This is a genomic window from Burkholderia sp. BCC0405 (assembly GCF_902833075.1).
In the GTDB taxonomy this organism is placed as follows: Bacteria; Pseudomonadota; Gammaproteobacteria; order Burkholderiales; family Burkholderiaceae; genus Burkholderia.
Window position 1 is genome coordinate 340,845 of sequence record NZ_CADFEO010000005.1, and the last position, 55,353, is coordinate 396,197.

The 55,353-nt window shown below is 66.6% G+C and carries 57 protein-coding genes and 2 pseudogenes (1 of these 59 cut by a window edge); 40 read left to right on the top strand and 19 right to left on the bottom strand.

What is annotated here, in order from left to right:
* Both HWX36_RS10930 and HWX36_RS10935 read right to left on the bottom strand, forming a co-directional pair.
* Positions 1–408: the 5' end (the start) of a family 1 encapsulin nanocompartment shell protein gene (locus HWX36_RS10930; RefSeq protein ID WP_175952101.1), read on the bottom strand. 408 nt of this gene lie to the left of the window's left edge; the window shows 408 of its 816 coding nt (coding positions 1–408); its start codon is at positions 406–408; its stop codon lies beyond the left edge, outside the window.
* 591 nt (positions 409–999) lie between these two features.
* Positions 1,000–2,061, bottom strand: coding sequence for a Dyp-type peroxidase (locus HWX36_RS10935; RefSeq protein ID WP_175952102.1), 1,062 nt, complete (start codon positions 2,059–2,061; stop codon positions 1,000–1,002).
* Between the two features lie 346 nt (positions 2,062–2,407).
* Here HWX36_RS10935 and HWX36_RS10940 point away from each other — a divergent pair, with 346 nt between their 5' ends.
* From HWX36_RS10940 to HWX36_RS10965, 6 genes are all read left to right on the top strand, one after another.
* Positions 2,408–2,776 carry a LysR family transcriptional regulator gene (locus HWX36_RS10940; RefSeq protein WP_175952103.1) on the top strand — a complete coding sequence of 123 codons (369 nt, stop codon included), beginning with the start codon at positions 2,408–2,410 and terminating at the stop codon, positions 2,774–2,776.
* Entirely contained in the window at positions 2,773–3,222 is a 450-nt protein-coding gene (locus HWX36_RS10945; protein WP_175952104.1) for a phosphate-starvation-inducible PsiE family protein, read from the top strand. The genes HWX36_RS10940 and HWX36_RS10945 overlap by 4 nt, the downstream gene beginning before the upstream one ends.
* A 57-nt stretch (positions 3,223–3,279) precedes the next feature.
* Complete coding sequence (locus HWX36_RS10950; RefSeq protein ID WP_175952105.1) at positions 3,280–3,477, top strand: hypothetical protein; 198 nt, start codon at positions 3,280–3,282, stop codon at positions 3,475–3,477.
* A gap of 66 nt (positions 3,478–3,543) precedes the next feature.
* Positions 3,544–3,999: a DUF1269 domain-containing protein gene (locus HWX36_RS10955; protein WP_175952106.1), complete on the top strand. Its 456-nt coding sequence runs from the start codon at positions 3,544–3,546 to the stop codon at positions 3,997–3,999.
* Positions 4,000–4,033: 34 nt separating this feature from the next.
* Positions 4,034–4,288: a hypothetical protein gene (locus HWX36_RS10960; protein ID WP_175952107.1), complete on the top strand. Its 255-nt coding sequence runs from the start codon at positions 4,034–4,036 to the stop codon at positions 4,286–4,288.
* Positions 4,289–4,678: 390 nt separating this feature from the next.
* Positions 4,679–6,103, top strand: a complete 1,425-nt coding sequence (locus HWX36_RS10965) for a PLP-dependent aminotransferase family protein (RefSeq protein WP_175952108.1) — start codon at positions 4,679–4,681, stop codon at positions 6,101–6,103.
* 34 nt (positions 6,104–6,137) lie between these two features.
* Here HWX36_RS10965 and HWX36_RS10970 read toward each other — a convergent pair whose 3' ends face one another.
* Positions 6,138–7,298, bottom strand: a complete 1,161-nt coding sequence (locus HWX36_RS10970) for an NAD-dependent formate dehydrogenase (protein ID WP_175952109.1) — start codon at positions 7,296–7,298, stop codon at positions 6,138–6,140.
* Positions 7,299–7,533: 235 nt separating this feature from the next.
* Here HWX36_RS10970 and HWX36_RS10975 point away from each other — a divergent pair, with 235 nt between their 5' ends.
* Together HWX36_RS10975 and HWX36_RS10980 are read left to right on the top strand one after the other, a co-directional pair.
* On the top strand, positions 7,534–9,066 hold the full coding sequence (locus HWX36_RS10975) for an FAD-dependent oxidoreductase (RefSeq protein ID WP_175952110.1): 1,533 nt from the start codon (positions 7,534–7,536) through the stop codon (positions 9,064–9,066).
* Between the two features lie 37 nt (positions 9,067–9,103).
* Entirely contained in the window at positions 9,104–9,481 is a 378-nt protein-coding gene (locus tag HWX36_RS10980; RefSeq protein WP_175952111.1) for a DUF5594 family protein, read from the top strand.
* Positions 9,482–9,519: 38 nt separating this feature from the next.
* On the opposite strand, the gene HWX36_RS10985 is transcribed toward HWX36_RS10980, so the two are convergent.
* The gene (locus tag HWX36_RS10985) at positions 9,520–9,738 is read right to left on the bottom strand and encodes a DUF6566 family protein (RefSeq protein ID WP_175952112.1); all 219 of its coding nucleotides are present in this window, start codon (positions 9,736–9,738) and stop codon (positions 9,520–9,522) included.
* 101 nt (positions 9,739–9,839) lie between these two features.
* Here HWX36_RS10985 and HWX36_RS37090 point away from each other — a divergent pair, with 101 nt between their 5' ends.
* The 7 genes and pseudogenes from HWX36_RS37090 to HWX36_RS11020 form a co-directional block, all read left to right on the top strand.
* On the top strand, positions 9,840–10,250 hold the full coding sequence (locus tag HWX36_RS37090) for a MarC family protein (RefSeq protein ID WP_244136374.1): 411 nt from the start codon (positions 9,840–9,842) through the stop codon (positions 10,248–10,250).
* A gap of 318 nt (positions 10,251–10,568) precedes the next feature.
* Entirely contained in the window at positions 10,569–11,936 is a 1,368-nt protein-coding gene (locus HWX36_RS10995) for a sigma-54 dependent transcriptional regulator (RefSeq protein WP_175952113.1), read from the top strand.
* Between the two features lie 38 nt (positions 11,937–11,974).
* Positions 11,975–14,281, top strand: a complete 2,307-nt coding sequence (locus HWX36_RS11000; RefSeq protein WP_175952114.1) for an ATP-binding protein — start codon at positions 11,975–11,977, stop codon at positions 14,279–14,281.
* Positions 14,282–14,702: 421 nt separating this feature from the next.
* Positions 14,703–16,163 carry an RNA polymerase factor sigma-54 gene (locus HWX36_RS11005; protein WP_175952115.1) on the top strand — a complete coding sequence of 487 codons (1,461 nt, stop codon included), beginning with the start codon at positions 14,703–14,705 and terminating at the stop codon, positions 16,161–16,163.
* A gap of 77 nt (positions 16,164–16,240) precedes the next feature.
* Positions 16,241–16,429 carry a DUF3008 family protein gene (locus tag HWX36_RS11010; protein ID WP_175952190.1) on the top strand — a complete coding sequence of 63 codons (189 nt, stop codon included), beginning with the start codon at positions 16,241–16,243 and terminating at the stop codon, positions 16,427–16,429.
* 46 nt (positions 16,430–16,475) lie between these two features.
* Positions 16,476–16,637 carry a DUF1328 family protein gene (locus HWX36_RS11015; protein WP_175952116.1) on the top strand — a complete coding sequence of 54 codons (162 nt, stop codon included), beginning with the start codon at positions 16,476–16,478 and terminating at the stop codon, positions 16,635–16,637.
* Positions 16,634–16,876: pseudogene (locus HWX36_RS11020) on the top strand (DUF3022 domain-containing protein); the annotation flags it as partial. The gene HWX36_RS11015 and the pseudogene HWX36_RS11020, both read left to right, overlap by 4 nt.
* A gap of 161 nt (positions 16,877–17,037) precedes the next feature.
* On the opposite strand, the gene HWX36_RS11025 reads toward HWX36_RS11020, so the two are convergent.
* A complete protein-coding gene (locus HWX36_RS11025; protein ID WP_175952191.1) occupies positions 17,038–17,322 on the bottom strand; it encodes a hypothetical protein in 285 nt (94 codons plus the stop codon).
* 325 nt (positions 17,323–17,647) lie between these two features.
* On the opposite strand from HWX36_RS11025, the gene HWX36_RS11030 reads away from it, so the two are divergent.
* The gene (locus tag HWX36_RS11030) at positions 17,648–17,890 is read left to right on the top strand and encodes a DUF6566 family protein (protein ID WP_175952117.1); all 243 of its coding nucleotides are present in this window, start codon (positions 17,648–17,650) and stop codon (positions 17,888–17,890) included.
* Between the two features lie 106 nt (positions 17,891–17,996).
* Here HWX36_RS11030 and HWX36_RS11035 read toward each other — a convergent pair whose 3' ends face one another.
* The gene (locus tag HWX36_RS11035; protein WP_175952118.1) at positions 17,997–18,671 is read right to left on the bottom strand and encodes an HAD family hydrolase; all 675 of its coding nucleotides are present in this window, start codon (positions 18,669–18,671) and stop codon (positions 17,997–17,999) included.
* Positions 18,672–18,885: 214 nt separating this feature from the next.
* On the opposite strand from HWX36_RS11035, the gene HWX36_RS11040 reads away from it, so the two are divergent.
* Complete coding sequence (locus HWX36_RS11040) at positions 18,886–20,070, top strand: sugar transporter (protein ID WP_175952119.1); 1,185 nt, start codon at positions 18,886–18,888, stop codon at positions 20,068–20,070.
* Positions 20,071–20,144: 74 nt separating this feature from the next.
* Here the strand turns inward: HWX36_RS11040 and HWX36_RS11045 are convergent, their stop codons facing one another.
* Positions 20,145–20,435, bottom strand: a complete 291-nt coding sequence (locus tag HWX36_RS11045; RefSeq protein WP_175952120.1) for an SDR family oxidoreductase — start codon at positions 20,433–20,435, stop codon at positions 20,145–20,147.
* Between the two features lie 66 nt (positions 20,436–20,501).
* Here HWX36_RS11045 and HWX36_RS11050 point away from each other — a divergent pair, with 66 nt between their 5' ends.
* From HWX36_RS11050 to HWX36_RS11105, 12 genes are all read left to right on the top strand, one after another.
* Positions 20,502–20,939 carry a hypothetical protein gene (locus tag HWX36_RS11050; protein WP_175952121.1) on the top strand — a complete coding sequence of 146 codons (438 nt, stop codon included), beginning with the start codon at positions 20,502–20,504 and terminating at the stop codon, positions 20,937–20,939.
* Between the two features lie 288 nt (positions 20,940–21,227).
* On the top strand, positions 21,228–21,941 hold the full coding sequence (locus HWX36_RS11055; RefSeq protein WP_175952122.1) for a helix-turn-helix transcriptional regulator: 714 nt from the start codon (positions 21,228–21,230) through the stop codon (positions 21,939–21,941).
* Positions 21,942–22,051: 110 nt separating this feature from the next.
* The gene (gene iaaH / locus HWX36_RS11060; RefSeq protein WP_175952123.1) at positions 22,052–23,530 is read left to right on the top strand and encodes an indoleacetamide hydrolase; all 1,479 of its coding nucleotides are present in this window, start codon (positions 22,052–22,054) and stop codon (positions 23,528–23,530) included.
* 608 nt (positions 23,531–24,138) lie between these two features.
* Positions 24,139–25,275: a muconate/chloromuconate family cycloisomerase gene (locus tag HWX36_RS11065; protein WP_174919980.1), complete on the top strand. Its 1,137-nt coding sequence runs from the start codon at positions 24,139–24,141 to the stop codon at positions 25,273–25,275.
* A 56-nt stretch (positions 25,276–25,331) separates the two neighbouring features.
* A complete protein-coding gene (gene catA, locus HWX36_RS11070; protein WP_175952124.1) occupies positions 25,332–26,276 on the top strand; it encodes a catechol 1,2-dioxygenase in 945 nt (314 codons plus the stop codon).
* A gap of 114 nt (positions 26,277–26,390) precedes the next feature.
* Entirely contained in the window at positions 26,391–27,749 is a 1,359-nt protein-coding gene (locus tag HWX36_RS11075) for a Rieske 2Fe-2S domain-containing protein (RefSeq protein WP_175952125.1), read from the top strand.
* Positions 27,746–28,234 carry a benzoate 1,2-dioxygenase small subunit gene (gene benB / locus HWX36_RS11080; protein WP_175952126.1) on the top strand — a complete coding sequence of 163 codons (489 nt, stop codon included), beginning with the start codon at positions 27,746–27,748 and terminating at the stop codon, positions 28,232–28,234. Before HWX36_RS11075 ends, benB begins: the two co-directional genes overlap by 4 nt.
* Positions 28,235–28,274: 40 nt before the next feature.
* Entirely contained in the window at positions 28,275–29,297 is a 1,023-nt protein-coding gene (gene benC, locus HWX36_RS11085; protein ID WP_175952127.1) for a benzoate 1,2-dioxygenase electron transfer component BenC, read from the top strand.
* Positions 29,298–29,299: 2 nt separating this feature from the next.
* Positions 29,300–30,070 (top strand): benzoate diol dehydrogenase BenD, encoded by a 771-nt coding sequence (benD, locus tag HWX36_RS11090; RefSeq protein ID WP_175952128.1) that lies wholly within the window; start codon positions 29,300–29,302, stop codon positions 30,068–30,070.
* 91 nt (positions 30,071–30,161) lie between these two features.
* Complete coding sequence (locus HWX36_RS11095; protein WP_175952129.1) at positions 30,162–30,560, top strand: RidA family protein; 399 nt, start codon at positions 30,162–30,164, stop codon at positions 30,558–30,560.
* Positions 30,561–30,790: 230 nt separating this feature from the next.
* On the top strand, positions 30,791–31,603 hold the full coding sequence (locus HWX36_RS11100; RefSeq protein WP_175952130.1) for a creatininase family protein: 813 nt from the start codon (positions 30,791–30,793) through the stop codon (positions 31,601–31,603).
* A gap of 61 nt (positions 31,604–31,664) precedes the next feature.
* On the top strand, positions 31,665–32,843 hold the full coding sequence (locus tag HWX36_RS11105; protein ID WP_175952131.1) for a YncE family protein: 1,179 nt from the start codon (positions 31,665–31,667) through the stop codon (positions 32,841–32,843).
* Positions 32,844–32,905: 62 nt separating this feature from the next.
* Here HWX36_RS11105 and HWX36_RS11110 read toward each other — a convergent pair whose 3' ends face one another.
* Positions 32,906–33,616 carry a response regulator gene (locus HWX36_RS11110; protein ID WP_175952192.1) on the bottom strand — a complete coding sequence of 237 codons (711 nt, stop codon included), beginning with the start codon at positions 33,614–33,616 and terminating at the stop codon, positions 32,906–32,908.
* Positions 33,617–34,241: 625 nt separating this feature from the next.
* On the opposite strand from HWX36_RS11110, the gene HWX36_RS11115 reads away from it, so the two are divergent.
* Positions 34,242–34,580: a hypothetical protein gene (locus tag HWX36_RS11115; RefSeq protein WP_175952132.1), complete on the top strand. Its 339-nt coding sequence runs from the start codon at positions 34,242–34,244 to the stop codon at positions 34,578–34,580.
* A gap of 95 nt (positions 34,581–34,675) precedes the next feature.
* Positions 34,676–34,897 carry a hypothetical protein gene (locus HWX36_RS11120; RefSeq protein ID WP_175952133.1) on the top strand — a complete coding sequence of 74 codons (222 nt, stop codon included), beginning with the start codon at positions 34,676–34,678 and terminating at the stop codon, positions 34,895–34,897.
* A 67-nt stretch (positions 34,898–34,964) separates the two neighbouring features.
* Here HWX36_RS11120 and HWX36_RS11125 read toward each other — a convergent pair whose 3' ends face one another.
* The 3 genes from HWX36_RS11125 to HWX36_RS37095 form a co-directional block, all read right to left on the bottom strand.
* Positions 34,965–35,504 carry a GNAT family N-acetyltransferase gene (locus tag HWX36_RS11125; RefSeq protein ID WP_175952134.1) on the bottom strand — a complete coding sequence of 180 codons (540 nt, stop codon included), beginning with the start codon at positions 35,502–35,504 and terminating at the stop codon, positions 34,965–34,967.
* A gap of 354 nt (positions 35,505–35,858) precedes the next feature.
* Positions 35,859–36,080, bottom strand: a complete 222-nt coding sequence (locus HWX36_RS11130) for a hypothetical protein (RefSeq protein WP_175952135.1) — start codon at positions 36,078–36,080, stop codon at positions 35,859–35,861.
* A gap of 63 nt (positions 36,081–36,143) precedes the next feature.
* The gene (locus tag HWX36_RS37095; RefSeq protein ID WP_244136376.1) at positions 36,144–36,641 is read right to left on the bottom strand and encodes an HPr family phosphocarrier protein; all 498 of its coding nucleotides are present in this window, start codon (positions 36,639–36,641) and stop codon (positions 36,144–36,146) included.
* A 122-nt stretch (positions 36,642–36,763) separates the two neighbouring features.
* Here HWX36_RS37095 and HWX36_RS11140 point away from each other — a divergent pair, with 122 nt between their 5' ends.
* Together HWX36_RS11140 and HWX36_RS11145 are read left to right on the top strand one after the other, a co-directional pair.
* A complete protein-coding gene (locus HWX36_RS11140; RefSeq protein WP_175952136.1) occupies positions 36,764–37,108 on the top strand; it encodes a zinc ribbon domain-containing protein YjdM in 345 nt (114 codons plus the stop codon).
* Between the two features lie 43 nt (positions 37,109–37,151).
* Positions 37,152–37,988 carry a spermidine synthase gene (locus HWX36_RS11145; RefSeq protein WP_175952137.1) on the top strand — a complete coding sequence of 279 codons (837 nt, stop codon included), beginning with the start codon at positions 37,152–37,154 and terminating at the stop codon, positions 37,986–37,988.
* 32 nt (positions 37,989–38,020) lie between these two features.
* On the opposite strand, the gene HWX36_RS11150 is transcribed toward HWX36_RS11145, so the two are convergent.
* Positions 38,021–38,206 (bottom strand): ribbon-helix-helix protein, CopG family, encoded by a 186-nt coding sequence (locus tag HWX36_RS11150; RefSeq protein WP_021158209.1) that lies wholly within the window; start codon positions 38,204–38,206, stop codon positions 38,021–38,023.
* An 87-nt stretch (positions 38,207–38,293) separates the two neighbouring features.
* Positions 38,294–39,052 (bottom strand): YoaK family protein, encoded by a 759-nt coding sequence (locus HWX36_RS11155; RefSeq protein WP_175952138.1) that lies wholly within the window; start codon positions 39,050–39,052, stop codon positions 38,294–38,296.
* Positions 39,053–39,316: 264 nt separating this feature from the next.
* Between HWX36_RS11155 and HWX36_RS11160 the strand changes: the two genes are divergently transcribed.
* Positions 39,317–39,667 (top strand): hypothetical protein, encoded by a 351-nt coding sequence (locus HWX36_RS11160; RefSeq protein WP_041492597.1) that lies wholly within the window; start codon positions 39,317–39,319, stop codon positions 39,665–39,667.
* On the top strand, positions 39,664–39,876 hold the full coding sequence (locus HWX36_RS11165; protein WP_006489184.1) for a twin transmembrane helix small protein: 213 nt from the start codon (positions 39,664–39,666) through the stop codon (positions 39,874–39,876). The genes HWX36_RS11160 and HWX36_RS11165 overlap by 4 nt, the downstream gene beginning before the upstream one ends.
* A gap of 193 nt (positions 39,877–40,069) precedes the next feature.
* On the opposite strand, the gene HWX36_RS11170 is transcribed toward HWX36_RS11165, so the two are convergent.
* A complete protein-coding gene (locus HWX36_RS11170; protein WP_175952139.1) occupies positions 40,070–40,990 on the bottom strand; it encodes an AraC family transcriptional regulator in 921 nt (306 codons plus the stop codon).
* Between the two features lie 139 nt (positions 40,991–41,129).
* Here HWX36_RS11170 and HWX36_RS11175 point away from each other — a divergent pair, with 139 nt between their 5' ends.
* The 3 genes and pseudogenes from HWX36_RS11175 (at position 41,130) to HWX36_RS11185 (ending at position 43,708) form a co-directional block, all read left to right on the top strand.
* On the top strand, positions 41,130–42,095 hold the full coding sequence (locus HWX36_RS11175) for an SDR family NAD(P)-dependent oxidoreductase (protein WP_175952140.1): 966 nt from the start codon (positions 41,130–41,132) through the stop codon (positions 42,093–42,095).
* 218 nt (positions 42,096–42,313) lie between these two features.
* A pseudogene (locus HWX36_RS11180) lies at positions 42,314–42,657 on the top strand (DUF3088 domain-containing protein).
* Positions 42,658–42,703: 46 nt separating this feature from the next.
* Positions 42,704–43,708: an ABC transporter substrate-binding protein gene (locus HWX36_RS11185; RefSeq protein ID WP_175952141.1), complete on the top strand. Its 1,005-nt coding sequence runs from the start codon at positions 42,704–42,706 to the stop codon at positions 43,706–43,708.
* Between the two features lie 133 nt (positions 43,709–43,841).
* Here the strand turns inward: HWX36_RS11185 and HWX36_RS11190 are convergent, their stop codons facing one another.
* Entirely contained in the window at positions 43,842–44,315 is a 474-nt protein-coding gene (locus HWX36_RS11190) for a hypothetical protein (RefSeq protein ID WP_244136377.1), read from the bottom strand.
* A gap of 256 nt (positions 44,316–44,571) precedes the next feature.
* Here HWX36_RS11190 and HWX36_RS11195 point away from each other — a divergent pair, with 256 nt between their 5' ends.
* Together HWX36_RS11195 and HWX36_RS11200 are read left to right on the top strand one after the other, a co-directional pair.
* Entirely contained in the window at positions 44,572–46,473 is a 1,902-nt protein-coding gene (locus HWX36_RS11195) for a tetratricopeptide repeat-containing glycosyltransferase family protein (RefSeq protein WP_175952142.1), read from the top strand.
* Between the two features lie 406 nt (positions 46,474–46,879).
* Positions 46,880–48,001 carry a DUF2827 domain-containing protein gene (locus HWX36_RS11200; RefSeq protein WP_175952143.1) on the top strand — a complete coding sequence of 374 codons (1,122 nt, stop codon included), beginning with the start codon at positions 46,880–46,882 and terminating at the stop codon, positions 47,999–48,001.
* A 367-nt stretch (positions 48,002–48,368) separates the two neighbouring features.
* Here the strand turns inward: HWX36_RS11200 and HWX36_RS11205 are convergent, their stop codons facing one another.
* From HWX36_RS11205 to HWX36_RS11220, 4 genes are all read right to left on the bottom strand, one after another.
* Positions 48,369–49,787, bottom strand: coding sequence for a glycosyltransferase family 9 protein (locus tag HWX36_RS11205; protein ID WP_175952144.1), 1,419 nt, complete (start codon positions 49,785–49,787; stop codon positions 48,369–48,371).
* Positions 49,788–50,597: 810 nt separating this feature from the next.
* Entirely contained in the window at positions 50,598–51,896 is a 1,299-nt protein-coding gene (gene efeB, locus HWX36_RS11210; RefSeq protein WP_175952145.1) for an iron uptake transporter deferrochelatase/peroxidase subunit, read from the bottom strand.
* An 11-nt stretch (positions 51,897–51,907) separates the two neighbouring features.
* Positions 51,908–53,041, bottom strand: a complete 1,134-nt coding sequence (locus HWX36_RS11215) for a hypothetical protein (RefSeq protein ID WP_175952146.1) — start codon at positions 53,039–53,041, stop codon at positions 51,908–51,910.
* A 65-nt stretch (positions 53,042–53,106) separates the two neighbouring features.
* Entirely contained in the window at positions 53,107–54,573 is a 1,467-nt protein-coding gene (locus HWX36_RS11220; RefSeq protein WP_175952147.1) for a carbohydrate porin, read from the bottom strand.
* Between the last annotated feature and the right edge of the window lie 780 nt (positions 54,574–55,353).

The following is a 55,353-nucleotide window of genomic DNA, read 5'->3' on the forward strand; positions in this document are numbered from 1 at the left end:
CGACGTGCCTTCGCGGATGCCGACGATGCCGGCTGCCTGGTAGCCGTCGAAAATCGCGTTGTCCTCGGCGAACGCGAGCCGCTGCGCGGCGTCCTTCGCCGGTTGCCAGTCGGCGTCGCGCGCGCCGCGCTCGACGCTGTCGATCGCATCGCGGCTCAGCTCGAACGGCACCGTCAGTTCGACGATCGTGCGGACTTCGCGCAGCCGCGCATTCACCAGCTCGCGCGGCGCGGTGACCTCGACGAGATGCCCGGTGCCGACGGCCGACAGCTCGGGGCCTTCGGGGCCGTCGACGTCGACGACGCGGCGGCCGGCCACCGATCGTTTGAAGGTGCGTGCCACTTCCTCCTCGATTTGTTCCCAGGCGGAAGACGAGATCGGGGCGAGTTCGCGGTGCAGGTTGTTCATGGGTTCTGGTTGCCTCACGTCAGCGAAAACACTTCATGGCGGGCCGATCGGCTGACGGACTGCGCCTGATGCCAGGCATGCCGATCGCGGGTGAAAAAGCATATTAGCAGGCTCGATCGACACCGCTGCAGCACAAATCGAAACGACACCGTGCGGTGGCGCAACTGTTATGCAGTTCGCGTGCGGGGAGAGGGGGCGGGCGCGTGCGGCATGCCGCGACTGGGTTGCGATACCCGGGTGCTTGCCGTCGCTCGCGCCGCCCGGGCCGCGCTCGATAACGCGCCGAACCACTTGCTCTCGGCGGCGCATCGCGCATTCTTGCGAACATTCTTCCGGCAAGGTTTCCGGAAGCCGGGGCCACGCCCGGATGAATCATAGACGCAGCCTATTGAAGCTTCACAACACGTGGAGGCCGTTCATGGCACTACGACTCGTCTCGCCCGAAGACAAATACATGCTGAAGACGGGCGCAGTGGCGGGGCGGAGCGTCGGCCACTGCGCCGCGCCGCGCGCGCCCCGTTCGACTGAACCGCGGCCGTTCCGGGCACGTCCGGCGCGGGTTGCGCGCCGGACTGCCGTTGGCGCGTTGCCTTACGACGGCACGCCTTTCAGCGAGCCGATTTTCAGCGAGCCGTCGCGATGCGGCGCGGACGAAGCGGGCTCCGGCACCGCGGCTTCCGCGGCCGGCGCGGCGCGATCGGCGAGCGCCTCGAGCAGGTCGGCGGACGGCACGAAGAACAGCGAGCCGGTGACGGCGCGGCTGTAGTCGAGCAGGCGGTCGTAGTTGCCGGGCGGGCGGCCGACGAACATGTTCTCGAGCATCTGCTCGATCGGCGCCGGCGAGCGCGCGTAGCCGATGAAGTAGGTGCCGAATTCGCCCGCGCCCGGGCGCCCGAACGGCATGTTGTCGCGCAGGATCTTCACTTCCTGGCCGTTCTCGTCGAGCGTGGTCAGCGAGCTGTGCGAGCACGACGGCTTCACGTCCGGCGCGAGCTCGATGTCGGACAATTTGGTGCGGCCGATGATGCGCTCCTGCGTCTCGACCGCGAGCGCATTCCAGCCGGCCATGTCGTGCAGGTACTTCTGCACGATCACGTAGCTGCCGCCCGTGAATTCCGCGTCTTCGTCGCCGATCACCGTGAAATCGACCGCCTCGCGGCCTTCCGGGTTCTCGGTGCCGTCAACGAAACCGATCATTGCGCGCTGGTCGAAATTGCGGAAGCCGTGCACCTCGTCGACGACCGTGACGGCATCGCCGAGCGCGCCGAGCAGTTGCGTCGCGAGTTCGAAGCACAGGTCCATCGCTTCCGCGCGAATGTGCAACAGGATGTCGCCCGGCGTCGCGACCGCGACGCGCTGCCCCGCACCGAATTCGCGGAACGGATGCAGCGCGGCGGGGCGCGGGTTGCCGAACAGCGCATCCCATGCGTCGGCGCCGAAGCCGCACACGCAGGTGAGGTTGCCGCCCGGCACGCGCTTGCCGACCGAGCGCACGAGCGCGGCGATGTCGCCGCACCATGAACGGATCGTGGCGGCGTGATCGGCGCCGGGGTTGATCGTCGCCACGAGGAAGATCGCGCTGCGCGTGATCGTGCTGTGAACGGCCTGGGAAAGCGGGGGAGGTGTCTGCATCGTGGCTTGCCGGTCAGTCATGTCGGGACGGAAGTGCCGTGGCGCGCGAAGGCGAACGGTTGAACTGTGTCATGCGGATGAACGACATTGCGCGGGCATCGCGCAACGGGCCGCAGCGGTGGCGGCCGGCCGCACGGCGCGTGACCGGCCCGCACCGCGTAACGTCGTCGAGCAAGCAATCTAGCAGCTTCGGCCAGTCTTTGGAACACGTATCGCCAAACTGTCATGCGAATACGTCAAACAGGGCCGGATTTCGGGCGGCGCACGCGCAGCTGTACTCCTGGCGCATGTGGCGCTGTGCTCTTGAGCGTGCGTGCCGCGTGCAGTAGATTAGGTCCCGCTGCGCCCGCCGACGAGGAGCGTCATCATGAACCTGCTGGAAGCGATGCATGTGTATGTCGCGGTGGTCGAGCATGGCGGCCTGTCCGGTGCGGCGTCCGAACTGCAGCTCGACGAAGCGCAGGTGAGCGAACGGATCGACGGTCTCGAGCGGTATCTCGGCTGCCGCCTGCTGCTGTGCCGCGACCGCGACGACGTCGCCTGCACCGACGCGGGCGATGCGTTCCACGTGTGCTGCCGCCGGACGCTATCGGCGGTCGAGCAGGCGATCGGCGCGGCCGGCGCACACGCGCCGGATAGGCCCGACGCGCACGATACCGTGCCTGCCGCGCCGCGCGACACGACGTCCCCGCCGCCCGGCGCCGTTCCAGCCTCATCACCGCGACTGTCACCTTGAATACGTCCACTCTTTCCTGCTCGCCGGCCGAGCGCATTCGCCGCCGCTTCGGCCATTTCCTTCACGCGGCCGAACTGGCCGGGCTGATCGTGATCGGGCTCGCGACCGCGTTCGCGATGACGCAGGAGGCGTGGAAGGTCGTGCTCGCGGGCGAGGTGTCGCTGACCGACCTGCTGCTGATGTTCCTGTATCTGGAAGTGCTCGCGATGGACGTGCGCTACCTGCGGCTCGGCCGGTTGCCCGTGCGGTTTCCGTTGTTCATTGCGATGACGTCGCTCGCGCGCGACCTGATCCTGCGCGGTGCAACCGACAGCCCCGAGCGGATGTTGATGACGACGTTCGGGATCGTGCTGCTCGCGGTGGGCGTGCTGATCCTGAGTTTCGGCCAGCACCGCTTCCCGGCCGACGTCGACGATGTCGAGGACGATGCACATGTGCGCAGGTGAAGCGCGGGCGGCGGCCCGCCTGCATTTTCCCTGTTCCTGCAAGAAAGAGGAGGCCGGATGACCAAGTATGTCGACGCAACGAAACACGCGATCGAACTGCAGCACGCGGCGTCGCACGCCTACCGGCTGGCGCGCGACACGCGCGATGCCGATCCGGCGCTCGCACGCGCGCCTTTCGTCGCCAGGCTGCAGCGGGCGGCTGCGCATGCCTATGCCGATGCGGCGCGGGCACGCGCGGCGGCCACCGGCATCTGAAGCGAACCCCGGCGTGCCGCATGCGGTGCGGCCTGCCACTGACCATCCAAGCAAGCGAGGTGTCGAATGACCCAGCAACTGATCGTCGCCGTGTTCGGCAGCGTCGACACGGCCCGCCAGGCCGCGAACGATTTCGAGGCGCTGTCGGAGAAGAACGAAGGATTCCACATCGAGAACGGCGTCGTCGTCGAGAAGGACGCGACCGGCAAGCTCGCGGTACTGCATGCCGAATCGCGGCCGTTCAAGGGCGGCGTGATCGGCGCGATCGCAGGCGGTTTGCTCGGCCTGCTCGCCGGGCCGCTCGGCGTGGTCACCGGCATGGCGGCCGGCGCGGGGGCCGGCGTGCTCGCGCAAGCGGCCGGCAATGCGCTGCTCGACGGCACGTTCGTCGAGACGATTGCGGCGCGGCTCGTGCCCGGCAGTGTCGCGATCATCCTGGAAGCGAAGGAGGACACGCCGTTCTCGGTCGACAACGTCGTGACGGGATTCGGCGGCAAGGTATTCCGCCAGACGCTCGATTGAGCGTGTCGTTGCCGAACCGCAAAGGGAGAACCGCATGCGCATCGATCAATCGTACCGGCGCTTCGACATCGCGGCGACGCTGTCGCCGCTGCCCGGCAACCGCAACCGCGCGATCGCGATCGTCGATGTGACGACCGACGATCCGGCCCGCATCGCCGATCTCGGCACCGGGCAATTCCTGCAGATCCGCCAGTGGGTCGAGTCGAACGACGCCGCATCGCTGACGGTGGTGTTCGACGCGTGCAAGGTCGCGATCGATCACTACGCGGATAACGTCGACGACGCTTGAGTGAACGTGAGGCCCGCGCATGACCGGGCCTCGCGTGATCGCTGCCCGACGGTCAGCGGCAAGCCGCGATGACGCGCGCCGGCACCGCGCCCGGCGAACGGTTGCCGCGCAATCGCGCGGGGCCGCGCCGTCGCGTTCGAATCTGTTCACCACGCCGGCCGGATTTCGCGTTTCCTCGCCAAACTGTCACTTACATTCGTCGAAATGACGCAGTAGGATGCCGAACCTTGTCTTGATGAGATTCGCATTGCTATCCGCCTTCAATTTCGATAACGGACGAGGTTCGCACCGGGACGCCCGCGCCCGGGCCCGGCTATCCGGCTTCGCGCACCGGCGCGGCCATCCCGCCCGTGCATCGCAGGCCGGTTCACCGCTGGCGGGGCGAGGCGGATGAAGCTCTACGAGAAATTTGCAAACGACATAGAGAGACTCATCCGGCAAGGGGTATATCGACACGGCGATCGTGTGCCGTCGGTGCGGCAGGCAAGCCAGCAGCACCGGATCAGCATCACGACCGTGCTGCACGCGTATCTGCTGCTGGAAAGCCGCGGGTTGCTCGAAAGCCGGCCGCAGTCGGGCTATTTCGTGAACCTGCGGCGCGACGACAACCATGCGCCGGTGCGCGAGCTGCGGCCGTCGAAGCCGATCGCGATCTCGTCGTCGGTCGACGTGAGCCGGCTGGTGCTGTCGACGCTGCGCGCGATCGGCGCTGACGACGCGGTGCCGCTCGGCTCGCCGTATCCGGACCCGAGCCTGTTCCCGTTCGAGAAGCTGAACCGCTACGCATATGCGGCTGGCCGCGACAAGTCGCTGTGGGGCGTGACGGACGGGCTGCCGCCGGGGCATCCGCGGCTGATCCGGCAGATTGCGCGTCGCTACCTGGAAAACGGGATGTCGGTGGACCCGAACGAGATCATCGTGACGGTCGGCGCGACGGAGGCGATCAACCTGTGCCTGCAGGCCGTCGCGAAGCCAGGCGACACGATCGCGGTGGAATCGCCGACGTTCTATGCGATGCTGCACGCGATCGAGCGGATGGGGATGAAGGCGATCGAGGTGGCGACGCATCCGGAATACGGGATCGACATCGCGGCGCTGGCCGCGATTGCGAAGTCGCAGCCGATCGCCGCCTGCATGGTGATGCCGAACTTCCAGAACCCGCTCGGCTTCCAGATGCCGGACGAGCGCAAGCGCGAGCTGGTCGAGTTCGCCGCGAAGGCCGACCTGCCGATCATCGAGAATGGCGTGTACAACGAACTGTACTTCGGCAACATGCATCCGAGCACGCTGAAGTCGTTCGACCGCCACGACATCGTGCTGCATTGCGCGTCGTTCTCGAAGAGCCTGACGGCTGCGTACCGGATCGGCTGGGCGCTGCCGGGCCGCTATCGCGAGCAGGTCGAGAAGCTGAAATTCCTGAACACGCTCGCGACGCCGTCGCTGCCGCAGCTCGCGATCGCGGAGTTTCTCGAACGCGACGGCTACGAGCATCACCTGAGGCGGATTCGCAAGGCATATGCGCAGCAGGCGAACCTGATGCGTACGATGGTGTCGCGGTTCTTCCCGGAAGGCACGCGCATCTCGAGCCCGGCCGGCGGGTACGTGCTGTGGGTCGAGCTGCCCGCGCAGGTCGATGCGATGCGGCTGTACCAGCTCGCGCTGGAGCAGGGGATCACGATCGGGCCCGGCTACATGTTCTCGATCACGGACAGCTACCGGAACTTCATCCGGCTGAACTACAGCAGCCCGTGGTCGCCGGGGATCGAGCAGGCGGTGATCATGGTCGGCAAGCTCGCCGCCCACTGCCTCGACTGAACGGTTCGCCATGAGCCGCGTGTCGCGCGCGGCATCACGTCAGCCGGTACGACTGCGCGCCCGTTCCCGCGAGCGTGCCGCCGTCGACGATCAGGTATTCACGGCGAATCGGCTTGCCGTCGAACCAGCATTGCAGGATCTCCAGCGTGCCGGCCGCGTAGCGTGCCTGCGCGGACAGCGACGTGCCGGAGATGTGCGGCGTCATCCCGTTGAACGGCATCGTGCGCCACGGGTGATCGGCCGGCGCCGGCTGAGGAAACCACACATCGCCGCCGTAGCCCGCGAGATGCCCGGACGCGACGGCATTCACGACCGCGTCGCGGTCGACCAGCTTCGCGCGCGCGGTGTTGATCAGGTACGCGCCGCGCTTCATGCGCGCGATCATCGCCGCGTCGAACAGGTGCTCGGTCGACGGGTACAGCGGGATCTGCAGGTTGACGATGTCGACGGCGCTCGCGAGCGTCGCGGCATCGGCGTGATACGTGAGCCCGAGTGCCTGCTCGACCGACGCATCGAGCCGGTGGCGCTGCGTGTAGTGCAGGTGCAGGCCGAACGGCTTCAGCCGGCGCAGCACGGCGAGCCCGATGCGCCCCGCGCCGACCGTGCCGAAATGCATGCCCTCGACGTCGTAGCTGCGCGACACGCAATCGGCGATGTTCCAGCCGCCTTGCTGCGCGACCGCATGCGACGGCAAGAAGTTGCGCACCAGCGCGAGCGTCGTCATCACCACGTGCTCGGCCACGCTGATGCTGTTCGAGCCGGTGACTTCGGCGACGGTGATGCGGGCGCGCGCGGCGGCATCGAGATCGACGTGATCGGAGCCGATGCCGGCCGTCAGCACGAGCTTCAGCTTCGGCGCGCGGGCGATCCGTTCGGCCGTCAGGTACGCGGGCCAGAACGGCTGCGAGATCACCACGTCGGCTTCGGGCAGCCGGCGCTCGAATTCGGAGTCGGGGCCGTCCTTGTCGCTCGTGACGATCAGCGTGTGGCCGTGCGCCTCCAGATAGCTGCGCAGCCCGAGCGCGCCGGACACCGAGCCGACGAGTTCGCCGGGCCGGAAGCCGGGCGGGCCGGCCGGCGTCGGCGCGGTTTGTCCGTCCGCGTAGCGCGTGATGACCGGAATCGCGTCGCGCACGTAGCGCGGCGGATAGCCGTCCACGGGGTCGGGGTAGAGCACGCACAGGACGGTGGCCATCGGGCAGCACTCCTGGTGACGGGGTGAAGGCGGCACGCGGATTGCGTACGGCGCGCGACGTGCGCGGCGGGCAGCGGGTGTGTTGCGTCGCAACGTTGGTGACGTTCTACGCCCGTCATGGATCGCACGCAAGCTACAGTGGGTGTTTGCGTGCGCTGCGGGGACGTCTGTACCTGTTCTTTTCATGAGGGACGCCGATAATGGGATCGTTACCTGACTCTGCGGGAGCGATGTCATGTCCGGAAGCGATTCCTCGCCTTCACGTCCCGATCTCACGCAAGGCATCGCGCTCGACGATCTCGCCGACGGTGCCATGATCGAGGGCCATGTCGGCGATGCGGCGGTGCTGCTCGTGCGCCGCGCCGACGAACTGTATGCCGTGGGCGCGCAGTGCCCGCACTACGGCGCGCCATTGGCCGACGGCCTGCTCGAGGGCGACACGATCCGCTGCCCGTGGCATCACGCGGCATTCTGCCTGCGCACTGGCGAACTGCTGCGCGCGCCGGCGCTCGACGGGCTGCCGTGCTGGCGCGTCGAACGCCGCGACGGCCGTGCCGTCGTGCTCGACGCGCGGCCGGCCGCCGCGCCGCCTGCGCTGAATACGGCCGGATTGCCCGCGTCGGTGGTGATCGTCGGCGGCGGCGCCGCGGCGATCGCGGCCGCGGTGACGCTGCGGCAGGAAGGCTATCCGCATCCCGTTACGCTGCTGACCGCCGATTCCGATCCGCCGTACGACCGGCCGAACCTGTCGAAGGACTATCTCGCCGGCACGGCCGACGCCGACTGGCTGCCGCTGCGTGCGCCGTCGTTTTATGCCGACCATCGCATCGACGTGCGGTGCGGCACGCGCGTCGCGCGGATCGATCCCGCGCAGCAGGCGGTCGAACTGGCCGACGGCAGCCGCGTCGGCTACGGTGCGCTGCTGCTTGCAACGGGGGCCGAGCCGAACCGGCTGACCGTGCCCGGCGCGGATCTGCCGCACGTGTGTGTGCTGCGCACGCGCGCCGATTGCGACGCGCTGATCGGCAAGCTGAAAACGGCGCGCCGCTGCGTCGTGGTCGGCGCGAGCTTCATCGGGCTCGAAACGGCCGCCGCGTTGCGCACGCGCGGGCTCGACGTGCAGGTCGTCGCGCCCGATGCGCATCCGATGGCGCACGTGCTCGGCGAAGCGCTCGGCAGCACGATCCAGGCGCTGCACGAGTCGCACGGCGTCGTGTTCCATCTTGGCGCGACACCCGCGCGGATCACGCCGGATAGCGTGACGCTGTCGACGGGCGACGTGCTGCCGGCCGATCTCGTGGTGGTCGGCATCGGCGTTCACCCGAACGTGGCGCTCGCGCAGGACGCGGGGCTGGCCGTCGAGCGCGGCGTGACGGTCGACCGCTTCCTTCAGACGAGTGTGCCCGCCATCTACGCGGCCGGCGACATCGCGCGCTGGCCCGATCCGCTGACGGGCGAGCGGATTCGCGTCGAGCACTGGGTGGTCGCCGAGCGGCAGGGCATCGCCGCCGCGCGCAACATGCTCGGGCAGCAGCGGCCGTTCGACGCGGTGCCGTTCTTCTGGAGCCAGCATTACGACCTGACGATCAACTACGTCGGGCATGCGGAGCAGTTCGATCGCGTCGAGATCGATGGCGACCTCGGCGCGCACGATTGCTCGATCGCGTACTGGCGCGGCAACACGCGGCTCGCGGTCGCGACGATCGGCCGCGATCTCGACAGCCTGAAGGCGGAAGCGGCATTCGAGCAGCAGATTGCAGCCGCGTGACAGCGGCTTGACGACATGATTCGAACCCGGAGGCGAGATGAATCCCGATGTCCGTGCACGTTTCGAAACCGAGTTTGCGCCGCGCATCGCGGCGCGTGTGCTCGGCCTGTATCAGCCTGGCGAAGTGAGGGTGGATGTCGTGCCGCACGATGGGCAGGGCGGCCCGACCTGTGTCGAGGTGATCGGCCTCACGTCGACGGTCGGATTGCCGAATCGGCTGAACGCGCGGCTCGCGTGGCGTGACGATGCGATCGATGCGTTGCTGGCCGAGCCCGACCGCAGCCGCTTCGACCGCTATCTCGCGGCGCTGCCGGTCACGATCGAACGCTGGCAGATGGCATTGCCGGTCGATTTCAGCACGCGAACCCAGCGCGATCGCGAGATCCTGATCGGCGATCTGGATCTCGATGCGTGAAACGCGCCGCGCGATGCGCGCCGATGAACCGGTTGCCGCTAGCGGTCGCGTGTCTTGATCATCATGCGGCCCTGGTCGATGCCGCCGCGCAGTGCTTCGTCGCACGTGAGCCATTCGGGGGTGACGAGCTCGGGCGCCGGCAGGTCGACCGGCGCGCCGTCGCGGAAGATCCGCACCTGCGCGACCCACGCGCCGTTCGCGTTGCGCGTCGCATCGACGCGAATCTCGTGATCCATGAAGGTGTCGGTGGCTTGCATCGGTCGGGGCCCTCCGTCGTGCGTGAACGCGGTGCGTCGATCGTAGCAGCATGGCGCGCGCCGTGCATCGGAAGCGAAGCGGAACCTGCGCGCGCTTCGACATGCGATTCCACATGCGCTTCGGCGCGCGCAACGGGAGCGAACCAGTGGCCTTCGACCTGACCTTTTCCATCAAGGTGTTCGCGGCGCTGTTCGCGATCATGAACCCGATCGCGAACATCCCGGTGTTCCTGTCGTTGACGGAAGGCGCGGCGGACGGCGTGCGCCGCAGGATCGCGCTGACGGCTGCGATCGGCGTGACGGTCGGCTGCATCGTGTCGGCCGTCGCGGGTGGCGCGATCCTGCATGGGTTCGGCCTGACGATCGACGACTTCCGCCTCGCGGGCGGGGGGCTCGATGCGACGCGCGTGACGCAGCAGGGTCTGATCGAACACAAGCCGTCGCATCACCCCCTGTCGTCATCGACGGATTTTGACATGCGAAAAGTCAGACCGGAAAGTTTGACCGCATAGGATGTCGAAGTGTGCAAATGACGCGATCGAGACGGCTTCTCGCCGCATGATCCGCTCGAAAACGATGGCGTTCTTACCGATTGCGGCGCATTGAATCTGGCAATGCAGGTGACGTGCGCGGATAGAATTATTCGATGATCGGCGAATGCGCGACATGCGGCTCTTATACTGAGTTGGACTGCTTTTCACGGGAGGACAGCCAGTCGGCGCGAGAGCATCGATCATGCCGTATCGTGGTGCGACCGATGGCCGGACTTCGCTGCAACCCGCCGCGGTCCCGGCGGAGACGCGTGCCGGGCCGCTTCACAAGGAGGCACGATGCCCTACGTCCTGATCGTCGAAGACGACGCCGACACGCGGACGATGCTTGCGGCGCTCGCGCGCACGCAGCAGCTCGCCTGCGACACGGCCGCGACGCTCGAAGAAGCGCGCACGCTCGTCACGACCCATACCCCCGATCTCGTGCTGTGCGATCTCGTGCTGCCCGACGGCAACGGGATGGACCTGTTCGATGCGCTGCCCAAGCGTTCGCACTGCGAAATGGTGCTGACCACCGGCCACGCGAGCCTCGAAACCGCGATCGACGCGTTGCGGCGCGGCGCGACCGACTATCTGGTGAAGCCGCTCAACATGCAGCGGCTGAACAGCATCTTCGCGCGCGTGCCGCGCACCACGGCGCTGCACGAGGAGATCGCCGAGCTGCGTTCGGAACTGCAGCGGCTCGGCCGCTTCGGCCGCATGCTCGGCAGTTCGCCCGCGATGCAGGCGGTCTACGACGCGATCGGCCGGGTCGCGCGCACCGAGGCGTCGGTACTGCTGACGGGTGAATCGGGCACCGGCAAGGAACTGGCCGCGCAGACGGTGCACGACCTGAGCCTGCGCCGCCGCGGCCCGTTCCTCGCGGTGAATTGCGGCGCGATTGCCGCGAACCTCGTCGAGAGCGAGATGTTCGGCCACGACCGCGGCAGCTTCACGGGCGCGGAGCGCCAGCACAAGGGCTTCTTCGAACGCGCGGACGGCGGCACGCTGTTTCTCGACGAGATCACCGAGATGCCGCTGGAGTCGCAGGTCAAGCTGCTGCGCGTGCTCGAGACGGGGCGCGTCACGCGGCTCGGCTCGACGCGCGAGATCGACGTCGACGTGCGCATCGTCGCGGCGACCAACCGCGATCCGGAAGCCGCGATGGCCGACGGCAAGCTGCGGCCCGACCTGTTCCACCGGATCAACGTGTTCCCGATTCCGCTGCCGTCGCTGCGCGAGCGCGGCGACGACATCCCGATGCTGGCCGATGCGTTCCTGCAGCAGTTCAACGCCGAAAGCGGCCGGAACCTGCGCTTCGCGCCGGCCGCGCGCGAAGCGCTGAAAACCTATGCGTGGCCGGGCAACGTGCGCGAGCTGCGCAACTTCGTGCAGCGCGCGAGCATCTTCAGCGACGCCGACGTGATCGATTCGCTGCCGCCGCCGATCATGGACGAACTGTCGAACCTGGCCGATTCGCACGAGGATCGCGTGACCGTGCCGTTCGGCACGCCGCTCGAGGAAGTCGACCGGCGGCTGATCCTCGGTACGATCGCGCAATGCGGCGGCGTGAAGGCGCAGGCGGCCGAGGTGCTCGACGTCAGCCTGAAGACGATCTACAACCGGCTCGCGCAGCTCGAAGGCGAAGCGGACAAGCCGGAATCCTGATGCCGCGCCGACCGCACAAGCCGCCAGCAGCGCGACCGATGTTCGATCTGTCGCGGATGCGGGCAGGCAACTTCGTCACGGCCGTGATGCTGGTCGCGATCGCGACCGTGCTGCAGGCGCTCGCGATCCGCTTCGGCGGCGTGAACCTGCCGCTCGTGCTGTACTACCCGCTGCTCGCGGGCGCCGCATGGGCGACATCGTTCCTGTTCGGGGTCGTTTCGACCGTGGTCAGCGGCCTGCTCGTGTGGACGCTGTTCCTGTCCGATCCGGCGGCCTATTCGGAGCCGCTGCCCGAGCGGCTCGTGCGGCTCGGCACGTTCGTGCTGGTCGGCGCGCTGGCCTGCGCGGTCGCGTCGATGCTGCGCCATGCGCGCTTTACCAACGACGCGGCGCTGCGCCGCGAAGCGGCTGCCCGCCGGCGGCTCGAAGCCGTGCTGCAGGCCTTGCCGCATGGCGTGATCGCCACCGATACGAACGGGCGGCTCACCTACATCAACGCAGCCGCGGCCGCGCTCGTCGGTTGCCGTCCGGACGACGCGACGGGACAGGCCGCGCGCGACGTGCTGCGGATCGTCGATCGCGACGGCCGGCGCGTTCAGTCGACACCGCTCGATCTCGCGCGCGGCGGCGCGGGTGTCGTGTCGGATCGCCACTGGCTGCAGGCGGCGGGCGGCGAGCGGGTGCCGATCGTCGAGGTCGCCGGGCCGCTCGGCGATGCGGACGGCAACGTCGACGGCGCCGTGCTGTTGCTGCGCGACGCCGGTGCGGATCGCTCGCAGGCCGATGCGTCGCGGTTGCAGCGCGCCGTGGTCGACGCGTCGCCGGACGCGATCGTCGGCATCGACACCGACGGCCGCATCGTCAGCTGGAACCCGGCCGCGCAGCGCATGTTCGGCTACGACGAGGACCATGCGCGCGGCCGTGCATTCGAATCGCTGGTCGCGATGCGCTGGCTGAAGCGCAAGCCGCTCGCCCAGGCGTTCGACGACATGCACGAAGCGGTCGGGCCGATCGACCTGCTGTGCGTCCGGCGTGACGGCCGGCGCTTTCGTGCGACCGTGTCGGCATGCCCGGTGCGCGGCGACGCGCGCGCCTGCGTCGCGCTGTCGCTGACGCTGCGCGAAGCCGGCGCGCAACGCCGTCGCGACTTGCGCGCGCAACGGTCGCTGCAAGGGGCGCGCGTGGCGCGCGACCAGGCCGCGACATCGAACCGCCTGAAGGACGAATTGCTCGCGACGGTGTCGCACGAACTGCGCACGCCGCTGAACGTGATCTACGGCTGGGTCGAGGTGCTGCGCAATGCGGGCGACAACGCGCTGCAGCGGCAGGCGATCGATGCGATCGACCGCAGCGCGCGCTCGCTCACGCGCATGGTCGGCGACATTCTCGACGCGTCGTCGCTCGCGACCGGCAAGCTGCAGCTCGACGCGATGCCGGTGGACGTCGTGCGGCTGTTCTCCGATTCGGTCGGCGCGTTCCAGACGGCCGCGTCGGCGGCCGGCATCATGCTCGAATTCGACTGTGCGGCGTCGACCTGCGTCGTGTCGGGCGATGCCGAGCGATTGCGGCAGATGCTGTCGAACCTCGTGTCGAACGCGCTCAAGTTCACGCCCGCCGGCGGCAGCGTGACGGTCGGGCTCGCGCGCGACGACGCCCGGGTGGTGCTGACCGTCTCCGACACGGGGCAGGGCATCGTGCCGGCGTTCCTGCCCTACGTGTTCGACATGTTCCGCCGCGCGGACGATTCGCCTGCGTCGTCGCGGCGCGGGCTCGGCCTCGGCCTGTCTATCGTGCGGCATATCGCCGAGCTGCACGGTGGCAGCGTGACGGCCAAGAGTGCAGGCCGCGATCGCGGCGCGACGTTTACGGTGACGCTACCGGTCGGCTGGCAGCCGATCGGCGCGATGGCGTGGGGGAATGCGCGCGTGGACGACCATCGCGACCCGCCGATGCTCGATACGCAACGCATCCTGATCGTCGACGACGATGCGACGACGCGCGAGAGCCTCACCGCCGCGCTGACGACGTTCGGCGCGGCCGTCGCGATCGCATCGACGGGCCGCGAAGCGCTCGCGGTGGCCGCCGACCTGCGGCCGACCGTCGTGCTGTCCGATCTCGCGATGCCCGACGGCGACGGCTTCTGGCTGCTCGACGCGTTGCGGCGCGCCGGCATGAACGGCGGCGGTGCGCCGCCCGCGGTGCGGGTGCTGGCCGTGACCGCGCATGCGGGCCTGGCCGACGAACGCCGGGTGCTCGAGGCCGGGTTCGACGGCTATCTGTGCAAGCCGGTCGACGTGCGCGAACTGGCGGACAAGATCGTGCGCGTGACGAAGCACGACGTCTGACGCTGCGGCCATGCATCCTTCCGCTGTCGCGACGGCCTGTGTCGGCGATGCGCGGCCGACCTCGACCGGCGGCGTGCAGGCTGTATCGCGCGTAGCAATCGACGCTCCGTCACGTCCTTTCGTCATGCGTATCGGGCGGCGAGCCGGCCGATGTGCCGCCACCGGGCCCGAAAGGCACGCAGGGCGACCCGCCGCCGATGCCGTACCGATTCGGCTCACGGCTTGCGCATTGCGCGAGGTGCGCGAAATGCGTGCCCAAAACTTGCCGCCGGCTTGTAAAAAAGCCGCCCTGGCGGGATGCAGGACGGGCGACGCACCCGCGCAAACCGCGACGCGCGGCGATCGGCCCGCCTGGCACGGATACTGCGTGAATCCTGGCTGAATACGAAGCGAAACCCGCTAAACGTCAGGAGGATCATCGATGTCCGTCTCGCTCGCGCTGCAGATGCGACAGCATCTGGCACTTACGCCGAGGCTTCAGCAGTCGCTGCGGTTGCTGCAGTTGTCCTCGCTTGAATTTCAACAGGAACTGCGGCAGGCGCTCGATCGGAATCCGTTTCTCGAGGATGGCCAGGGCGACGAGGAGCCTGCCGCCGACGCACTGGGGCCGCAGGCCGAAGCCGCCGCGCCCGAAGCGGCGCCGCAGGCTGACGACGCTCGCCAGCCGGACGGCGACGTACCCGAAGTGCCCGAGGTGTCCGAAGTGTCGTTGACGGCCGCGCTCGCGACGCGCGGCACGAGCCGCCAGGGCGACGAGTCGGGCGGCTTGTCGCCTGGCGAGTGGCTGGCCGCGGAACCGTCGCTGCATCAGCAACTGCATGATGCGTTGCGGCTCTATCCGCTGAACCGGCGTGACCGCGAAGCCGCGCGCATCGTGATCGACGCGCTCGACGACGACGGCTACCTGCGCCAGGAGCTGGCCGAGCTGCTGGTCGCGGCGGACCCCGCGCTGCTGTTGTCGGAGCAGGATCTCGCGGTCGCGCTGCGGCTCGTGCAGATGCTCGACCGGCCGGGCATCGCCGCGCGCTCGCTGTCCGAGTGTCTCGTGCTGCAGCTCGACGCGATCCCGGCCGGCACGCCGGCGCTCGCGGAAGCGAAAGCGATCGCGCGCGAGCATCTCGAGCGGCTGGCGCGCCGCGAGACGGCCGAGATCCAGCGGCGCATCGGCTGCGACCCGCAGACGCTGCAGGCGGCCTGCGCGCTGGTGCGCGGGCTCGACCCTCGCCCCGGCAATCATTACGGCAGCACGCGGGGCGACTACGTGGTGCCCGACGTGATCGTGCGCCAGGTGCGCGACGACTGGATCGTGACGATCAACCCGGCCGTGCTGCCGCGCGCGCGGCTGCACGAACGCTATGCGACGCTGTTCGCGCAGTCGAGCGGCGAGCGCGATTCGCCGCTCGGCCAGCAGTTGCAGGAAGCGCGCTGGCTGATCCGCAACGTGCAGAAGCGCTTCGACACGATCCAGCGCGTCGGCGAGTGCATCGTCGCGCGACAGCGCGATTTCTTCCGCTATGGCGAGATCGCGATGAAGCCGCTCGTGCTGCGCGACATCGCCGAGGAACTTGACCTGCACGAATCGACCGTGTCGCGTGCGACGGGCAACAAGTACATGGCCACGCCGCACGGCACGTTCGAGTTCAAGCATTTCTTCCCGCGCAAGCTCGAGGCGGCCGGCAAGGGCGTGTGTTCGGCGGCGGCCGCGAAGGTCCTGATCCGCGACATGATCGCGGCCGAGCGGCACACCGATCCGCTGTCCGATGTCGCGCTCACGCACAACCTCGCGGGGCGCGGCATCCTGCTTGCGCGTCGCACGGTGACGAAGTATCGCCAGGCGATGAAGATTCCACCGGCCGACCTGCGCCGCCGCGATGCCGCATGACGGCTGCCCGGGCGAGCCCATCGCGTGCGCGTGGCGATCGTCGCGTCAACGCGCACGCCCACGACAGGAGCGCAACCATGCCAGCAAAATCGCAAGCTCAGCAGCGTGCCGCGGGGGCCGCGCTGTCGGCCAAACGCGGCAAGACGAAAATGAAGGACCTCGAGCCGCCGGCCAAATCGATGGCCAGGTCGATGAGCGAAAAGGAACTCGAAAAAATGGCGTCGACGCCGAGACGCGGCAAACCGGAGCACCAGCGCGATGCGTGAACGGCGACGACGTGTACTGACAACAGCAGCCATCCAGGAGGTCTCCATGCTTCGATATGCCGTCATCTTCTTCATCATCGCGATCGTGGCTGCCGTGTTCGGCTTCGGCGGTATCGCGGCCGGCGCGGCCGAGATCGCGAAGATCCTGTTCTACATCTTCGTCGTGGTCTTCCTGGTCACGCTGCTGCTGGGCGTCGTGCGACGATGAGCGGCGCGCCCGGCCGGTCGCAGCGCATCTCGGAACTCGAGCACGCGCTCGCGAACGGTTTCCCGTCGGAGTCGGCCGTCGTCGTGCAGGCGGACGACGCGTCCGGGCGGCTGACTATCCAGGTGTCGTGGGTGCGCGCGCCGGCCGACGCGCGTGCGCGCGAATGGCGTTGCGCGGTCGATCTGCGGTTCGATCCGGACGTGATCACGCGCCATGCCTCGCCTGGATATGCGGAGCGAAGATCGGCGTGGCGTTCATGGCGCGGGGCGCAGGGGCGGCGGTCGGTGACGCCGGTTCGCCGCAACGCACGTGCCTGCCGGGTGGATTCCCGTGCGGCGGGGCCTGCGCGCGATGCCGATGACAACGGACTGTCGTTTTTACACGATCGGGTAGCGCGCGGTCATCGCGGGCCGATGTCACGGTCGTCGTCGATGCGTCGCAACAGCGCATCGCAGCGTTCGCGCAGCGCGTGCAGCTCCGGCGAATCGGCGTCGAGCCGCTCGTGTTTGCCGCTGTCGGGATCGCGGTTCGCGACGGCGATGTCGTAGATTTCTTGCGCGATCGTCGTGGACGCCTCCGCGATCCTGACCCGCGCAAGCCATCCGCATTCGGCGTGATGGCACGCGAGCCAGGCGCGCTGCGCATCGACGATCTGATCGGTCGTGGGCCATGCGCCGGAACGCATGCGCGCGGCCAGCTGGCACGTCACGAGATAGGAGAGCAGATCGGTCGTTTGATTCACACGAGGCTCCTTGGCGAAGGGTCGGGACGTTCGATCCGCGAGCCGGGAAGGCGCCGGTGCGCCGATCGTCGTCCGGTCGCAGGGTCGTGAACCGCTTCGCCGGCTCGCGGCGCGTGCCGGCGGCGGTTCGACGCGCCATCGTCGCGCAAGCGGCGTGCCGGCTGGCGGGTACCGGGCACGGCGCATGCGCACCGGGCGGCCGGGCGCGCGGCGATTATACGGCGCGCATTTTTTGCGTCGTCAGCGCAGACAGGCACAGGAGGCCGCCGTGCAAAATCGACAGGATGCACAGATCCGCGATCCGTATCGCGGGCACGAGATACGCGTGTGGGCGCGGCGCAACGACAGCGGCGCGTGGCGCGACGAGGTGCAGGTGTATGTCGGCGACGAGCGCCGCGAGCTGCTCGTACCGGCGGCCGACGGCCCCGACTGGAAGACCGAGAGCGAAGCGCTGCGCGCGGGCGTCGAGCGCGGCCGCTATCTGGTCGACAAGCACATCGATGACGATTGAGCCGCGCGGCCGCCGCGCGCCGGTACGGCGGGGGCGCGGCCGGTCGTTCGCGGCCTGACGAAACCGACGGCGATCCGGCGCAAGAGCCGCCGGCGGAGCAGGCGTTTCAGGGCCGCGCCGCAATCTCGTCGAGATGCCACAGCAGATCGGCCGGATCGTCGTACACGCGCAGCGCGCCCGCGCGTTCGAGCTCATCACTGCCGTATCCGCCCGACAGCAGCCCGACGCCGAGCGAGCGGCAGCGGGCGGCGGCCAGCATGTCCCAGATGCTGTCGCCGACCACGACCGTGTGTTCGATCGGCACGTTCAGTTGCGCGGCGGCCGTCAGGAACAGGTCGGGGTCCGGCTTCGCATACTTGACCTGGTCGCGCGTGACCACGACGTGCTTCGCCGGATCGACGCCGAGCGCCGCGAGATTGATGGCGGCCGTTTCCATCCGCCCGCTGGTCGCGATCGCCCAGCGGATGCCCGCGCTCGACAGCGCGGCCAGCAGTTCGCGGGCGCCCGGCAACGGACGAACCTGTGCGCGCAGCCGCTGGTACGCGGCCGCATGCAGCCGGGCGAGCCGTTCGACGCGCTCGGCGTCGATATCGCCCGCCGTCTCGCGCAGCAGCTGGTTCAGGAACAGGCCGCCGCTCATCCCGATCTTGCGGTGGATGCGCCATACCGACAGTTCGATGCCTTCGGCATCGAGCGCTTCCTTCCACGCGAGCACGTGCTGATAGACGCTGTCGACGAGCGTACCGTCGAGATCGAACAGAAAAGACGTTTCAATGCGCATGGGAATCTCCTGGTTCGAAAGGGTTTGGGCGAACGGGTCGCGAGAAGCATGTCGGCACATTATCGGCGCACGGCCATGTCATGACCATGTCCCGCGGCCACCCCGCACCGCTTCGCGCCGCGCCGTGTCATGCGCCGCTGGTACAATCGCCGCGATCGCCGGGCCGGGTTCTCCGCGCCGCGCGCCCCCAACCCTCGTCTCGTCGATTCCAGGCATGGCCACACCGGACGCCGTCAGTTCCAAGCACTCGTGGTGTGGCGTACTGACCCTGGCACTCACCGCCTTCATCTTCAATACCACCGAGTTCGTGCCCGTCGCGCTGCTCAGCGCGATCGGCGACAGCCTGCACATGCAGCCGACCGACGTCGGCCTGATGCTGACGATCTACGCGTGGGCCGTGGCCGTCGTGTCGCTGCCGCTGACGCTGGCCACGCGCCATGTCGAGCGGCGCAAGCTGCTGATGGGGGCGCTGCTGGTGTTCATCGGCAGTCATGTGGTGACCGGCGTCGCGTGGAATTTCGCGGTGCTGATGGTCGGCCGGCTGGGCATCGCGTGCGCGCATGCGGTGTTCTGGTCGATTTCCGTGCCGCTGGCCGTGCGGCTCGCGCCGAGCGACCGGAAAAGCCGCGCGCTCAGCCTGCTGGCGATGGGCACGGCGATCGCGATGGTGGCCGGCATTCCGCTCGGGCGCGTGGTCGGCGAGACGTTCGGCTGGCGGGTCACGTTCCTGATCATCGCCGGCGCGGCGGGCGTCGCGTTGCTGCTGCTGCGCGCGACGTTGCCGGTATCGCCGAGCCAGGGCGCGGGGTCGCTCGGCAGCGTCGGCGTGTTCCTGCGCAAGCCCGCGCTGGTGGCGCTGTACGCGATCACCGTGCTCGTCGTGTCCGCGCATTTCACGTCGTACACGTACATCGAGCCCTTCGTCCAGCGCGTCAACCATGCGAGCAGCAACCGGATCACGTATGTGCTGATCCTGTTCGGCATCGCCGGCATACCGGCCGCGATCTGCTTCAACCGCGTCTATCCGCACCGGCCGGACGATTTCCTGCTCGGGTCGATCGTCGCGCTGGCGGGATGCCTGCTGATCCTGTTCCCGTGCGCGCTCAATATCGTCACGCTGTCCGTGCATACGCTGGTCTGGGGCGGGGCGATCGTCTGCTTCGGGCTGGCGATGCAGGCGTGGGTGCTGAAGCTGGCGCCGGAGGGAACCGACCTCGCGGTGTCGATCTTCTCCGGGCTGTACAACGTCGGCATCGGCGCCGGCGCGCTGATCGGCAACCATATCGCCAGCGACTTCGGGCTGGCGTGGGTCGGCACCTTCGGCGGCGTGGTCGGCGCGGTCGCGGTCGGGATCGCGTGGCTCGCGTTGCGGCTGCATGCGAGGCAGGCGATGGCGTAGCCGATGCCGGGTTGCGGCGTGCGGCATGTTGCATGTGGCGCAGGCAGCCACGGCCCGGCCTCGCGCGTCGCCGGTCATGCAACCGGGTAACTGCCGTCGGCGACGAGCGCATGCCCTGACACATAGCCGGGATCGTCCGACGCGAGGAACGCGACGATCGTTGGCCTCTCCTCGGCGGCGCCTCGGCGTCCTGCCGGTGTCGATGCGGGAAAGGCCGGTTGCGCGTCTTCCGACGGCCGGATGCCGCGAGGCGGGAACGGCGTTTCGATCCACCCCGGGCACAGTGCGTTCACGCGCACGCGTCGCTTGAACCGTTCGATCGAAGCGGTCTTCGAATCGCCGCAAGACACGCGGCAAGCCGACATAATGCGGCATCATCATGTTGCCGACGCACCCGCATTCGGTGCCCGATATTCGACTGGAGACCGTGTATGCCGATACCCCGGATTGAAACCCGCGACGCGATGGGCGACCCCGATGTGGTCTATCTCAACCCGGATCACGTGCTGTGGATGTCGCAACCGACCGCTGCGCAGCGGCGGCCGGGCGGCACGGCCATTCGCGTGGACGACCGCGTGAAGGGCGGTGCGTTGCTGATGGCCGACAATCCGCCGCCCGCTCGACTGCTGCAGGATCTCGGGCCGTTCGTGACGGTGACGCTGGCGAACCCGTCGTCCGACTATCCGGACGGTCTCGTTCACATACGTGCGCAGGCGATCGTCAAGATCGCGGCGGACGACCCCGACAAGCCGCTCGCCGAGCGCACGCTCGGCTGGGTTCACGTCCAGGACGGCTCGGCTTTCAAGGTCAGGGATTACGCCGGCGTGGCCGCGCAATGGCAGGCATCGATGACGGCTGCCGGCCGCTGAGCGGGCCTTCACGTCTGCGCCATGACGCAGTTGGCCAGCCGTGGTTCTTCCCGGGAAACCGGCTGCCGTGCCTCGTGCGCCGGAGCGAACTGCCCAGGTGTCGGCGGGCCGTGCCAAGCATGAGCCCGCTCGCTGTCGGATTCGATGCGAGATACGCGTTGCATCGATCTGCCGAGTAACATGGCGCATCGTGACGAACCCGTGCCCGCTCGGGCCTTCGTCGCGACAGCGCCCGTCGAAGCGCGCGATGCGGGTGTTCTCCAGCGGCTTACCGAGGAACCGTCCGTCATGAACCTTTCCGCGTCCGATATCACGCCGGAGGAACTCCGGCTGTTCGGCGACATCGTCGCCCGCCTGGAAGCGCTGGGGCCGATCGTCGACGTGAGGACGGTCGTGCTGCCCGCGATCACGCAGCTGCTGCGCGCCGATTTCGCCGCGTCGTTCGACTGCGACGAACAAACCGGCCTGTGGCGCAACGGGTTCTCGTACAACGTCGATCCGTTGCAGATCGCCCGGTACGAAGCGTGGTTCCAGCATATCGATCCGGTCACGTCGCAACTGTGCGCGCGCCGCGTGGCGACCTGCGTCGACGAGGTGGTGAGCCGGCGCGAGCTGGAGCAGACCGAGTTCTACAACGATTTCCTGTGCCGCGACGGCATGCACCACGGCATCAACGTCTACGCGTTCGACGGCTCGACCCACGTGGGCGACCTGCGGATCTGGCGGGCGCAGGGGCGGCCCGATTTCACCGAGCGCGACAAGCTGCTGCTGAACGGCATCGAGCCGTTTTTCCGGCGCGCGCTGCTGCGCCGGCGTCACGCGTGCGCGGGGCTGACCGAGCGCGAGAGCGACGTCGCGCGGCTCGTCGCCGCCGGCTATCCCGACAAGGACGTCGCGCGCACGCTCGGCATCGGGCTGTCGACGGTTCGCACGCATCTGCGGCGCGTGATGGCGAAGAAGGGCTTCGCCAACCGCGCGAGCCTGGCGGCCGCGCTGGCGTAAGCGGCAGCGTGGCCGCGCGGCCGTCGGCCGGGGTCATCCATTGTGATGATGGGCGTCAAAATCGGTTCGCCCTACCGTGTGTCGATCCCCCGTGACGAGGAACGACGACGATGCCCACCCTGGGAACCCTGACGCTCACCGAAGCCCGGAACGCGATGCTGCGCCGGGAGTTTTCCTGTGTCGAATACGCGTACGCCCTCATCGAGCGGCACGCACGCTGGCGCTACCTGAACGGCTTTACATGCGTCGACGACGCGCGGCTGCTCGCCGAAGCGGCCCGCTGCGATCGCGACCTCGCGACGTCGGCCGCCCCGCACGTGCTGCTGGGCCTGCCGATCGCGATCAAGGACAACATCGACACCGCCTGCCTGCCGACCGGCAACGGCACGCTGGCGCTGCACAACCGCGTGCCGCCGCAGCACGCGCCGGTCGTCGCGCGGCTGCTGGCGCACGGGGCGCTGATCGCGGGCAAGGCGAACCTGCACGAGCTGGCCTTCGGCGTATCGGGCAACAACCGCGTGACGGGCGCGGTACGCAACCCGTACGACTTCAACCGGATCCCGGGCGGCAGCAGCAGCGGCTCGGGCGCACTGGTCGGCGCGGGCGTGGTGCCTGCCGCACTCGGGACGGACACCGGCGGCTCGGTCCGGATTCCGGCGGCGCTGTGCGGCGCCGTCGGCCTTCGACCGACCGTGGGGCGCTACCCGTCGGCCGGCGTGGCGCCGATTTCGCGCACGCGCGACACCGTCGGGCCGATCGCGCGGTCGGTCGAGGACATCGCGCTGCTCGACGCGATTCTGTCGGGCACCGGCACCGGCGCGCCGACGGCGATGCCGACGCGCAGCGCGACGCGCCCGGTGCGCCTGGCGGTCCCGCGCACGACGTTCTGGCGCGGCCTCGCACCGGATGTCGACGCGGTGGCGAATGCCGCGGTGGCGAAGCTGGCGCAGGCGGGATTCGAGTGCGTCGACCTCGACCTGAACGACTATCCCGGGTTCTTCGACGATGAACCGGCCGTCATCGCGATGTATGAATTCCGTTCGTCGATGCACGCGTACCTGGTCGAGAACGGCTACGACCTGTCGGTCGACGATATCGTCGCGAACGTGGGGAGCCCGGACGTCGCGAAGATCGCCCGTCATGTCACCGGCCCGGACGGTATTGGCGAAGCGGCTTATCGCACCGCGCTCGACCGCCGGACGCGATCGCGTGCCGCGTATCGGCAGTGCCTCGCCGACAGCGGGGCCGATGCGCTGGTCTTTCCGACCACGATCGCCGCGGCCTGCCCGATTCCGTCGGGCGACGCGATGATCCTCAACGGCGCAACCGCTTCGGTGTTCTCGACCTACATCCGGAATACCGAGCCGGGCAGCAATGCCGGCGTACCGGGCATGACCGTGCCGGCCGGCCTGACGGCGGCCGGGCTGCCGGTCGGTCTCGCACTGGATGGGGCGGCCGGCGCCGATCGCGAACTCATCGCGGTCGCGCTGGAGGTCGAGCGGGTGCTCGGGCGGTTGCCGGCGCCGGACGACGGGTACGGGGTGGCGGGGCGGCTGGCCGGCTACCCGGGCGGCGACGGCGCGTCGTGACGCGTGATCGGCCAGGACGCTCGGCGAGTCGATCGCGACCGGATGCGATCGGCTCGGCTGTCGCGTTCGTGGCCGCGCGCGGGTGCGGCTGACGGGGCATCGACGGATATTGCATGTCCCAGTCGATTGCGGCTGCCGGGGCCACGTCGTCGTCATACCCGGCCGCGGTCGGCGCCTGCATTGTCGGATTGATCGCCATTTCGTCGGCAATGAAAATGGTCGCGGCCTGTTGCATCGCAATCGCAACGCTCGCGAAGCCGATGTAGCAGTGCTGCCATTTGGACCACCGCCCGGAAACCTTTGCGATCCATCAGGAAAACCCTGATACGGCCTGGCGAAGCCGCTCTTTCATGCCGTGACCGGCACTACGGCCGGCACTGTTCCTGCGTCCCACCCCTCGCGTCCCGAGCGGCCGCTTCCCCCTGATCCAGCATGGCTTCCAGACCATTCCGTCTGTCATTGAGGGTATGGCACATCCCTCAAGGACGGCATTAATCCATGGTTTCAATACCTGTCAGGTATTGAAAAGCCCGCCTAAAAGTATTGGACGCTCGATCCGGCCGAGACGTATAAATCGCCTCAAGAACTTCACCCCCACGGCGTGCCCCATGTCCTCCGTCACCATCGAACGCATCGAAACCCGCCTCGTCGACCTGCCGACGATCCGCCCGCACAAGCTGTCGGTGGCCACGATGCACGGCCAGACGCTGATGCTCGTGAAGGTGTTCTGCAGCGATGGCGTGACGGGGCTCGGCGAAGGCACGACGATCGCCGGCATGGCGTACGGCCCGGAAAGCCCCGAGGCGATGAAACTGGCGATCGACACGTATCTCGCGCCGGCAATCGTCGGCAAGGACGCGACGCGCATCCAGACGCTGATGGCGTTCCTCGGCAAGCTCGCGAAGGTCAACCACTTCGCGAAGAGCGCGCTCGAAACCGCGCTGCTCGACGCGCACGGCAAGCGGCTCGGCGTGCCGGTGAGCGAGCTGCTCGGCGGCCGCCGCCGCGACCGCCTGCCGGTTGCGTGGACGCTCGCGTCGGGCGACACGGCCACCGACATCGCCGAAGCCGAGCGGATGCTCGACCAGCGTCGCCACAACGTGTTCAAGCTGAAGATCGGCGCGAAGGCGCCCGATACGGATATCCGCCACGTAGCCGAGATCAAGAAGGCCGTCGGCGATCGCGCCTCGGTGCGCGTCGACGTGAACATGGCGTGGAGCGAAACGCAGGCCGCGCGTGCGATTCCGGCGCTGGCCGATGCCGGCTGCGAACTGGTCGAGCAGCCGGTGGCCTCGGCCGCGGCGCTGGCGCGCCTGATGCGCCGCTTCCCGGTCGCGCTGATGGCCGATGAAATCCTGCAGGGCCCCGACAGCGCATTCGATATCGCGAAGCATCACGGCGCGGACGTGTTCGCGATCAAGATCGAACAGAGCGGTGGCCTGTTCGCCGCGCAGCGTGTCGCTGCGATCGCGGATGCGGCCGGCATCGAGCTGTACGGCGGCACGATGCTCGAAGGCGCGTTCGGCACGGTGGCTTCCGCGCACCTGTTCGCGAGTTTCGCGAACCTGCAGTGGGGCACCGAACTGTTCGGGCCGCTGCTGATCACCGAAGAGATCCTGACGCAGCCGCTCGATTACAGCGACTTCGAACTGACCGTGCCGGACGGCCCTGGCCTCGGCATCGAACTCGACGAGGACAAGGTCAGGCGTTTCACCCGCGACGGGCTGACGAAAGTCGCGCGATAGATAACCCGAGCCAGGCAAAGGCCGTCGTTCCCCCTAATACACGTGGAGACACCATCATGAGCGTCAAAGTTTTCGATACCCGGGAAGTGCAGGATCTGCTGAAGGCCGCGTCGAACGCGGGCGCGAACGGCGCGAAGGGCGGCAACGCGCGCACGCAGCAGGTCGTGCTGCGGCTGCTCGGCGACCTGTTCAAGGCGATCGACGATCTCGACATCACGCCCGACGAAGTGTGGGCCGGTGTCAACTACCTGAACAAGCTCGGCCAGGACGGCGAGGCAGCGCTGCTCGCGGCCGGCCTCGGCCTCGAGAAGTATCTCGACATCCGGATGGACGCCGCAGACAAGGCGGCCGGCCTCGACGGCGGCACGCCGCGCACGATCGAAGGGCCGCTGTATGTCGCGGGCGCACCGGTGCGCGACGGCGTGTCGAAGATCGACCTCGACGCGGACGACGGCGCAGGCCCGCTCGTGATCCACGGCACGGTGACGGGCCTCGACGGCAAGCCGATCGCGGGCGCGGTGGTCGAATGCTGGCACGCGAACTCGCACGGCTTCTATTCGCACTTCGACCCGACCGGCAAGCAGAGCGATTTCAACCTGCGTGGTGCGGTGAAGACGGGCGCCGACGGCAAGTACGAATTCCGCACGCTGATGCCGGTCGGCTACGGCTGCCCGCCGCAAGGCGCGACGCAACAACTGCTGAACGGCCTCGGCCGCCACGGCAACCGCCCGGCGCACGTGCACTTCTTCGTCGACAGCCGCGACCACCGCAAGCTGACGACGCAGTTCAACATCGCCGGCGATCCGCTGATCTGGGATGACTTTGCGTACGCGACGCGCGAGGAGCTGATCCCGCCCGTGGTCGACAAGACCGGCGGCACGGCGCTCGGCTTGAAGGCCGACGCGTACCAGGACATCGAGTTCAACTTCGTGCTGACGCCGCTGGTGCAGGGCAAGGACAACCAGATCGTCCACCGCCCGCGCGCAGCCGCGACGGCGTAACCGCCCGCCGGCGCGACGCGGATGCGCCGCCGCCGGCCGGGTTCCCCCGAGATTCAACCGATTACCGATGCGAGCGTGCTTGCAGGACGCGGCACGCGCATGGGAGGAGCCAACATGTCCGCCACGATCGACCAGCCCACCGACCTGGATCACCTGCTCGCCACCGCCGTGCAGGACGACAAGGAAGCCGGCGTATTCCGCTGCCGCCGCGACATCTTCACGAACGCCGAGCTGTACGAACTCGAGATGAAGCGCATCTTCGAGGGCAACTGGGTGTACCTGGCGCACGAAAGCCAGATCCCGGACAACAACGATTACTACACGACGTGGATCGGCCGCCAGCCGATCGTGATCACGCGCGACAAGACCGGCGAGCTGCACGCGGTGATCAATGCCTGCGCGCACAAGGGCGCGATGCTGTGCCGCCGCAAGCACGGCAACAAGGGCAGCTTCACGTGCCCGTTCCACGGCTGGACCTTCTCGAACACCGGCAAGCTGCTGAAGGTGAAGGACGAGAAGACGACCGAATATCCGGTGCAGTTCAACACGCACGGCTCGCACGACCTGAAGAAGGTCGCGCGCTTCGCGAACTATCGCGGCTTCCTGTTCGGCAGCCTCAGCGCCGACGTGCTGCCGCTCGAGGACTACCTCGGCGAAGCGCGCGTGATCATCGACCAGATCGTCGACCAGGCGCCGAACGGGCTCGAAGTGCTACGCGGCAACTCGTCCTACATCTACGAAGGCAACTGGAAGATGCAGATGGAGAACGGCTGCGACGGCTACCACGTCAGCACCGTGCACTGGAACTACGCGGCGACGATGGGCCGCCGCAAGGAGGACGGCACCAAGGCCGTCGATGCGAACAGCTGGAGCAAGTCGGTCGCGGGCGTGTACGGCTTCGACAACGGCCACATCCTGCTGTGGACGCAGACGATGAACCCGGAAGTGCGGCCGGTGTATCGGCACCGTGAAGAGATCAAGGCGCGCGTCGGCGACGTGCAGGCCGACTTCATCGTCAACCAGACCCGCAACCTGTGCGTGTACCCGAACGTGTTCCTGATGGACCAGTTCAGCACGCAGATCCGCGTGGTGCGGCCGCTCGGCGTCGACAAGACCGAAGTCACGATCTTCTGCTTCGCGCCGAAGGGCGAGAGCGAGGCCGACCGCACGACGCGCATTCGCCAGTACGAGGATTTCTTCAACGTCACGGGCATGGGCACCGCCGACGACCTCGAGGAGTTCCGCGCGTGCCAGGCCGGCTATGCGGGCATCACGGCGATGTGGAACGACCTGTCGCGCGGCGCGCCGCTGTGGGTCCACGGGCCGGACGAGAACGCGAGGAAGATGGGGCTGAACCCGCGCATTTCCGGCGAGCGCAGCGAGGACGAAGGGCTGTTCGTGTGCCAGCACGAACACTGGGTGAACGTGATGCGCGATGCGCTGAAGAAGGAACGCGGGGAGGTGGCGGCATGAGCTTCGATTACCGGACCATTTGCGCGGCGCTGTATCGCGAAGCGCGCCTGCTCGACGATCGCCAGTGGGACGAGTGGCTGACCTGCTACACGGAAGACGTCACGTACTGGATGCCCGCGTGGGACGACGACGATCGGCTGACCGAGGATCACCAGAGCCAGATCTCGCTGATGTACTACCCGGACCGCAGCGGCCTCGAGGATCGCGTGTTCCGGATCAAGACCGAGCGCAGCGGCGCATCGACGCCCGAGCCGCGTACCAGCCACAACGTGACGAACGTCGAGGTGCTGGCCGAACGCGACGACGAGGTGGACGTGCGCTACAACTTTCACACGCTGAACCACCGCTACCGCGTGACCGATCACTTCTTCGGCACGATGTTCGTCACGTTGCGCCGTGCGGGCGACGAACTGCTGATCTCGTACAAGAAGATCGTGCTGAAGAACGACTACATCCGGCAGGTGCTCGACGTCTATCACGTCTGACACCCGTTGCTTTGTCATGAAAGGAAGGGGAGGTGACACCATGTCCAGCTACAAGATTGCACTGAACTTCGAGGACGGGGTAACCCGCTTCATCGACTGCAAGGCCGGCGAGAAGGTGCTCGACGCGGCCTTCCGCGCGAAGATCAACCTGCCGATGGATTGCTCCGACGGTGTATGCGGCACCTGCAAGTGCCGCGCCGAAAGCGGCCGCTACGATCTCGGCGACGATTACTTCGACGATGCGCTCACCGAAGACGAAAGGAACAGCGGCCTCGTGCTGACCTGCCAGATGGTGCCGCAGGGCGATTGCGTGATCGCGGTGCCGACGTCGTCGGTCGCATGCAAGACGGGGCAGAGCGGCTTTGCCGCCACGGTGACGAAGGTCGAGCAGCACAACGACGCGGCCGTCGTGCTCGAACTCGACGTCGGCGCGGCCGCACCGGTCTTCCTGCCGGGCCAGTACGTGAACATCGTCGTGCCCGCGAGCGGGCAGCACCGGTCCTACTCGTTCTCGTCGGCGCCGGCCGACGCGAAGGTCAGCTTCCTGATCAAGAAGATCCCCGGCGGCGTGATGAGCACGTGGCTCGAATCGGCGCAGCCCGGCGACAAGCTGGAACTGCACGGGCCGCTCGGCAGTTTCTACCTGCGCGACGTGCAGCGGCCGCTGCTGTTCCTCGCGGGCGGCACGGGCCTCGCGCCATTCCTGTCGATGCTCGAGGTGCTGGCGCGCACCGGGTCGCGGCAGAAGGTGCACCTGATCTACGGCGTGACGCGCGATCTCGACCTGGTGCTGGTCGATGCGATCGAAGCCTACGCGGCGAAGCTGCCGAACTTCAGCTTCGCGACGGTCGTCGCGGATGCGGCGTCGAGCCATGCGCGCAAGGGCTGGGTCACGCAGCACATCCCGGCCGATGCGCTGAACGACGGCGACGTCGACGTGTATCTGTGCGGTCCGCCGCCGATGGTCGACGCGGTGCGCAAGTACTTCGACGACGAAGGCGTGAAGCCGCGCAGCTTCCACTACGAGAAGTTCACCCCCAACGTCACGGCAAAGGCGGCGTGATCATGCAACGATTCTCTGGCAAGGTCATCGTCGTCACGGGCGCCGCGCAGGGCATCGGCCGCGGCGTCGCGCTGCGCGCGGCGGCCGAAGGCGGCAGGGTGCTGTTCGTCGATCGCGCGGATTTCGTCGCCGAGGTCGCGGCCGAAGCGATCGGTGGCGAGACGGCCGGCTTCGTCGCCGATCTCGAAACGTATGACGGGGCGCATGCGGCGATCGCGCACGCCGTGCAGACGTTCGGCGGCATCGACATCCTGATCAACGGCGTCGGCGGTGCGATTCGCATGCGCCCGTTCGCCGAATTCGAGCCCGCGCAGATCGATGCGGAAATCCGCCGTTCGCTGATGCCGACGCTCTATACGTGTCACGCGGTGCTGCCGCATCTGCTCGCGCGCGGTGGCGGCACGATCGTCAACATCTCGTCGAACGCGACGCGCGGCATCCGCCGCGTGCCGTACTCGGCGGCGAAGGGCGGCGTCAATGCGCTGACGGCGGCGCTCGCGATGGAATACGCGGCGCACAACATCCGGGTCGTGGCCACCGCGCCGGGCGGCACCAGCGCGCCGCCGCGCCGCGTGCCGCGCAACGCGGCCGGCGACAGCGAGCAGGAACAGGCATGGATGGGCGAGGCCGTGCGCCAGGTCACGGAATCGACGTTTTTCAAGCGCTACGGCAGCCTCGACGAGCAGATCGCACCGATCCTGTTCCTCGCATCCGACGAGGCGAGCTACATCACCGGCACGGTGCTGCCGGTCGCGGGCGGCGATACGGGTTGAGCGACGTGTCGTGACGGCGCTTGCACGTGTTCAACCTGTGTTCATCGACAACCCACCGGCCGGCGCGAAGACGCCGGCCACGGAGACCTCCATGCGTGATTGCAAAGCCGTCGTTCCGGCGGGAATGGAAGCCGTGTACGAGACAATCGGCTATGCACCGGGCCTGAAAGTCGGCGATACGCTGTACATATCCGGCCAGATCGGCCGCGATGCGGCGATGCAACTCGTCGAAGGCCGTGAAGCCCAGATCGTGCAGGCATTCGAAAATTTGAAGCACGTGCTGGAAGCCGCCGGCGCATCGTTCGACGACGTGGTCGACCTGACGACCTTCCATACCGACATGCGCGACCTGCCGTTGTTCATGCAGGTGCGCGACCGCTACCTCCATGCGCACCCGAAGCCGGCGTGGACGGCGGTCGGTGCGCACATGCTGGGCGGCGCGCCTGGCTATATCGTCGAGATCAAGGCGGTGGCCGTGTTGCCGGCGTGATGTGTGTCGACGGAAGGTTGGCGCGAGGCGCCGCAGCCCGTGCATCGAATCGGCTCGTCGTGTGCCGGCACGGCGCGAGAGGCTTCGCGACGCAAGACGGAATCCTGACGAATTGCTTTCGCGTGAGCTTCGGCGCGAATCGTTGCGCGGTGTCAGCGACAAGCCGGGCGAGTTCGTTTATGGTGCGAGGGAACGCCGCGTCGTTTCTTTCCTTCCGTCGGGAATCCGCGATGAAATGCCTGCCACGCACCATCTTCGCCGCCCTCGCTTTCACCGTTGCGCAAGCCGCGCTCGCTCAGGCGCCGGGAACGGTGCAACTCGAAGACATGACCTGGACCGAGCTGCGCGACAGCGTCCGGGCCGGCAGGACCACCATCCTGATTCCGATCGGCGGGACCGAGCAAAGCGGCCCGTACGTCGCGCTCGGCAAGCACAACGCGCGGGTCAGGGTACTGTCCGAGCGGATCGCGGAAGGCCTCGGCAACGCGATCGTCGCGCCCGTCATCGCGTATGTGCCCGAGGGCGGCTATACGCCGCCGACGTCGCACATGCGCTTCCCCGGCACGATCACCGTGCCTGACGACGTCTTCGAAAAGACCCTCGAATCCGCAGCCAACAGTTTCCGCGTCCATGGCTTCACGAACGTCGTGTTTCTCGGCGACCACGGCGGCTACCAGAATGACATCCGGCAGACCGTAGCCCGGCTCAACAAGTCGTGGGCCGGCACGGGCGCGCGTGCGTTCGTGCCGGCCGAGTACTACGGCACCAGTTCCGACGGTTATGACCAGATCCTGCGCGAGCACGGCGTGCCGGCCACGGATATCGGCACGCATGCGGGGCTGGCCGACACGTCGTTGCTGCTGGCGGTCGCACCGCGCATGGTCAGGGTCGACAAGCTGCGCAACGCCGCGAAGCCCGGCGCCGTCGACGGCGTCTACGGCGGCGATCCGCGTCATGCGAGCGTCGAACTCGGCCGGCTCGGCACCGACGCCATCGTGTCGCGCACCGTCGATGCGATCAGAAAGGAAATCGCCGGCCGCTGACGCAGCCGCGCCGTCGCGCTACCTTTGTCGTCGTTCCATTCAATCGGACAGGGACATCGCCATGCAGCCGTGCTTTCGTCGTCACATCCGCTTCTCCCGTTCCGCGATCGTCATCATGGCAGCGCTGGCCGGCTTCGGTGCCCACGGTGCGATGGCGGCGTCGGCCATCGCGGTCGTACCCGGCATGCCGCCCGTCATCCACCCCGACAACCTGTACAGCGAGGCGCAGGCCGGCCGCATGAGCGCGGCGGTAGCGGGCGCGTTGCCGCGCATCTATGTGCCGAACCTGAGATCGAACGACGTCTACGTGATCGACCCGGCCACGTACAAGGTCGTCGACCGGTTCGCGGTCGGCCGCAGTCCGCAGCACGTCGTGCCGGCATGGGACCTGCAGACGCTGTGGGTCGCGAACAATGCGGAAGGGCGAACCGACGGCAGCCTGACGCCGATCGATCCGAAGACGGGCAAGCCGGGCCAGGAAGTGAGTGTCGACGACCCGTACAACATGTATTTCATGCCCGACGGCAAGGCGGCGATCGTGGTGGCCGAGGCGCATGCGCGGCTCGACTTCCGCGACCCGAAGACGATGGCGCTGAAGTCGAGCCTCGATGTGCCGCAATGCAAGGGCATCAACCACGCCGACTTTTCGATCGACGGCCGGTATGCGCTCTTCACGTGCGAGTTCGGCGGCAAGCTCGCGAAGATCGACCTGGTGAATCGCAAGGTGATCGGCTACCTTGAACTCGACCGGAAGGGGATGCCGCAGGACATCCGCGTGTCGCCGGACGGCAAGGTGTTCTATGTCGCCGACATGATGGCGGACGGCGTCTACGTCGTCGATGGCGACCGCTTCACGAAGATCGGTTTCATCCCGACCGGCGTCGGAACGCACGGGCTGTATCCGAGCCGCGACGGCACGAAGCTCTATATCGCGAATCGCGGCTCCAATCTCGTCCACGGGCCGCGGCACGGCAAGGGCAGCGTATCGGTGCTCGATTTCGCGACCCGCAAGGTGGTCGCAACCTGGCCGATTCCCGGTGGCGGCAGCCCCGACATGGGCAACGTCAGCGCGGACGGCAAGACGCTGTGGCTGTCGGGCCGCTTCGATGATGTCGTCTATGCGATCGACACCGCGAGCGGCGCGGTCCGGTCGATTCCCGTCGGCATGGAGCCGCACGGCCTGACGGTGTGGCCGCAGCCGGGGCGTTATTCGCTGGGCCACACGGGGAACATGCGGTAGGGCGGCGGCCGGTCGGTGCGTACCGGCCCGGCGAGCAGGCGAAGGGCACGTGACTGCCCCCGTCACTCCCACGCGTGCTTGCTGAACTGATAGCCCTTGCAGCGGATCGTCTTGATTCGCTTCGGCTCCGTCAGGTCGTCGCGCAGCTTGCGGCGCAGCTTCGAGATGCGGCCGTCGATCGAGCGGTCGAAGCCGTCGAACTCGATGCCGCGTAGCAGTTGCGTCAGGTCTTCCCGGCTGACCACTTCGCCGGCGCGGCAGACGAGGGCCCACAGCAGGTCGAATTCGGTCGAAGTCAGGCGAGGCGCGCTCCCGTCCGGAAGGCGAACCTTGCGATCCGCCCGGTCGATCGAAAACTTGCCGAACTCGAATCGATGAGGCGACGCCGGCGCGGCGCCGTCCGGGCGCATGCGTATCCGTCTCAGGTGGGCCTTGATCCGCGCGAGCAGAATGCGCGGCTCGACCGGCTTGTGGAGAAAGTCGTCCGCGCCGAATTCCAGGCCGAGCAACTCGTCGAACTGGTCGTCGCGGGCCGTCATCATGATGACGATGCCGTCATACCGCATGCGTGCCTCGCGGCAAATCTCGAAGCCGTCCTTGCCCGGCAGGTTGATGTCGAGAAGCACCACGTCGGGGTGCCGCGAGACGATGGCGGATACGGCGTCGGTGCCGTCGAACAGTGTGTCCACCTCGTACTGATGCATGCGCAGATAGTCTGCGATCAGCGCGGACAGGTGGACGTCGTCTTCGACGAGCAGGATTCGGATGGGCATCGCTAAACGAAGGGGTGAAACGGGAAAGTGGCGAGCGCTCAGGCCCATTCCGAACAGGGGGGAGCCGAAGAGAGGCGCATGATACTGCGTAACATTCCGGCGGAATGTGGCGAAATCTGAATCGTTCGGCCACGCCTTTGCGCGCCAATCATCGCCGCTGTGAACAGGCGAACGTGTGGAATCGTGTCGTCGCCGAACGGGACGATGTCCGGACGAAAGGGGACGGCGTAACGTCCGGTGCGCCGCCGGCATGGACGCCGGACGAGGTGTCATTCGCAAGAAAACGTTTGCGAAACATGGCCGCGCGTACGAAGGACCCACGCCCGGATCGAATCCCGGTAAAGATTGCTCGACATATCATTACAAAATATTACGAACCGGGTGCAATGCGGCTCCTTACAATCGTGGCAATTCGGTGGCGGGCATGACCCACACCCGCTTCCGGTTGGTCGCCAAAGAGCATGCAAGTGCGAAGGCGATGATCGATAGCGTGTCGTGGCTCCGTTGATTGCGTGCCTTCGGCGAGCCGCAGCCGGTGCTCGACCCAGGCGGATCGGCGTCGGCGTCTGTCTGGCCTTCGGCGGGCAAACGTACGGCCACCACGATGTTCTGATAGGAATGCGAAATGACGCCGCTTCAAATCATCCGGAGTCTCGATTCACTGACGAACGCGATCGAAGTCGCGGTCGCCCGCGCCGACTGGAACGAGGCCGTCCGGGCCGCCGAAACACGTTCGATGTTCCTGATGACGCTTGCGCCCGATCAACCCGACGAGGTTCACGCGGCGATCGGGAGAATGCGGGAGATCGATATCCGTATCTCCATTGCTGCACGGGAAACGCTGGAATCCCTCGTCACCGAGGGCCGGAAGGCGCTGCAAGAAGTCCGGCTGGCGACGCAGGCATTGACGGCGCAGCCGCTGTCGCCCGGGGCGGATGCCATGGCCTCCCGACTCCCTTCGTGACGCCCGTGAGTTTCACGGCCCCTCGCGACGCACATGCTCAATCCGCGGAAAGCTCTTTGGACAGGCCCGTCAGGTCTCAACGTTTCGGTGGCGGTATGCGATTTCGAAAACGCATCAGTTATGTCGATGCAACTCGGTGGTTCGTCGATGGCGACCACGATCGGGTGGAAACCCGTGACGGCGGCCGGGCGGTCGCCACGCCGGAAGGCTGGCGTGCGGTGAAGCCGGGTGACTGGATATTGCTCGACGAGCGCGGCAACTGTTGGCCGATGGACAACGGGCTCTTTACGAGTCTTTATGAACCGGCGGTGGGGTGAGCGCCGAGCGCACGCCGACGCCGCAAGCTCCCGCGACGAGCCTGCGATAGCCGGTACGCCATCCGGCTTACCGGCACGCGCGCGAAAACAGCAATGAGTCGGCGTCGTTGAACCGGATCCGGATCGGCTCGCCGTAACCGGCTTTTTCCGCCACGCGGATCGACGCGACGTTGGTCGGCGCGATCACGCACACGCTGCGCTCGAACCGCTGTTGCCCGTCGAGCCATCCAAGCGCGGCCGCGAGCGCCTCGGTTGCGTAACCCTTGCCGTGCGCCCACGTCGCCAGTGCCCAGCCGGCTTCCGGCACGCCGCGAATCGACGGCTCGATGAGCCGGTGGAAATCGGCGAAGCCGAGATCGCCGACATAGCGGCCCGATGCCTTCTCGCGAATTGCCCAGTAGCCATAGCCGAGCAGCGGCCACAGCCCGCGATACGCGAGCATGCGCATCCACGAGTCACGCGGCGCCGACGGCGCGCCGTTGAAGATGTGTTCGACGACCTCGGGCTCGGTCCACATCGCGGCGAGCGCATCGAAGTCGCCGAGCGGATGGCCTTCGAGGATGAGGCGCGGCGTGTCGAGAACGGGCGGGGAGGAGACGGGCGGCATCGTGGTTTCCGGATACGAGGGGCGCATGGGACGGCCTGGCCGTCAGCACGTCGATGCCGCGCTGGTTGGGTCCCGTTCACGCGCCCGCTGGCAGATCGGGCGGCGATGTTGCTTGGCGAGCGGCGGCGTACGATCGACGGCTGGCGACGGCGGCACTCTGCGAGCGGGCATGTCCATTTCGGCAAGACAGGGAGCCGGAATGATAGCAAACCCCTTGCGCGCGTTGGCGACGCGGCGGCTGGCCGGAGGTGGCGTCGCCGCATCGACGATAGAAGCGCGCAACGATCCTCAAAAGGCGCAAAATCGCCAAATTGATGCTCGAAAGGATCAATGTGATGCGCCGCCGCCGACGATCTACTTCCGGCTTTTCAGGAAGGTTCGCCCTTCGGCCGTGATCGACGCGCCCGAGCGGCCGTGTGCGGAATGGCTGACGAAGCCGGCGCTGACGAGTTCCCTGGCGATCGACCAGCCGAGCGCCGGCGCGTCGCGCCCGTAGCGGACATCGGCGAGGCGCTCGAGCGCCCAGATGGCGGAGGCCGACAGGTTCGGGGTGTTGGGCGTGAAGTTGTCGCTCATCGCTTCCTCGTGAAAAGGGGATTCGGGGTGGGCGGGATGCCGTGACATCGGGTGGTGCGCGGGTCAGCGCGCTTGCAGCGCAGGCAGCAGCGCCTGGAGTGCCGCTTCCTCGTCGGGGCCGGTGGCCAGCACTTGCGCGGACGTGCCGCCGTGCACCCGCAGCGCCGCGATGGCGGCGCTGTCTTTCGCGTTGCCGCTGATCCCGTTCGCGATCAGCAGGATGTCGCTTTCGAAGCCGCGCGCTGTCGCGACGGCTGCTTCGCGTGCACACCCGCCGCGGTTGCGGTTCCACGCGGGGCCGATTTCAACGTACACAACGGTTGCCACGATGTCGGAAAGCCTCTGGACGGAACGTCGGAATCGGTGTGCGGCGCCGGGCCGGCGGTGCGCCAGGCACGCGTGAAACGGGCTTTCCCGGACGACCCGGGGAAGCCGGCAGCGCAACCGGGATGTGGCATCCTGCGTAGATGTGCAGGCATTCTCGGTGAAACGGGCCGCAAATCCGGCGAACGGCGCGAGAACGTTGATTATAATACAGCAATCAAGACATGTGTATTGCATTATAATATCGTGTGCGCTAAAGGCGGCCCGCCGACCCGTCGGCCGGCACCTGCAGGCCCACCGGGCGACGCTGCCAGCGCGCCCGATATTTTTTTGACGACTCCCCCTGAATGGAAGCTGCAATGAACGCCGCCCCCGCCTGCCCGCAATGCGCGATGGAAAACACTTACCCGGACGGCACGCTGACCGTATGCGCGGACTGCGGCCATGAATGGTCGGCCGACGCCGGCGCCGACACGGGCGACGAGCCGGCGGGCGACGTCGTCAAGGACGCCAACGGCAACGTGCTGTCGGATGGCGATTCGGTCGTACTGATCAAGGACTTGCGCGTGAAGGGTTCGTCGATCACGCTGAAGATGGGCACCAAGGTCAAGAGCATCCGGCTCGTCGGCGGCGATCACGAGGTCGACTGCAAGACCGACATGGGCGGCTTCATGCTGAAGGCCTGTTACCTGAAGAAAGTCTGAGCGCGCACGCTCCAATCGACCGTTTGCAATCGACTGCCCGTTCATGGCCGAAGATCGAATTTCCTACGACGCGTTCATCAAGTTCCTGGCGACGCCGCTGAACGACGGCCGGCCGTTCGTGCTGGAGACGGAGCACGCGCTTTCGCTGCACTTCGACCATTTCGGCACGCAGAGCTTCATGTCGCGCCGGGATCCGGGCCGGCTCGAGCTTGGCTATACGCGCGTGATGATGGGCTTTCTGCTGCTGCAGCCCGAGCCCGCGCACATCTGCATGCTAGGGCTCGGCGGCGGTTCGCTCGCGAAGTACTGCTACCGGCACTTGCCCGGCACGGCGATCGACGCGGTCGAGATCGATCCGAACGTGATCGCGCTGCGAGATGTATTCAGGATTCCTGCTGATGACGGCCGGTTCACGGTGGTGTGCGCCGACGGCGCGGATCATCTGGAAAGGGCGGATGTCAAAACGGACGTGATCCTGCACGATGCGTTCGTCGCCGACGGCCTGCGGGGCCGGTGTACGGGCGCGGCATTCCTCGCTGCATGCCGCGAGCGCCTGAGCGAAACCGGCGTGCTGGCGATCAACTTCATGGACGACGATCCGGCGCTGCCGGAGCATCTCGAGCACCTGCGGGCCGTGTTCGGTGCGTCGTATACGCTGGTGCCGTGCGGCGACGACAACAACTTCATCGCGTTCGCGTGGAAGGGCGGCAACCGGCTGCCGTCGCTGCGTATCCTGCTTGAACGCGCACTCGCGTGTGCGCGGGCCGGCGAGCTCAAGCTGGCGGCCACGGCGAGGCGCATGAAGGCTGGAGAGCGTGTCGACCCGCAACGGCTGGTGATGCGTGCGCAGCCGCACGGGCGCTGGGAAATCGGCGAGTAGGCGCGCTGCCCGCGCGGCCTGTACGGCCGCGCTTACTTCACGCGCTTGCCGAGCGCGCTCTTGGTCTTGTACGTCACGCCGTGGCGGTCGAGATACTCGCGGATCAGTTGCCGCACGACTTGCGAAGGCGTGAGATCCTGCTCCGCACAGAGCATCTCGAAGGCTTCCTTCTTCGCGGGGTCGATCAGGACGGTCAGGCGGGCGGTTTTTGTTTCCATTGCAGGGCGAGGGTGGTCGGTATGTTAATCAAATTATAATCGATCCGCCTTCGGCGCCACCGCCGAAAGCGCGCTCCCGATGCGCGATCAGCGGCTGCTGCGGAGCAACGCGAGCAGGTCGTCGATCACCGGGACGATCGCGAGCGTGACGAGCACCGCGGCAAGCGGCACGGTCGATACGTAGCCGACATGCTTGAAGCCGATCGCGCCGGCCAGGCCGCCGATGAAGAACGACGTGAGCATCGTCGCGTGAATCCGCAGTTTCGAACGGTTGGCGATGACCGCATGCGCGTCGACGTCGACCGCCGAGCGGTTCCAGTAGAACAGCTTACCGAGCTCGATGCCGAGGTCGGTCACGATGCCGGTCATGTGCGTCGTGCGGATCTCCGCGCCCGACAGCTTCGTGATGGTCGCGTTCTGCAGCCCCATGATGAAGCACAGCAGCGTCACGGTCACGGGCACGAAGAAGGTCTCCCACAGCGCGAGGTGGCTGCCGAGCAGGCCGAACAGGAGCAGCAGCGCGGCCTCGAGCAGCAGCGGCAGCATGAACTGGCTGTGCAGGCCGCGGCGGCGGCCCCAGTTGACGAGGATCGCCGAGCAACTGGCGCCGATCAGGAACGACCCGAGCGAGCTGATGCCGGCCAGCGCGAGCCGCACGTCGCCGAGCGCCGTCTGGTCGGCGATCGCCGACACGATGCCGCTCATGTGCGACGTGTATTGCTTGACCGCGAGGAAGCCGCCGGCATTGGCCGCGCCGGCGACGAACGCCAGCGAAAACCCGAGCTGACGGTTCGCGGTCGCGCTGCGGTGTTTTCCGGTCAGGTTTCGAAAGTACTGCGCTGGCATAGGGGTTCGGGGCTGGGGCTTCGCTCAATCGCCGCGGATCGCGGGCACGGACTGTAAGACGGGCGCCGGACGGCAGGGCGGGCAAGCCGCCTGCGCACGGGTACCGTATCTCTCGAATCATGTGACGAACATGATAATGACATTATCATACTCTGTTAGTCTCATGGGGCTGGCAGTACAATGTCGTCCGGTGCGGCCTGACTGCGGCTCCGCTGCCGCATGGCCGCGCCGCCCGCCTTCGCGATCACTTCTGCCTACCGCTTCATGACCCCGATCAAGTTCATTCTTCGCTACACGGCGATCCCGTTCACGGCCATCGTGGCCGTGGTGATCTGGACTGTCATACCATCGTCGAAAGAGATCGATGCGAGACAATATGCGGCGCTGTCGCGCGCGTACGCGAGTTTTCCGCTGCCGTTCCGGCGCGAGATCTCCGAAACGATGGACCACGGCCGGATCAACGACCGCCGCTACCAGGCGCTCGTGCGCGATTCGCTGGGCAATGGCGTCGCGCTGGACTGGCCGGCGTCGGGCGTCGGCGAACTCGCCGACGAGCGGCAAAAACTGGCCGAACTGATTCAGGCCGATTCCGATCTTCAAGGGCATCACCAATGAAAACTCTGCTGGTTTCCGTGGCATTCGCGATGATCATCGCGAGCCTGATCTTCGCGCTGTATTTCATGAATCACGATCGCGGCAAGTCCAAGCGGATGGCATGGTCGCTCGCGGCACGCGTCGGGTTGTCGGTCACGCTGTTCCTGTCGCTGCTGATCGCGTACAAGCTGGGCTGGATCGAGCCGACCGGGTTGCCGATCGGTCGCTGAACGATGGACGCCCCGTGGCATGCGGGGCGTTCGCAAGAATGCGAGTTTGATTATTAAATCGTGCTATTGTGATAATTATACTTATCCTGATGGCCGTGATCGAAATGAATCCTGTCGAGGAATGGCAGCATCGCGTGCGTAACTGAAACGGGTTTGGCGCGCCAACAGAAGCGGTAGCGTCCCGAGGATGACGCTAATCGCCCGATTCGCTCGCGAAGTCATGGCGATACGCGCGGGGCGAGCAACCCACGATGCGCTTGAACGCGTGTCCGAAAGCGCTATCCGAGTCGTAGCCAAGCATCTGCGCGATCGCCGATATCGACGCGTTCGAGCGTCGTAGTTCCCGCATCGCGAGCTGCACGCGCCAGCGCAGTACGTACTCGAGCGGCCCGAACCCCAGCCGCCGCTTGAAATGCAGCGCGAACGTCGAACGCGATACGTGGCAGCAGGTCGCGAGTTCATCGACCGTCCAGCGTCGCGCGGGCTCCGCATGAATGGCGACGAGTGCCGTGCTCACCCGGGAATCCGCGAACCCGGCAAGCCACCCGACATCGCTGTTCGCGCCGTCGTCCACATAGCGCCGCAGGATCTCGACCAGCATCATGTGACCGAGATGTCGAACCATCAGCGACGCCCCCGGCGATGGCTTGCCGAATTCATGCGCGAGCCGCTGCAGCGCCCAGCGCAACACCGCCGCCTGCTCGGAGTCGCCGCTCACGATGACTACCGGCGGCAGGCTGCCCAGCAGCAGCGGCATGCCTTCCTCGTACGAGAAGCGGCCACCGATCAGAAAGCAGTTCACCGGTTCGCCATACTGCGCGATACCGCGCTCGACGTTCAGGTACACGCTGGCGGCAGGCACCGGCGTAACCGAGGGATCGCTCGCCAGCGAAAATGCCCGCGGCGATGCGAGCAGGAAACAGTCTCCCGCGTGCAGCCGGATCGGCGATCCGGCGCCGTCGACGGTCAGCCAGCAACTTCCTTCGACAATCGCGTTGAACTTGATTCCGTCGGGGGGCGGAATCGCCACCGCCCACTCGCCGCCTGCTCTCAGGCCGGTGAAATACGAGTCGCGGGTTTCCAGCAGCGACAGCACTTCCGATAGGGGATCCACGCTCAAGCTCCGGACGATCTCGACGAAAAACCGGATTCTATTGCATTCACAGTCCGGGAGCGTCGCCGGAGAATGACCTCGTGCAGTGACGCGGCCGACAGGCGGGCGCGTGCTTCACGCATCGTTCCAGGAGCCTTCAATGACGAGCAGGCAACACCCCCTTCATTCCGGATTCGGCGCCGCATCGACGGCAGGCGACGTACTGGCCGATCTCGACCTTCACGGCAAGACCGCGATCGTGACGGGCGGCCATTCGGGTCTCGGCCTGGAAACGACGCGCGCGCTGGCGGAAGCCGGTGCGATGGTCGTTGTCGGCGCGCGAAGCGCCGATGCCGCGCGCGACGCAACGCGCGGCATCGACGGTGTGGAGATTGCGGCGCTCGACCTCGCCGATCTCGCGAGCGTGGCGGCATTCGCGGCGCGGTTCGTCGCGGCGCGCCGCGACGTGGACATCGTCATCAACAGCGCGGGCATCATGGCGTGCCCGGAGACGCGCGTCGGCGACGGCCGGGAAGCGCAGATGGCGGTCAATCATCTTGGCCATTATGCGCTCGTCAATGGGCTGTGGCCCGTTCTCGCGCAGGGCGACGGCGCCCGCGTGGTCGCGGTGTCGTCGCTTGGGCACCGGCTGTCGCCGATTCGTTGGGATGATATCCAGTTCGCACAGGGCTACGACAAATGGCTGGCGTACGGGCAGTCGAAGACCGCCAACGCGCTGTTCGCGGTGCAGCTCGACAGGCTCGGCGCCCCGTTCGGTGTCCGCGCCTATTCGCTGCATCCGGGCAAGATCGCGACACCGCTGCAGCGTCATCTGACACGCGAAGAGATGATGGCGCAAGGGTGGGTGGACGAACACGGCCGGCCGATCGATCCGACCTTCAAGACGCCTGCCCAGGGCGCGGCAACCCAGGTATGGGCGGCGACGTCGCCGCGCCTGGCCGGGATCGGCGGTGTCTATTGCGAGGATTGCGACATCGCGGTTGTCACGTCCGGAAGCGAGGAATCGGGCGTGCGGCCGCATGCGATCGATCCAGAGGACGCGGCGCGTCTGTGGGCGTGGTCCGCAGCGCTGGCAGGAATCGACGCCTTTGCGGCGCGCCGTTGACACCCGAGTGCGCATGGCGGATGCACCGGCAGCGACAGGGTCATGCGGCCAGTGCGCTACATGCGCCCGCATATCGATTCCGCAAAACGTTGGTAGGGCCGCGCGACGCATGACGGTAGAGTCGGACATCCGGCCTCGGGCCGGCATGCTTCGGGAACGGAAGGGCGCGCAAGTGTGCGTTTGTCCCGGCTGAACAACGAACACGGGAGCCGTTTGTCATGAGTCGCGATGTGCTGTTTCTGCTGGAACCGGGCTTTGCCGATCCGAAGCATCCGGGCCAGCGTTTCGTCTGCCCGCATGGACTGTCGATCGAGGGGCTGCTGGCAGCGCGCCCGATCGTGCGGGTCGAATCGACGTGAAACGCGTCGGCTTCGAGCGGCCGCGACACGCGGTGATCGACGCGCTCGACGATGCGCACCAGGGGCTGCCGGTGCTCGTGCTCGGTCGCGACCAGCCAGCGCCGGACGACGCACTGGCGCTCGGCGACGTGCGCTTCGTCACCGACGCACGCCGCATCCTCGAACTGCTGGCCGAGCGCCACGGATTTCCGGTGCTGCATTGACGCGGCGGTTTTCACTGCCCGGTTGATCGACCGACAGGAGCATCCGATGTCGTCAATCTCGGCGGCGCGTCGCCGTTTGCTGCTCGCCGGCGTCGGCGCCGTGGCCGCGGCGGCGCCATGGGCCAAGAACGCAGCGTTCGCCGCCCCCGCTGTCAGCACCGATTTCACCGGCACCACGTTGCGCGTCGCGACCTACAAGGGCGGCTGGTGGGCGCTGTTGCAGGCGGCCGGGCTGGCCGACACGCCGTACCGGATCGACTGGCGCGAGCTGAACAACGGCGTGCTGCACATCGAGGCGCTCAACGCGGACGCGCTCGACATCGGCTCGGGCAGCGAAATCCCGGCCGTGTTCGCCGCGCGGCAGAAGGCCAACGTGCGGCTCATCACCCGCGTGCGCGAAGACCTGAACAACCAGGTCACGCTCGCGCGCAAGGACACGCCGATCCGCCGCATCGCGGACCTGAAGGGCAAGCGCGTCGGGTACGTACGTGCGACGACGTCGCACTACTTCCTGTATCGCCAGCTCACGGAGGCGGGCCTGGGCTTCGACGACATCCAGCCGATCAACCTGTCGCCGACCGATGGCTTGTCTGCATACGATCGCGGTGACATCGACGCGTGGGCGATCTACGGCTACAACGGCCAGTTCGCGCGCAATCGCTACGGCGCGCGCGTGCTGAAGACGGGGAAGGGCTATCTGTCGGGCAACTTTCCGGTCTATGCGAACCCGCGCACGCTCGACGATGCGCGCCGTCGCGCGGCGACGGGTGATCTGCTGCTGCGATTCCGGCGCGCGTATGCGTGGGCGAACGGGCATTTACGCGACTATGCGCTCGCGCAGAACCGCGAGACGCGCGTGCCGGTTGCGGACCTCGTCGCGATGTTCGACCGGCGCAGCGAAGACTATGCGCTGCTGCCGGTGACGCCCGAGGTGGTGGCGCAGCATCAGCAGGTCGCGGATGTGTTCGCGCGGATCGGTGGGCTGGACGGGCCAGCCAATGTTGCGTCGCTCTGGGATACGTCGTTCAACGCGCTGGTCGCGGCGACGTGATCGGAAGCAACGAGAAGGCGCCCGAGTGATGGGGGATTCGGGCGAACACGCGCTTTCGAAAGCGCTGTTTTCCATGCGTGAACCAGGCATCACGCCAGCCGCGGATCTCGTCGGGCGATCCTGTGTGAGCGGATCAGGCGAACGTCGTCGCGACCATGATGCCGAACACGACGCCGATTGCAATCCCGCAGAGCCGGCCGTAAATCGAGGCGCGCACATTGTCGTCGAGCAGGAACGGCGAGCGTTTGTGCTTCCATACCGTGCTGAGTGCGACCGGGCGGGTCAGCAGGGCGATGCATGCGATCAGCACCGGCGTGGCGATGAGCATCGCGATGCGCTGTCCGTTCCAGTCGACGCCGTGCATCGCCAGCGAAACGATCGCGGCAAGCGGAACCTCGACGCACAAGCCCAGCAATGAACCGTTGACGAATGAATCTCCGGGGGACTGAAACATGATCGGTCCTGGCGTTCGAATGAAATCGGTGCCCGGCTCGAGCGCCCGAAGATGAAAAACCACGGCCGTTGCCCACGGTTGGTCGACCGCGTTCGACATTGGCCAGAATGACGGCCGGATGGTACGGCAAATCATTGGCCCGTTGGCGGTCATTCAAGCTATTTAACAAATGTCCCGGGTGGGACTGCATTTTTATGCTGCATCGGGATATCGAGCCGTGATAAAAATCGGGCACCTTGCCGATCTCGGCAGCGAGTCGAAGCTGCGCGACCGGCATGGTTGCATGCCTTGCCGTTCCGGCACGAAATATGACCCTAGTCGGTTTCCGGGCCTGCCGGGCGGGTTCCGGAGCGGGGCACGGGTTTGATGAACCGATGGCAATGGCGACGCGTCACCCATCGAATCGAACATGAGCGAACACAACGTGACGGGCTGTGACGCACAACGCGTCGGCGCGGCAAACGCGGAATTTTCAGCAGGTGTCGCCGCGCATCACGCCGGGCGGGCGTCGGATGCCGCGCGGCATTATCGGGCGGCGATTTCGCTCTGCCCCGATTACACCGAGGCGCTGAACAATCTCGGTATTCTGCTCGAAGCGGAAGGCAATGCAGACGAGGCGGAACATTGCTACCGACGGGCCCTCGAGATTCGTCCCGACAATGTGGACGCCTGTTTCAATCTCGGCCTGCTGCTTCACGACGGACAACGCCTCGATGAGGCGGAGGCGTGCTACCGCAGCGTATTGGCGTCGAATCCCGGGCATGGTCCGGCGCTGCGCAGGCTCGGCCTGCTGCTGCGGTTCACGGGCCGCGACGCCGAAGCCGAACGCACCTTGCGCGATGCCGTGATCGCTCGCCCGGGCGATCCAGTGGTTCATGCCGATCTGGCCATGCTGCTTCAGGCGCTCGGGCGATCCGACGAAGCGGAGCAGCAGTATCGGGAATCGCTTGCGCAAGAACCGAACGACGCAGCAACGCTCAATAGTTTCGGTGCGTTGCTTCACCAGCTCGAACGGTTGCCGGAGGCCGAGACTTGTTTCCGGCGCGCGGTTTCGCTGCAACACGGCTCCCGCGAAGCGCGAGGCAATCTCGGCAACGTGCTGTTCGCGCAGCGGCGATACGCTGAAGCCGAATCGTGTTACCGCGAAGCGCTCGTATACGATCCGTCGTTCGCGGAGGTGTGGAACAACCTGGGCCGTCTGCTGCATGAGGCCGGCAGGCTGGATGAGGCCGCCGCCACGTTGAGACACGCACTGACGCTCGATCATGACCGCGTGCCGACGACGTTCAACCTGAGCCTGGTGTTGCTCGCGATGGGGCAGTACGAAGAAGGATGGCGCCACTACGAAGCGCGTTTTCAGCCTTCCTCGCACTGGGGCGACGCTTCGTCGAATCGCGTTCTGGCAAGCTTGCCCGCGCCGCTCTGGCGGGGCGAACCGCTCGACGGGAAATCGCTTGTCGTCTGGCCCGAGCAGGGGCTCGGCGATGTCGTGCAGTTCGCGCGCTATCTGCCGCTGCTCAAGCAGCGCGGATTGTCGACGCTGACGGTGGTGTGTCCGGCCGCATTGACGCGCCTGATCGCAACGGCTGACGGCGTGGATCGTTGTGTCGCGCTTGACGAGGCGGCGGCGCTTCCCGCACACGATTACGCGGTCACGATCATGAGTCTGCCGTTGCACTGCGGAACGACGCTCGACACGATACCCGCGACGGTGCCCTATCTGCATGTGCCGGCATCGCTCGTCGAGCGCTGGCGGAGCAGCGTGCCGGCAGCCGGCTTGAAGGTCGGGTTGGTCTGGGCCGGCGATCCGCGCCCCGACCAGGCGCAGGCACACGCGACGGACCGCCGTCGCTCGCTTCCGGCAAGCGCGTATCTGCCCCTGCTGCGGATTCCGGGCGTGAGTTTCGTGAGCTTGCAGAAGGGCGAAACGACCCGTCGGCAGATCGACACGATTCCGTCGCCGCTTCGCCCTGTCGACCCGATGGAGCATGTGCGCGACTTCGCGGACACGGCGGCGATCATCGCCCATCTGGATCTCGTGATTACCGTCGATACGTCGGTCGCACATGTGGCCGGTGCATTGGGCAAGCCGGTCTGGATCCTGTCGCGCTTCGACGGCTGCTGGCGCTGGCTGGCGGATCGGGACGATTCGCCGTGGTATCCGCGGGCGCGGCTGTTCCGCCAATCGGAGCCGGGGCGGTGGAGCGATGTCGTCGAGCGTGTCGCGGGTGCCCTCGAGCACCTTTGTGCCGAACGAGATGCGTTGCACGTATCCGCGGTACCTCGGGAAGACCTGGACCGGCGGCTCTAGGCGGACCTGCGGTTGTTGCGGCAGCGCCGTTCGGCGGAGGCCGCCGCATTCCATGACGAAGCGCTCTCGACCGCGGCGGACCCGTCTGTTCGAGCGTACCTGCTGGACTATCGGGCGCAGCCGCTCAGCGGTCCTGGCCGGCCAGAGCACGCCAATCGTGAAGACGGCGCGTCATGCCGTCCACACGATCGAAGGCTATTGCAATCGACAGCGCATGTGCACGTCGATCGACTGCGCACGCCCTCGAATACGAAACCCTACGCGCCACTGCAAGACATGCTGCAGGTGAAAACGAGGGGGCAACCGTCCCGAGTCGCCTGCCGTATTTTGACAGTTCTTGACAGCTCGAAACAAGTGGAGAGCTATGATCTAGCTCTTTATTGAATGTGCATACTGGAGACCCCCCATGAGTTCGGCACGCTCACTCAGTATCGGCATTACAATCGGCCTTCATCACGCGGCAGAGAGTCTTTGGGTCAACGGCATCAAGCAGAACGCCTTGTATCTAATGAAGCTCTTTCAACACTCGCCTCTTGGCCATCAGGTAACCCTCGTCAACACGACGAACGTCAAGATCACGTCGGAACTTCCATGGGATACGAGGCAGTTTCCAATACGCTCGTTCGACGATGCGAAAGACGCGCTCGATGTGCTGATCGAACTCGGTGGGCAGATTGATTCGACGCAAACCGCGTATCTGCAGGCGCGCGGTGCGAAAGTTGTGAGCTACTGTTGCGGCCCGGAATACGTGCACATGATGCAAGCCATGATTTTTGGCAGACGGCATGCGGAAACGGTATTCATCAATCAACGTTATGATCAAGTATGGATCATCCCGCAAGTTGTCGAGACCAGCGCAAGCTTCTTCAGCGTATTGCGACGCCAGCCCGTTCGCGAGGTGCCGTTCGTTTGGGATCCGATGTGCGTCGAAGAGCGATCGGCCGCTCTCCCGCATCGCGGCGAATATCGTCCAACCGGGCAACCCAAAAGGCTATCCATCATGGAGCCGAATATCGACGTTACCAAGTTTTGCCTCTATCCACTCTTGATCGCCGAATTGGGATATCGGAAATGTGGCGCACAGATATCCTATGTGCATGCAACGAACACGGAACATCTTGCAAATGGCAGTCCGGAATTTATTGGAATTGCGCACCACCTGGATCTTGTTAAGGATTCGAAAATAAGTTTTGTCGGATATTACAATACCCCTCAATTTCTTTCTGAATTTACCGATATTGTGATATCCCATCAATGGGGGCTTGCGCTGAATTATTTCTATTTCGATGTTTGCTGGAATGGTTATGCGCTAGTCCATAACGCAGGCCTCTGCCGCGAGCTTGGTTATTTTTATAATGGAAATGACGTGGAAGAGGGTGGCCTTCGACTCGTGCAGGCGATAGAGCTTCACGATGAAAATTGGCAGGATTATATGAATCGGCAACGTGAAGTGATCGGGAGATTTTTATCAACAAATTCGAAGCAAGTCGAGGCGTATGACAGGTTGCTCATCGGTCTTTTTGAATGAAATAAATGGGTTGTCACGGAGGAATGAGTTCGTCGTTGATTGACACGAATGGATTGCGACGCATGCACGCTGGCCGAAGCGTTGGCGCAGGCGGCGATCCTGAGCGTTGTTCAACCGACGATCGCGTTCCAGTTGTAGCAGGTCGCATGCCTTGCGGCACGGCACCGCCGGCCTCAGTTCAGTCTCGGCTGCCTTCAAGAAGCCGATGATCCGTTCTTCGGTGAATCAGCAGCTCCTGTTTGCGTGGGACGAGTGGTTTGGGCGCCGGACGCCTCCGGCTGCAGGACTCACTGACATCACGTCCGCACCATTGGACGATCCCAAGGAGATTGATCCGCGCAGGCGGCTGCACGCAAGCCCGCGACCTTCACGACAGCCTTCCGGTTCGCGCCCATCCATCGAGTATCCACCGTGCGTCGGCGACCGTTGCATCCCAGGCGCCGATGACGGGTTGCCGAACGACGCGGATTCCCGGGTACCACGGCGTCGAGGTCGGGGATCGTTCAAAGCGCCAGTCTCCGTGGAGCGGCGACAGCAGGACGGTCGGCAAGTCGAGGCTGGCGGCGAGATGCAGCGGACCGCTGTCGACGCTGATGACCAGATCCGCCGCAGCGGACAGCAGCGCTGCAAGCGCACGCAGGTCGGTCGTCGCGTCGAGGTTGGTGGTCGTGCGGGACAGGTCGTCGGCGAGCCATCGCTGCATTTCGAGACCGCGTTGGAATACGATCCAGTGGACATCCTGGTTTTCCAGCAGCGGACGTATCTGCTGCAGGCGCAAGCTCCGCCACGCGAAATCCCCGTGAGCGGATTCGTTCGACGACCAGAACAACGCGCAGCATGGGCGTCCGCGCGCGGCGCGGCGAATGCGCGCCACCTGTTCGGACATCTCGGGCGCGGGCGCTGCGTCATACATTGCCCGGCGCGCCGGCAGGTAGCCGGCCAGCGGGAACATCGCGCTGAACAGGGAGAACGGTGTTGCCCACATTGCATCGAACGGAGCGCTGCCGGCGAACGGTGCCAGCAGTTGGTCGGCACGGATGTCGCGATAGTCGTTCAACCAGGCCTGATTGACATCCGGACACGGCCAGGGCTCGTGACAGACGAGTTCGGTGCCGGCCTGAGCGAGCAGGGTGCGATAGCGGATGAACTGGAGCCAGTCGCCGAAACCGCCGCCACGGACGTAGCGCAGCACGCGCGGTAATGGCGTGTCGCCACACCAGTAGCCGGGATCCTTGATTCCATATATCTCCGCCACGGCCGATCGGCTCGTATAAGCCGACGCGTATTCGCCAATTCCCGCGGCGATGCCGTGAGCCCGCATCAGCGAGGTGCTGCGGATTTTTCTCAACTGGATCCCGGTCGCATGCGGAATCGCGCCAGCGTGGTGCGCGGCCTCGTACGACACGGATCGCGCGATGATGTCGTCGTCGCGGCCGAACAGATACAGGATTTCGAGCTGTACCTGCTCGCGTTCCCATTCATTGAGGCCGTGTACGAGTGTTTCGAATTGCGCGTCGAGAACGTCCAGCCTGCCGAGATGGGCGCACGCATGGAAAAAGATGGAACGATGGTTCGTATAGCCTGGCTCGCGCTGCGTCAGTTCGACGGACAGGTCGATTGCGCGTTCGAATTCCCCAAGGAAATAATGGTACTGAACGCATGCATGGAGGTATCGTGCGGTACCGCCGTCGGTTGCCTTCAGGTCGTCGAGCAAACGTCGAGCATCATCAATAGCACCGCGCTGTACGAGTTGCTGCACAACGGAAACCGGATTGTCTTGGGTCATTGGCTGGCTACGGTGAGAAGCTTCAAGGTGTCCGAGTCGTGGCGTCGCGCGGACGGTCCTGCTTGCATGCGATGAAAGTCGACAGCCGATCATTCCGGAGCGTTTTGCTCAACGGACGCGGTACGCCTTTCGGCATCGCAGCGCCGGCCGGTGTCGCGCCGGCGGTGCCGGGCTGCGCACGCGCCTTCCGGTCGAGCTCGCCGAGCGAGTATCTCGGTGAGCTAATCGAACATGGTGCGGGAATTCATCGCGATGCGAAGGCCTGTCAGCGGTGCGCGGCGGGCACGGAATCGATTTCCGGAATATACCCGTCTTTTCGGACGGCGCGGGACCGCCCCACGAAGAACGCATGATGGCTTCGATATGCGGGGCGCCTTCGATTGCCGCGCGTTTTTCCGGTTAGACGCATTTGGGTCTGGAGACTCGCCCCTGCGCCCCCAAATAATTGCTCCGACAAAACAATGGGGCAGTTTCTACGAGTTGCCGACGAGGCAGAGGACGTCTTCGGACGTGGCTGCATCGAAGGCAAGTGTTACCGCGATTGGCAGTGTCAGTTCACCCCGTCGATCGATTCGTCGATCTTTGCGCGTTGCCGAAGGCGATGCATCGCGCCGAATTCTCATATCGATGCGCCTCGGCCTCGATCGGGCGGTTGCCGCGCCAAGCAGATATTCATTCATTCGAAAGTAGTTGTAGAACGCCCCTTGCGAGGCGCCCGCGGCAGCGATGACGTCTTGAATGACGTTCGCTGCGCCCCCTTCTCGGCGAATAGCTGTTTCATCGCAAGCCGTGCGTTGCGTCGTCGCGTCCTCATGCCTCGAACAGCGCGGCGCCGATGTACGAACCCGGTTGCGCGCCCGGCGGGCACGCGAAGATCGCGCTGCCGACGTGCGTGGTGAACTGGTTCATGATGTCCATTTTCGAGAGCTTCTCGTTGATCGGAATGAAGCCCTTGCGCGGGTCGCGCTGGTGCGCGACGAACATCAGCCCCGCGTCGTACTCCGTCTGCTGGCGCCACGGCGGCCAGCGCTCGATGTAGAAGTTCGTGCTGTCGTTGTACGAGTACGCGCGGCGCAGGATCTGCGCGCCGTTGTTCAACTGCGGCGACGCGAGGCGCGCGTGCGAGTTGTCGGGGATCACCGGGTTGCCGTCCTTGTCGGTCGCATCGAGATCGAGCGCTTCGAACTCGTTCTTCTGGCCGAGCGGCGCACCGCTGTACTTGTGACGGCCGACCACCTGCTCCTGGAAGCCGAGCTCCGTGCTGTCCCAGTGCTCGAGCGTGATGCGGATCCGGCGCACGACCGTGTAGGTGCCGCCGTTCATCCATGCCGGGCCTTCGCTGCCGGCCCACACGAATTCGTTCATCGCGGCCGGATCGGACATCGGCGGGTTCATCGTGCCGTCCTTGAAGCCCATCAGGTTGCGCGGCGTCTCGCCGGGCTTGCCCGACGTGAAGCCGGCCTGGCCCCAGCGGATCTGCGTCGCCTTCGCGCCGAGGCGCACGAGCTGGCGCACCGCGTGGAACGCGACCTGCGCGTCGTCCGCGCACGCCTGGATGAACAGGTCGCCGCCGGTCTTCTCGGGCAGCAACTGGTCGCCGTTGAAACGCGGCAGGTCGACGAGCGCGGCGGGGCGATGCTTCGCGAGGCCGTAGCGGTCCTTGCCGGCGAGCGCGAACAGGCCGGGGCCGAAGCCGAACGTCAGCGTCAGGCGCGCCGGGCCGAGGCCGAGCGCGTCGCCCCCGTCGGCCGGCGCGATTTCATCGCCGCCCGTCGCGGCGAGCGGCAGCGCGGTGTCGCCGCGCGTCATCCGCGCGGCGGCGTCGGTCCAGGTCTTCAGCAGCGCGATGACGTCCGCGCGCTGGGCCGTCGTCAGGTCGAGCGCCGCGAAATACGCGTGGCGCTGCTGCGGCGTCGCGATGCCGCTCTGGTGCCGGCCGTAGAACGGCTCGACGCCGTCATGCGCGGAAGCGGGTGCGGTGGCGGGCGCATCCGCGGCCTTCGCGGCCGGGATCGACGCCGCCGCGAGGCCGGCGGCCACCGCGGCGCCGCCCGCCTTCAGGAAGCCGCGCCGCGCGGGGCGGGGCGGCTGGTTGGAATCGTCTGCCATGATTGGCTCCATTACTTCGCGAGCAACAGCGTGTTGACGTCGTCCGCGACGTAGTAGAAGCCGTCGCCTTCAGGCGTCATCGCGATGCCGAACAGGTTGCCGTTGCCGGGGGGCGTCTGCGCCTTGTCGGTATTGATCCAGCGCGCGTAGATCTGCTTGCCGGCGACCGGGTCGATCTCCACGACCTGGCCGTTCTGCGCGTTGGTCGCGAGCAGGTGGCCGTTCGGTGCGGTCGCGAGCGCGAGCGGGCGGCGCAGGAAGCCGTCGGCGGTCACCTGGCGGCCGACGCCCGCGCTGGTGTCGCGCGTGAGCGGGTCGTCGATCTCGACGATGCGGTTGCCGATCGCGTCCGACACGTACAGCTTCTTCTGGTCGCCGGACAGCGCGAGGCCGGTCGGGCCGACCAGGAACACGCCCTTGTCGGCCTGCGCGCCGAGGCCGCTCGCGACGACCGTTTCCTGCTTGATCACGGGCGGCTTGCCCGCCGGCACGTCGAGGTCGAGACGCAGCACGGTCGCCTGCTTGTAGACGGGCGGATTGCCGTCCGCGCCGCCGACGCCGAAGCCGGCCATGCTGACGAACAGCGTCGCGCTGTCGCCGCGGTCGACCACGGCCATGTTGCCCCACGGGTCGTTGATGTTCGGCGTCGACCACGTCGAGGCGATCTTGCCTTGCGGATCGAGCACGATCAGGCAGCCGGCGCCCTTGGTGTTGGTCGTGCCGTCGTTGCTCGGCGTGCTGCCGACGATCACCCAGCCGGATTTCAGCATCGTCATCGCCGTCGACAGGCCGACGCCGCCCGGGCACGCCTTCAGGTCGCGCGGGATCGACGCGAACAGGCTCATCTGCTTCGTCGACGGGCGGTAGTTGACGATCGTGCTGCCGGTGCCTTGCAGGTTCGCCGCGTTGTTGAAGTTGTCGACGAGCACGTCGCCCGCCTGGATCGTGCCGGCCGACACCGGCGCGACCGCGATCGCGTAGGGGTTCTGGTCGCCGTTGTCCGGCACCGTGTTGACGAGCGTGATGTGGCGATGCAGCGTTTCGAGGAAACCTTGCGGCTCGGCCAGCGCGCCGGCGGCGGCCGTCAGTGCGGCGGCGGCCAGTGCGCCCGTCGCGAGGCGGCGAAGCGGGGCGGATGGATTCATGTGAGTCTCCTGGGGAGCGCGCCGTGCGGGCGGCGCGCGAAAAATGGGCAGCGTGGGCGCGTCGCTCAGAACGTGATCGTCGTACGCGCGCCGAGCACGAACGTGTTGCGCAGCGGCTGGGTCGCGTCGCTCGGGTTCTGGCCGGCGCCGGCGTTGAACGTGTACTGCGCGTCGGCCTGGACGATCCACCATGGGTTGACCTGGTACTGGTAGGTCGCCTCGAGCGTCGTCTCGCGGGTGCGCACGCCGTACGGGCCGGTCGCGAACATCCGCGCGGTCTGGTCGAGGTCGGTCACGTGGCTGCCGACCTGGATGTACGTGACGCCGAGGCCGACGCTGTCGTTGTCACGGCCTTCGAACGGCGCCTTCAGCACGATCCCCGCGTTGGCCGACAGGCTCACCAGGTTGCGGTCGCCGGGCGCCCCCATCACGCGTGCGAACACGCCGAGGCTTTTCGCGCCGCTCGGGTCGGGGCGCCAGATCATCTGGTCGGCCACCGCGTAGAAGCTGTAGTTGCCGTGATGCTGCTGCGCGTCGCCGTTCGATGCGGGATCCGAGAGCGACAGCCCGTCGGTGCCCACGTTCTGGTCCGCGAAGCGGCCGTTGTGATACCAGACGCCGATCTTGTAGGTGCCCGGCAGCCCGTTCGAGTGGCCGGTGTCCATTTCGCCGTCGGCCGGCTGGTTCAGCGCGTACTGCAGCTCGCCGATGTAGAGCGCGCCGTTGTGCAGGTTGAAGTTGGTGCCGCTCAGGTTGCTCGGGTTGTTGCCGAGCGGATCGCCGTCGAACACGCCCGCGAGCGCGGTGAGCTTCGGCGTGATCTGCGCGCGCACGCGCACGCCGAGGCCCGCGAGCGGGTACGCGGGGCCGCCGTTGGGCAGGTCGTACGAAGGCAGCGCGGGCCAGCCGAACATCGTGTTGACGAACGTGTTCGCATACGTGCTGACCATGAATTCCTGGTCCAGGCTCTGCTGGCCGATCTTCACGTCGACGCGCTTGTCGAGGAACGACTGCTGGTACCACAGCTCCCACAGGCGCGTCGTGTCCTGCGCCTCGATGCCGCTCGCGGTGTTGAGCGTGCCGAGGTTCCGTGCACTCAGGTTGGTGCCGTGGATCTGCAGCGCGCTGACGTTGAAGGTGCCGCCGGCCAGGCCGATCGCTTTCTGCGTGTCGACCGTCAAGGTGGCCGTCGTCAGTCCGTCGTAGGTGCCGCCGCGGTTCAGGCCGCCGCGCAGGTTCGCGAGGTATTCGCTGGTTTCGGTGATCTGCAGCGTCGCGCCGTACTTGCCGAGCCACGGGCGGATGCCGCCCATGTCGCCGAGCAGGTTCTGGCGGGTCCAGACGCCGGTCCACATGTTGGTCGGCTGCGCCTGGATCGCCAGGTCGGCCTCGGGTGCTTCGGGTTGCGCGTCGACCGGCACATCGGCATACGCACCGGCGCAGGCGAGCGTCGCGCCGGCGAGGATGGCCGCACAGGCGGCGGGGCGCATCCGGGCGCGGAGGCGGGCTCCATGGCGCGACGCAAACTTCATATCGACCCCTTGGTTTTATTTAATCTGTAATCCTGCATTTAAATCGCGATCCGAGCACTCGACACCCATTGAACTGGCAAGCAGGATCTGGTGTACAAGGCAGCCTGTTTATGGGCGTCGAAATGGCAATTCGGCGGTGACACGTGGATTCATCGACCGAATTCACGCTGTCTGGCAGGCCCGAAGGTACGATGCCAGATTCGTGCCAATGTACGCATCCTAAGGAAAAGCCAGGTGTCGATGTCGTGTGAAACACCCGACGGGCCTGTCTTGTTTCATCCCTGCAACCTGCTCCGGCAAGCGTTGATGCAAGGAGGCTACTGACTGAAGGGGGCGGCGACTCTTCAAGGCCAGCCAGCGACCGGCCCGAAAGGTCACTTGATCTGTCCGACAGGTCTCGCACGGATGCACCACGAGCACCGCGACGCGGCCAGCAGGGCTCGATGTTTCAACGCTGAAACGTCAGTGGTTTTATCCGGGTGACTACGAGTGTCGGGAATCTCCGGACTCGGAGCAACCGCCGACGGGTTTCGGCGAAAGATACGATCAACGGTTGTAGATGCCGGACAGGAGACCAAGAAAGCTCGCTCGACGCGGGGTCAAAGTACTGGGGAGGTGCATGGGTGAGACACAGGATTGCAGCGTAGCCGCTTTGATAGCGAGCTTGTATTGCGCACGCCAGATTGTGCCGATTGATGGCCGTGCTCGACGAAGGTCATTTTGCAGCGGGGAAAGGCGTTTCCGGTCCGTTGACGGAGCGATGAGGCGGGGTATCGGTGC

Coding starts and splice junctions, on each gene's coding strand:
- HWX36_RS11145 (WP_175952137.1), top strand. CDS start 37,152: ATGGCCGAAGATCGAATTTCCTACGACGCGTTCATCAAGTTCCTGGCG.
- HWX36_RS11220 (WP_175952147.1), bottom strand. CDS start 54,573: ATGAAGTTTGCGTCGCGCCATGGAGCCCGCCTCCGCGCCCGGATGCGC.
- HWX36_RS11000 (WP_175952114.1), top strand. CDS start 11,975: ATGTTCGATCTGTCGCGGATGCGGGCAGGCAACTTCGTCACGGCCGTG.
- efeB (WP_175952145.1), bottom strand. CDS start 51,896: ATGGCAGACGATTCCAACCAGCCGCCCCGCCCCGCGCGGCGCGGCTTC.
- HWX36_RS37090 (WP_244136374.1), top strand. CDS start 9,840: ATGCGATTCCACATGCGCTTCGGCGCGCGCAACGGGAGCGAACCAGTG.
- HWX36_RS11155 (WP_175952138.1), bottom strand. CDS start 39,052: ATGCCAGCGCAGTACTTTCGAAACCTGACCGGAAAACACCGCAGCGCG.
- HWX36_RS11110 (WP_175952192.1), bottom strand. CDS start 33,616: ATGCCCATCCGAATCCTGCTCGTCGAAGACGACGTCCACCTGTCCGCG.
- HWX36_RS11215 (WP_175952146.1), bottom strand. CDS start 53,041: ATGAATCCATCCGCCCCGCTTCGCCGCCTCGCGACGGGCGCACTGGCC.
- HWX36_RS10995 (WP_175952113.1), top strand. CDS start 10,569: ATGCCCTACGTCCTGATCGTCGAAGACGACGCCGACACGCGGACGATG.
- HWX36_RS10950 (WP_175952105.1), top strand. CDS start 3,280: ATGACCAAGTATGTCGACGCAACGAAACACGCGATCGAACTGCAGCAC.
- HWX36_RS11130 (WP_175952135.1), bottom strand. CDS start 36,080: ATGAGCGACAACTTCACGCCCAACACCCCGAACCTGTCGGCCTCCGCC.
- HWX36_RS11100 (WP_175952130.1), top strand. CDS start 30,791: ATGAAATGCCTGCCACGCACCATCTTCGCCGCCCTCGCTTTCACCGTT.
- HWX36_RS11185 (WP_175952141.1), top strand. CDS start 42,704: ATGTCGTCAATCTCGGCGGCGCGTCGCCGTTTGCTGCTCGCCGGCGTC.
- HWX36_RS37095 (WP_244136376.1), bottom strand. CDS start 36,641: ATGCAATACACATGTCTTGATTGCTGTATTATAATCAACGTTCTCGCG.
- HWX36_RS11165 (WP_006489184.1), top strand. CDS start 39,664: ATGAAAACTCTGCTGGTTTCCGTGGCATTCGCGATGATCATCGCGAGC.
- HWX36_RS11065 (WP_174919980.1), top strand. CDS start 24,139: ATGTCCTCCGTCACCATCGAACGCATCGAAACCCGCCTCGTCGACCTG.
- HWX36_RS11045 (WP_175952120.1), bottom strand. CDS start 20,435: ATGTCGGCTTGCCGCGTGTCTTGCGGCGATTCGAAGACCGCTTCGATC.
- HWX36_RS11160 (WP_041492597.1), top strand. CDS start 39,317: ATGACCCCGATCAAGTTCATTCTTCGCTACACGGCGATCCCGTTCACG.
- HWX36_RS11025 (WP_175952191.1), bottom strand. CDS start 17,322: ATGCGTTCCGGCGCATGGCCCACGACCGATCAGATCGTCGATGCGCAG.
- HWX36_RS10960 (WP_175952107.1), top strand. CDS start 4,034: ATGCGCATCGATCAATCGTACCGGCGCTTCGACATCGCGGCGACGCTG.
- HWX36_RS11120 (WP_175952133.1), top strand. CDS start 34,676: ATGCGATTTCGAAAACGCATCAGTTATGTCGATGCAACTCGGTGGTTC.
- HWX36_RS11195 (WP_175952142.1), top strand. CDS start 44,572: ATGAGCGAACACAACGTGACGGGCTGTGACGCACAACGCGTCGGCGCG.
- HWX36_RS10970 (WP_175952109.1), bottom strand. CDS start 7,298: ATGGCCACCGTCCTGTGCGTGCTCTACCCCGACCCCGTGGACGGCTAT.
- HWX36_RS11150 (WP_021158209.1), bottom strand. CDS start 38,206: ATGGAAACAAAAACCGCCCGCCTGACCGTCCTGATCGACCCCGCGAAG.
- HWX36_RS11125 (WP_175952134.1), bottom strand. CDS start 35,504: ATGCCGCCCGTCTCCTCCCCGCCCGTTCTCGACACGCCGCGCCTCATC.
- benC (WP_175952127.1), top strand. CDS start 28,275: ATGTCCAGCTACAAGATTGCACTGAACTTCGAGGACGGGGTAACCCGC.
- benB (WP_175952126.1), top strand. CDS start 27,746: ATGAGCTTCGATTACCGGACCATTTGCGCGGCGCTGTATCGCGAAGCG.
- HWX36_RS11190 (WP_244136377.1), bottom strand. CDS start 44,315: ATGACCGCCAACGGGCCAATGATTTGCCGTACCATCCGGCCGTCATTC.
- HWX36_RS10965 (WP_175952108.1), top strand. CDS start 4,679: ATGAAGCTCTACGAGAAATTTGCAAACGACATAGAGAGACTCATCCGG.
- HWX36_RS11035 (WP_175952118.1), bottom strand. CDS start 18,671: ATGCGCATTGAAACGTCTTTTCTGTTCGATCTCGACGGTACGCTCGTC.
- catA (WP_175952124.1), top strand. CDS start 25,332: ATGAGCGTCAAAGTTTTCGATACCCGGGAAGTGCAGGATCTGCTGAAG.
- HWX36_RS10985 (WP_175952112.1), bottom strand. CDS start 9,738: ATGCAAGCCACCGACACCTTCATGGATCACGAGATTCGCGTCGATGCG.
- HWX36_RS10980 (WP_175952111.1), top strand. CDS start 9,104: ATGAATCCCGATGTCCGTGCACGTTTCGAAACCGAGTTTGCGCCGCGC.
- HWX36_RS11005 (WP_175952115.1), top strand. CDS start 14,703: ATGTCCGTCTCGCTCGCGCTGCAGATGCGACAGCATCTGGCACTTACG.
- HWX36_RS11050 (WP_175952121.1), top strand. CDS start 20,502: ATGCCGATACCCCGGATTGAAACCCGCGACGCGATGGGCGACCCCGAT.
- HWX36_RS11015 (WP_175952116.1), top strand. CDS start 16,476: ATGCTTCGATATGCCGTCATCTTCTTCATCATCGCGATCGTGGCTGCC.
- HWX36_RS11205 (WP_175952144.1), bottom strand. CDS start 49,787: ATGACCCAAGACAATCCGGTTTCCGTTGTGCAGCAACTCGTACAGCGC.
- HWX36_RS10955 (WP_175952106.1), top strand. CDS start 3,544: ATGACCCAGCAACTGATCGTCGCCGTGTTCGGCAGCGTCGACACGGCC.
- iaaH (WP_175952123.1), top strand. CDS start 22,052: ATGCCCACCCTGGGAACCCTGACGCTCACCGAAGCCCGGAACGCGATG.
- HWX36_RS10940 (WP_175952103.1), top strand. CDS start 2,408: ATGAACCTGCTGGAAGCGATGCATGTGTATGTCGCGGTGGTCGAGCAT.
- HWX36_RS11095 (WP_175952129.1), top strand. CDS start 30,162: ATGCGTGATTGCAAAGCCGTCGTTCCGGCGGGAATGGAAGCCGTGTAC.
- HWX36_RS11115 (WP_175952132.1), top strand. CDS start 34,242: ATGACGCCGCTTCAAATCATCCGGAGTCTCGATTCACTGACGAACGCG.
- HWX36_RS11040 (WP_175952119.1), top strand. CDS start 18,886: ATGGCCACACCGGACGCCGTCAGTTCCAAGCACTCGTGGTGTGGCGTA.
- HWX36_RS11175 (WP_175952140.1), top strand. CDS start 41,130: ATGACGAGCAGGCAACACCCCCTTCATTCCGGATTCGGCGCCGCATCG.
- HWX36_RS11075 (WP_175952125.1), top strand. CDS start 26,391: ATGTCCGCCACGATCGACCAGCCCACCGACCTGGATCACCTGCTCGCC.
- HWX36_RS11140 (WP_175952136.1), top strand. CDS start 36,764: ATGAACGCCGCCCCCGCCTGCCCGCAATGCGCGATGGAAAACACTTAC.
- HWX36_RS11055 (WP_175952122.1), top strand. CDS start 21,228: ATGAACCTTTCCGCGTCCGATATCACGCCGGAGGAACTCCGGCTGTTC.
- benD (WP_175952128.1), top strand. CDS start 29,300: ATGCAACGATTCTCTGGCAAGGTCATCGTCGTCACGGGCGCCGCGCAG.
- HWX36_RS10935 (WP_175952102.1), bottom strand. CDS start 2,061: ATGACTGACCGGCAAGCCACGATGCAGACACCTCCCCCGCTTTCCCAG.
- HWX36_RS11010 (WP_175952190.1), top strand. CDS start 16,241: ATGCCAGCAAAATCGCAAGCTCAGCAGCGTGCCGCGGGGGCCGCGCTG.
- HWX36_RS11105 (WP_175952131.1), top strand. CDS start 31,665: ATGCAGCCGTGCTTTCGTCGTCACATCCGCTTCTCCCGTTCCGCGATC.
- HWX36_RS10975 (WP_175952110.1), top strand. CDS start 7,534: ATGTCCGGAAGCGATTCCTCGCCTTCACGTCCCGATCTCACGCAAGGC.
- HWX36_RS11200 (WP_175952143.1), top strand. CDS start 46,880: ATGAGTTCGGCACGCTCACTCAGTATCGGCATTACAATCGGCCTTCAT.